Source organism: Burkholderia sp. Ac-20353 (genome assembly GCF_017104785.1).
Taxonomy (GTDB): Bacteria; Pseudomonadota; Gammaproteobacteria; order Burkholderiales; family Burkholderiaceae; genus Burkholderia.
In genome coordinates, this window is record NZ_JAAGPL010000042.1 from 1 (window position 1) to 55,374 (window position 55,374).

Annotated in this window: 51 protein-coding genes, 6 tRNA genes and 1 riboswitch; of the genes, 32 read left to right on the forward strand and 25 right to left on the reverse strand. The window is 66.6% G+C overall.

Annotation, left to right across the window (positions count from 1 at the left end; all coding sequences use genetic code 11):
* From G3N94_RS14890 to G3N94_RS14915, 6 genes are all read left to right on the forward strand, one after another.
* On the forward strand, positions 1-885 hold an 885-nt coding region (locus G3N94_RS14890; protein ID WP_241021861.1), incomplete at its 5' end, for an amidase.
* Positions 886-1,020: 135 nt separating this feature from the next.
* Positions 1,021-1,533, forward strand: coding sequence for a disulfide bond formation protein B (locus G3N94_RS14895; RefSeq protein ID WP_205793234.1), 513 nt, complete (start codon positions 1,021-1,023; stop codon positions 1,531-1,533).
* 785 nt (positions 1,534-2,318) lie between these two features.
* On the forward strand, positions 2,319-3,323 hold the full coding sequence (gene xdhC / locus G3N94_RS14900; RefSeq protein ID WP_205793235.1) for a xanthine dehydrogenase accessory protein XdhC: 1,005 nt from the start codon (positions 2,319-2,321) through the stop codon (positions 3,321-3,323).
* An 18-nt stretch (positions 3,324-3,341) separates the two neighbouring features.
* A complete protein-coding gene (locus G3N94_RS14905; protein ID WP_205793236.1) occupies positions 3,342-4,376 on the forward strand; it encodes an adenosine deaminase in 1,035 nt (344 codons plus the stop codon).
* A gap of 144 nt (positions 4,377-4,520) precedes the next feature.
* A complete protein-coding gene (guaD, locus tag G3N94_RS14910; protein ID WP_205793237.1) occupies positions 4,521-5,834 on the forward strand; it encodes a guanine deaminase in 1,314 nt (437 codons plus the stop codon).
* Between the two features lie 111 nt (positions 5,835-5,945).
* Positions 5,946-6,121: riboswitch (yybP-ykoY riboswitch) on the forward strand.
* 42 nt (positions 6,122-6,163) lie between these two features.
* Entirely contained in the window at positions 6,164-6,736 is a 573-nt protein-coding gene (locus G3N94_RS14915; RefSeq protein WP_205793238.1) for a TMEM165/GDT1 family protein, read from the forward strand.
* A 107-nt stretch (positions 6,737-6,843) separates the two neighbouring features.
* On the opposite strand, the gene G3N94_RS14920 is transcribed toward G3N94_RS14915, so the two are convergent.
* Positions 6,844-7,539: a DUF4136 domain-containing protein gene (locus tag G3N94_RS14920; protein WP_205793239.1), complete on the reverse strand. Its 696-nt coding sequence runs from the start codon at positions 7,537-7,539 to the stop codon at positions 6,844-6,846.
* Positions 7,540-7,725: 186 nt separating this feature from the next.
* Between G3N94_RS14920 and pepN the strand changes: the two genes are divergently transcribed.
* The 4 genes from pepN (at position 7,726) to G3N94_RS14940 (ending at position 12,827) form a co-directional block, all read left to right on the forward strand.
* A complete protein-coding gene (gene pepN / locus G3N94_RS14925; RefSeq protein ID WP_205793240.1) occupies positions 7,726-10,416 on the forward strand; it encodes an aminopeptidase N in 2,691 nt (896 codons plus the stop codon).
* A gap of 181 nt (positions 10,417-10,597) precedes the next feature.
* Positions 10,598-11,617 (forward strand): class 1 fructose-bisphosphatase, encoded by a 1,020-nt coding sequence (locus tag G3N94_RS14930; protein ID WP_205793242.1) that lies wholly within the window; start codon positions 10,598-10,600, stop codon positions 11,615-11,617.
* A gap of 206 nt (positions 11,618-11,823) precedes the next feature.
* Positions 11,824-11,899: transfer RNA gene (locus G3N94_RS14935), tRNA-Thr, on the forward strand.
* A 673-nt stretch (positions 11,900-12,572) separates the two neighbouring features.
* A complete protein-coding gene (locus G3N94_RS14940) occupies positions 12,573-12,827 on the forward strand; it encodes a GlsB/YeaQ/YmgE family stress response membrane protein (RefSeq protein WP_205793244.1) in 255 nt (84 codons plus the stop codon).
* Between the two features lie 42 nt (positions 12,828-12,869).
* Here G3N94_RS14940 and G3N94_RS14945 read toward each other — a convergent pair whose 3' ends face one another.
* The 4 genes from G3N94_RS14945 to G3N94_RS14960 form a co-directional block, all read right to left on the reverse strand.
* Positions 12,870-13,352 carry a TlpA family protein disulfide reductase gene (locus G3N94_RS14945; RefSeq protein ID WP_205793245.1) on the reverse strand — a complete coding sequence of 161 codons (483 nt, stop codon included), beginning with the start codon at positions 13,350-13,352 and terminating at the stop codon, positions 12,870-12,872.
* Entirely contained in the window at positions 13,349-14,608 is a 1,260-nt protein-coding gene (locus G3N94_RS14950; protein ID WP_205793246.1) for a sialidase family protein, read from the reverse strand. Before G3N94_RS14950 ends, G3N94_RS14945 begins: the two co-directional genes overlap by 4 nt.
* Positions 14,596-16,959: a TonB-dependent receptor gene (locus G3N94_RS14955; RefSeq protein ID WP_205793247.1), complete on the reverse strand. Its 2,364-nt coding sequence runs from the start codon at positions 16,957-16,959 to the stop codon at positions 14,596-14,598. The genes G3N94_RS14950 and G3N94_RS14955 overlap by 13 nt, the downstream gene beginning before the upstream one ends.
* Before the next feature lie 122 nt (positions 16,960-17,081).
* A complete protein-coding gene (locus tag G3N94_RS14960; protein ID WP_205793248.1) occupies positions 17,082-17,471 on the reverse strand; it encodes a DUF2946 domain-containing protein in 390 nt (129 codons plus the stop codon).
* 198 nt (positions 17,472-17,669) lie between these two features.
* Here G3N94_RS14960 and G3N94_RS14965 point away from each other — a divergent pair, with 198 nt between their 5' ends.
* Positions 17,670-17,816 (forward strand): hypothetical protein, encoded by a 147-nt coding sequence (locus tag G3N94_RS14965; protein ID WP_185732276.1) that lies wholly within the window; start codon positions 17,670-17,672, stop codon positions 17,814-17,816.
* A gap of 224 nt (positions 17,817-18,040) precedes the next feature.
* Entirely contained in the window at positions 18,041-18,634 is a 594-nt protein-coding gene (locus tag G3N94_RS14970) for a chorismate mutase (protein ID WP_205793249.1), read from the forward strand.
* A gap of 39 nt (positions 18,635-18,673) precedes the next feature.
* Here the strand turns inward: G3N94_RS14970 and G3N94_RS14975 are convergent, their stop codons facing one another.
* Both G3N94_RS14975 and G3N94_RS14980 read right to left on the reverse strand, forming a co-directional pair.
* Entirely contained in the window at positions 18,674-19,840 is a 1,167-nt protein-coding gene (locus G3N94_RS14975) for an exonuclease domain-containing protein (protein WP_205793250.1), read from the reverse strand.
* Positions 19,841-19,987: 147 nt separating this feature from the next.
* The gene (locus G3N94_RS14980) at positions 19,988-20,191 is read right to left on the reverse strand and encodes a cold-shock protein (RefSeq protein ID WP_205793251.1); all 204 of its coding nucleotides are present in this window, start codon (positions 20,189-20,191) and stop codon (positions 19,988-19,990) included.
* 396 nt (positions 20,192-20,587) lie between these two features.
* On the opposite strand from G3N94_RS14980, the gene G3N94_RS14985 reads away from it, so the two are divergent.
* Together G3N94_RS14985 and G3N94_RS14990 are read left to right on the forward strand one after the other, a co-directional pair.
* Positions 20,588-20,854, forward strand: coding sequence for a hypothetical protein (locus G3N94_RS14985; protein ID WP_205793253.1), 267 nt, complete (start codon positions 20,588-20,590; stop codon positions 20,852-20,854).
* 505 nt (positions 20,855-21,359) lie between these two features.
* A complete protein-coding gene (locus tag G3N94_RS14990; protein WP_205793255.1) occupies positions 21,360-22,505 on the forward strand; it encodes a porin in 1,146 nt (381 codons plus the stop codon).
* 65 nt (positions 22,506-22,570) lie between these two features.
* On the opposite strand, the gene greB is transcribed toward G3N94_RS14990, so the two are convergent.
* Positions 22,571-23,134: a transcription elongation factor GreB gene (gene greB, locus G3N94_RS14995; protein ID WP_205793257.1), complete on the reverse strand. Its 564-nt coding sequence runs from the start codon at positions 23,132-23,134 to the stop codon at positions 22,571-22,573.
* Between the two features lie 131 nt (positions 23,135-23,265).
* Between greB and G3N94_RS15000 the strand changes: the two genes are divergently transcribed.
* The 3 genes from G3N94_RS15000 (at position 23,266) to G3N94_RS15010 (ending at position 23,618) form a co-directional block, all read left to right on the forward strand.
* A tRNA-Arg gene (locus tag G3N94_RS15000) sits at positions 23,266-23,342 on the forward strand.
* 61 nt (positions 23,343-23,403) lie between these two features.
* A tRNA-Arg gene (locus tag G3N94_RS15005) sits at positions 23,404-23,480 on the forward strand.
* Positions 23,481-23,541: 61 nt separating this feature from the next.
* Positions 23,542-23,618 (forward strand) — tRNA-Arg (locus tag G3N94_RS15010).
* A 197-nt stretch (positions 23,619-23,815) separates the two neighbouring features.
* Here the strand turns inward: G3N94_RS15010 and G3N94_RS15015 are convergent.
* The 4 genes from G3N94_RS15015 to G3N94_RS15030 form a co-directional block, all read right to left on the reverse strand.
* A complete protein-coding gene (locus G3N94_RS15015; RefSeq protein WP_124600361.1) occupies positions 23,816-26,182 on the reverse strand; it encodes a bifunctional (p)ppGpp synthetase/guanosine-3',5'-bis(diphosphate) 3'-pyrophosphohydrolase in 2,367 nt (788 codons plus the stop codon).
* A 64-nt stretch (positions 26,183-26,246) separates the two neighbouring features.
* A complete protein-coding gene (gene rpoZ / locus G3N94_RS15020) occupies positions 26,247-26,450 on the reverse strand; it encodes a DNA-directed RNA polymerase subunit omega (RefSeq protein WP_006025620.1) in 204 nt (67 codons plus the stop codon).
* A 59-nt stretch (positions 26,451-26,509) separates the two neighbouring features.
* Positions 26,510-27,193: a guanylate kinase gene (gene gmk / locus G3N94_RS15025; RefSeq protein WP_205793259.1), complete on the reverse strand. Its 684-nt coding sequence runs from the start codon at positions 27,191-27,193 to the stop codon at positions 26,510-26,512.
* A 6-nt stretch (positions 27,194-27,199) separates the two neighbouring features.
* On the reverse strand, positions 27,200-28,123 hold the full coding sequence (locus tag G3N94_RS15030) for a YicC/YloC family endoribonuclease (protein ID WP_205793261.1): 924 nt from the start codon (positions 28,121-28,123) through the stop codon (positions 27,200-27,202).
* 175 nt (positions 28,124-28,298) lie between these two features.
* On the opposite strand from G3N94_RS15030, the gene rph reads away from it, so the two are divergent.
* The 9 genes from rph to G3N94_RS15075 all read left to right on the forward strand — a co-directional run bounded on the left by rph (position 28,299) and on the right by G3N94_RS15075 (position 34,490).
* Positions 28,299-29,039, forward strand: a complete 741-nt coding sequence (rph, locus tag G3N94_RS15035; protein ID WP_124600358.1) for a ribonuclease PH — start codon at positions 28,299-28,301, stop codon at positions 29,037-29,039.
* The gene (gene rdgB, locus G3N94_RS15040) at positions 29,032-29,658 is read left to right on the forward strand and encodes an RdgB/HAM1 family non-canonical purine NTP pyrophosphatase (protein WP_205793263.1); all 627 of its coding nucleotides are present in this window, start codon (positions 29,032-29,034) and stop codon (positions 29,656-29,658) included. The genes rph and rdgB overlap by 8 nt, the downstream gene beginning before the upstream one ends.
* Before the next feature lie 43 nt (positions 29,659-29,701).
* Positions 29,702-30,916: a radical SAM family heme chaperone HemW gene (hemW, locus tag G3N94_RS15045; protein WP_205793265.1), complete on the forward strand. Its 1,215-nt coding sequence runs from the start codon at positions 29,702-29,704 to the stop codon at positions 30,914-30,916.
* A gap of 89 nt (positions 30,917-31,005) precedes the next feature.
* Positions 31,006-31,093, forward strand: a tRNA-Ser gene (locus G3N94_RS15050).
* 177 nt (positions 31,094-31,270) lie between these two features.
* Entirely contained in the window at positions 31,271-31,666 is a 396-nt protein-coding gene (locus G3N94_RS15055) for a hypothetical protein (protein WP_205793267.1), read from the forward strand.
* Positions 31,667-31,828: 162 nt separating this feature from the next.
* Positions 31,829-32,122: a hypothetical protein gene (locus tag G3N94_RS15060; RefSeq protein WP_205793269.1), complete on the forward strand. Its 294-nt coding sequence runs from the start codon at positions 31,829-31,831 to the stop codon at positions 32,120-32,122.
* 129 nt (positions 32,123-32,251) lie between these two features.
* Positions 32,252-32,740 carry an energy transducer TonB gene (locus tag G3N94_RS15065; protein ID WP_205793270.1) on the forward strand — a complete coding sequence of 163 codons (489 nt, stop codon included), beginning with the start codon at positions 32,252-32,254 and terminating at the stop codon, positions 32,738-32,740.
* A 130-nt stretch (positions 32,741-32,870) separates the two neighbouring features.
* Positions 32,871-34,181 (forward strand): MFS transporter, encoded by a 1,311-nt coding sequence (locus G3N94_RS15070; RefSeq protein ID WP_205793272.1) that lies wholly within the window; start codon positions 32,871-32,873, stop codon positions 34,179-34,181.
* Positions 34,182-34,310: 129 nt separating this feature from the next.
* A complete protein-coding gene (locus G3N94_RS15075; RefSeq protein ID WP_205793274.1) occupies positions 34,311-34,490 on the forward strand; it encodes a hypothetical protein in 180 nt (59 codons plus the stop codon).
* A 33-nt stretch (positions 34,491-34,523) separates the two neighbouring features.
* Here G3N94_RS15075 and waaC read toward each other — a convergent pair whose 3' ends face one another.
* On the reverse strand, positions 34,524-35,519 hold the full coding sequence (waaC, locus tag G3N94_RS15080) for a lipopolysaccharide heptosyltransferase I (RefSeq protein WP_205793276.1): 996 nt from the start codon (positions 35,517-35,519) through the stop codon (positions 34,524-34,526).
* A gap of 177 nt (positions 35,520-35,696) precedes the next feature.
* On the opposite strand from waaC, the gene G3N94_RS15085 reads away from it, so the two are divergent.
* On the forward strand, positions 35,697-37,217 hold the full coding sequence (locus tag G3N94_RS15085) for a chloride channel protein (RefSeq protein WP_205793278.1): 1,521 nt from the start codon (positions 35,697-35,699) through the stop codon (positions 37,215-37,217).
* Positions 37,218-37,333: 116 nt separating this feature from the next.
* Here the strand turns inward: G3N94_RS15085 and G3N94_RS15090 are convergent, their stop codons facing one another.
* The 5 genes from G3N94_RS15090 to G3N94_RS15110 form a co-directional block, all read right to left on the reverse strand.
* On the reverse strand, positions 37,334-37,735 hold the full coding sequence (locus tag G3N94_RS15090) for a YXWGXW repeat-containing protein (RefSeq protein WP_205793280.1): 402 nt from the start codon (positions 37,733-37,735) through the stop codon (positions 37,334-37,336).
* A 160-nt stretch (positions 37,736-37,895) separates the two neighbouring features.
* A complete protein-coding gene (gene minE / locus G3N94_RS15095) occupies positions 37,896-38,150 on the reverse strand; it encodes a cell division topological specificity factor MinE (RefSeq protein WP_010091676.1) in 255 nt (84 codons plus the stop codon).
* 12 nt (positions 38,151-38,162) lie between these two features.
* Positions 38,163-38,978 carry a septum site-determining protein MinD gene (minD, locus tag G3N94_RS15100; protein ID WP_205793281.1) on the reverse strand — a complete coding sequence of 272 codons (816 nt, stop codon included), beginning with the start codon at positions 38,976-38,978 and terminating at the stop codon, positions 38,163-38,165.
* Between the two features lie 59 nt (positions 38,979-39,037).
* Positions 39,038-39,811, reverse strand: a complete 774-nt coding sequence (gene minC / locus G3N94_RS15105; protein ID WP_205793283.1) for a septum site-determining protein MinC — start codon at positions 39,809-39,811, stop codon at positions 39,038-39,040.
* Between the two features lie 140 nt (positions 39,812-39,951).
* Positions 39,952-40,527: a GNAT family N-acetyltransferase gene (locus G3N94_RS15110; RefSeq protein WP_205793285.1), complete on the reverse strand. Its 576-nt coding sequence runs from the start codon at positions 40,525-40,527 to the stop codon at positions 39,952-39,954.
* A 650-nt stretch (positions 40,528-41,177) separates the two neighbouring features.
* Between G3N94_RS15110 and G3N94_RS15115 the strand changes: the two genes are divergently transcribed.
* The gene (locus tag G3N94_RS15115) at positions 41,178-42,338 is read left to right on the forward strand and encodes an alkane 1-monooxygenase (protein ID WP_205793287.1); all 1,161 of its coding nucleotides are present in this window, start codon (positions 41,178-41,180) and stop codon (positions 42,336-42,338) included.
* A 39-nt stretch (positions 42,339-42,377) separates the two neighbouring features.
* Here the strand turns inward: G3N94_RS15115 and G3N94_RS15120 are convergent, their stop codons facing one another.
* Together G3N94_RS15120 and G3N94_RS15125 are read right to left on the reverse strand one after the other, a co-directional pair.
* Positions 42,378-43,919, reverse strand: a complete 1,542-nt coding sequence (locus G3N94_RS15120) for a methyl-accepting chemotaxis protein (protein ID WP_205793289.1) — start codon at positions 43,917-43,919, stop codon at positions 42,378-42,380.
* A gap of 119 nt (positions 43,920-44,038) precedes the next feature.
* A complete protein-coding gene (locus G3N94_RS15125) occupies positions 44,039-44,956 on the reverse strand; it encodes a LysR family transcriptional regulator (RefSeq protein ID WP_205793291.1) in 918 nt (305 codons plus the stop codon).
* A gap of 87 nt (positions 44,957-45,043) precedes the next feature.
* On the opposite strand from G3N94_RS15125, the gene G3N94_RS15130 reads away from it, so the two are divergent.
* Together G3N94_RS15130 and G3N94_RS15135 are read left to right on the forward strand one after the other, a co-directional pair.
* A complete protein-coding gene (locus G3N94_RS15130) occupies positions 45,044-45,934 on the forward strand; it encodes an NmrA family NAD(P)-binding protein (RefSeq protein ID WP_205793293.1) in 891 nt (296 codons plus the stop codon).
* A gap of 72 nt (positions 45,935-46,006) precedes the next feature.
* A complete protein-coding gene (locus G3N94_RS15135; RefSeq protein WP_205793295.1) occupies positions 46,007-47,011 on the forward strand; it encodes an MBL fold metallo-hydrolase in 1,005 nt (334 codons plus the stop codon).
* A 358-nt stretch (positions 47,012-47,369) separates the two neighbouring features.
* Here the strand turns inward: G3N94_RS15135 and G3N94_RS15140 are convergent.
* Both G3N94_RS15140 and serS read right to left on the reverse strand, forming a co-directional pair.
* Positions 47,370-47,460: transfer RNA gene (locus tag G3N94_RS15140), tRNA-Ser, on the reverse strand.
* 128 nt (positions 47,461-47,588) lie between these two features.
* Positions 47,589-48,890: a serine--tRNA ligase gene (gene serS, locus G3N94_RS15145; protein ID WP_205793297.1), complete on the reverse strand. Its 1,302-nt coding sequence runs from the start codon at positions 48,888-48,890 to the stop codon at positions 47,589-47,591.
* A 137-nt stretch (positions 48,891-49,027) separates the two neighbouring features.
* On the opposite strand from serS, the gene G3N94_RS15150 reads away from it, so the two are divergent.
* Positions 49,028-49,294, forward strand: a complete 267-nt coding sequence (locus G3N94_RS15150) for a DUF2164 domain-containing protein (RefSeq protein WP_205793298.1) — start codon at positions 49,028-49,030, stop codon at positions 49,292-49,294.
* Between the two features lie 58 nt (positions 49,295-49,352).
* Here G3N94_RS15150 and G3N94_RS15155 read toward each other — a convergent pair whose 3' ends face one another.
* From G3N94_RS15155 to G3N94_RS15165, 3 genes are all read right to left on the reverse strand, one after another.
* Positions 49,353-50,663 (reverse strand): replication-associated recombination protein A, encoded by a 1,311-nt coding sequence (locus tag G3N94_RS15155; protein ID WP_205793299.1) that lies wholly within the window; start codon positions 50,661-50,663, stop codon positions 49,353-49,355.
* 177 nt (positions 50,664-50,840) lie between these two features.
* A complete protein-coding gene (gene lolA / locus G3N94_RS15160) occupies positions 50,841-51,530 on the reverse strand; it encodes an outer membrane lipoprotein chaperone LolA (protein WP_205793300.1) in 690 nt (229 codons plus the stop codon).
* A 46-nt stretch (positions 51,531-51,576) separates the two neighbouring features.
* Entirely contained in the window at positions 51,577-53,886 is a 2,310-nt protein-coding gene (locus tag G3N94_RS15165) for a DNA translocase FtsK (protein WP_205793301.1), read from the reverse strand.
* 280 nt (positions 53,887-54,166) lie between these two features.
* Between G3N94_RS15165 and trxB the strand changes: the two genes are divergently transcribed.
* The gene (gene trxB / locus G3N94_RS15170; protein ID WP_205793302.1) at positions 54,167-55,129 is read left to right on the forward strand and encodes a thioredoxin-disulfide reductase; all 963 of its coding nucleotides are present in this window, start codon (positions 54,167-54,169) and stop codon (positions 55,127-55,129) included.
* Positions 55,130-55,374: the final 245 nt, after the last annotated feature.

The window sequence follows — 55,374 nt, forward strand, 5'->3', positions numbered from 1 at the left end:
TCGGGTGCTGCCGCGTCCGTCGCCGACGGGATGGCGGCCGTCGCGCTCGGCACCGACACCGGCGGCTCGATCCGGATCCCGGCCGCGCTGTGCGGGCTGACGGGCTTCAAGCCGACCGCGAGCCGGATTCCGAAGCAAGGCGGCGTGCCGCTGTCGACGACACTCGATTCGTTCGGCCCGATCGGGCTGACGGTCGCATGCTGCGCACTCGTCGACCGGATGCTCGCGGGCCTCGAGCCGCACGTGCCCGCCGCGCGGCCGCTCGAGGGCGTTCGGCTCGGCGTGCTGACGAACTACGTGACGGACGGCGTCGATGCCGACGTCGCCGCTGCACTCGACACCGCGCTCAAGCACCTCGAAGCCGCGGGCGCGATCGTCAGCGAGGTGCGCTTCGCCGCGCTCGATCGGCTGCCGGAAGTCAACCGCTTCGGCTTCTCGCCGATCGAGGCCTATGCGTGGCACCGGCCGCTGCTCGCACGGCATCGCGAGCGCTACGACCCGCGCGTGCTGTCGCGCATCCTGAAGGGCGAGCCGGCCAGCGCAGCCGACTATCTCGACCTGCTCGCCGCGCGCGACGCGATGCTCGACGAAGCCGCGCACACGGTCTGGTCGCGCTTCGACGCGCTCGTCGCGCCGACCGTGCCGGTCGTGCCGCCGCGTATCGCGGAACTGGAAGCGGACGACGACGCGTTCGCGCGCACCAACGCGCTGATCCTGCGCAACCCGAGTGCGTTCAATTTCCTCGACGCGTGCGCGCTGTCGCTGCCGTGCCATGCGCGCGACGCGGCGCCGGTCGGCCTGATGCTCGCCGCCGCGCCGCATCGCGACGATGCACTGCTCGCGGTCGGCCAGGCGGTGGAGGCGGTACTGAAGACGATCCGCTGACCCGCGGCGGGTTGCGGCGGGTATCGAGGGTACGGCGGGGTGCCGCAAGTGCGGCTGTCAGTTTCGTGCCAGTTCGTTCGCGCTAAAATCGCGCGATTGTTGAACGGACCGACCAACGAGGAACCTCGCCCGACCATGAACGATTACCTGCTTGCGCTACGCCGTGAACGCCGCCTGCTGATGCTGCTCGGCTGGGTTTGCATTGCCCTCCTTGCCGGTGCGCTTTACCTGCAGTACGTGAAGAACGAGGATCCGTGCCCGCTGTGCATTATCCAGCGCTACTTCTTCGCGACGATCGGCATCTTCGCGTTCCTCGCCGCCGGGATGCGGCACTGGCGCGGCATCTGGCTGCTTGAGCTGCTGATCGCGATCTCCGCGGCGGGCGGCGTCGGCACGGCCGCGCGGCATCTGTCGATCCAGATGAACCCCGGCTTCAGCTGCGGCTTCGATACGCTGCAGCCGATCGTCGACAGCCTGCCGCCCGCACACTGGTTCCCCGGCATGTTCAAGGTCGCGGGGCTGTGCGAGACGGTCTACCCGCCGATCTTTGGCATCCTGCTGCCCGGCTGGGCGCTGATCGGCTTCGCCGCGATCCTGGTCCTGGTCGCTGTGAGCCTCTGGCGCAACCGCCGCAAACTTGTGGCCTGAACGGCGACGCGCGAAGCAAAGCCGGCCGCGCCCGATCGGCAACCGCCCGTCCGGGTGCGCCGGGCCCGGCCGCAAGGACCGCACGGGCCTGCCGGGTCAAACCGGCGGCATGCAACCGGGGGCGTTCGGCCAGCACCGCTTTCCCGCCCGTTTTCGCGCCCGTTTTCGCGCCCGTTTTCGCGCCCGTTTTCGCGCCTGGTTTCGTGCCCGTTCCGCGCTCGGTTCCCCGCCCGTTCGCCGGCCCCGCGCGGCCTTCCGCACGATGCCGGCCGCGTAGTTCGAGCGTAAACCCCAGCGCCGCGCGATTCCGCCGTTCCACGCGCACCGTGCCGCACGCCGCGTCGTCTCGCTGCCCGCCGAGTCAGGCCCCGCAGAGCACTGCCGTGACCGCATTTTGGCCCGATGCACGGCCATCCGGCCCTCGACGTCCCGCGACGGGCCTATGATCGACATGATCGCCATCTGATAGCGCGAATCAACGCCGGCCCATATTCCGGCCGCGCGACAGTGCTATCGTGACGTCTGGATGGCGATCTACGTGCGCGAGGCCGGGCGGTCTCGACTCCCTGCGTAACGCGCGCCTGATCCGCAATGTCGACTGGATTCATCATGACAACGCACACCATCCGCATCCGTCACCCTCATGGCGTTCCCGCGTCCCGCTCCGGGACTGCCGCGCTCAAGCCGCGCGCCAGCGCCCGGCCCGCCTCGCTCCCGACTGGCGTCTGCGCCGCGCCCGCCAGCCCGCGCCGCGCGTCGTGCACCGATCTTCCGGGAGCATGCTGATGGAACCCTGGCTCGGCGATCTCCAGCAACTGCTCGCGCATGGCGAAGCGGCCGTGCTCGTGACGGTCGCGCACACCGACGGCTCCGCGCCGCGCGAAGCGGGCACCAAGATGCTCGTGACACGCGACACCGCGCGCTACACGATCGGCGGCGGTCATCTGGAATGGCGCGCGATCGAAATCGCACGGCACCTGCTGAAGGACGGCGCGCATGTGTCCCATGCACGCAAGCTCGAGCGGCTCGCGCTCGGCCCGAGCCTCGGCCAGTGCTGCGGCGGGGCCGTCGTGCTCGCGTTCGAGCGGCTCGACGTCGGCGATCTCGGCTGGATCATGTCGCTCGCGAAACGCGTCGCGGCAGGCGCCGCGACCGTGCGTAGCGTATCATTCGGCCCCTCGCCGGGCGCGCCGCTGCTGAGCGAACCGGAACCGGCCGCCGCACACGCCGATTGCCTGCTGTGGGAAACCGGCGGCGTGGCGCTGATGACCGAGACGATCGCGCCATACGCGTTCCCGGTCGTGCTGTTCGGCGCCGGGCACGTCAGCACCGCGCTCGTCAAGGTGCTCGCGACGCTGCCTTGCCACGTGCGCTGGGTCGACCGGCGCGACGCGCCGTTCCCGCCATCGGACACGCTCGTGGGCATCGGCAACCTGACGATCGACGCCAGCGACACGCCGGACGACGCCGTCGACAACGCGCCGCCGCAGGCCTACTTCATCGTGATGACGCACGACCACGCACGCGACCTCGTGCTCGCCGAGCGCATCCTGCGGCGCGGCGACTATGCGTATTTCGGGATGATCGGCTCGCATGCGAAGCGCGTGCAGTTCGACCATCGCCTCGCGGCGATCGGCATCGATCCGGCCCAGCTCGCGCGGATGCGCTGCCCGATCGGCGTCGAAGGCATCGTCGACAAGGCGCCCGAAGTGATCGCGATCTCGGTGGCCGCGCAGTTGCTGCAGGCTGTCGAGGCAAACGCGCCGGCGCACGCTTCCCCTACTCTCTGACCGACCAAGAAGAACGCCATGACCCCGACCTTCAAAGACAAGATCGCCCGCGCACCGAAAGCGGAGCTGCACATCCATATCGAAGGCTCGCTCGAACCCGAGCTGATCTTCGCGCTTGCGAAGCGCAACAACGTGAAGCTCGCGTACGACACGATCGACGCGCTGCGCGCCGCTTATGCGTTCACCGACTTGCAGTCGTTCCTCGACATCTACTACGCGGGCGCGAGCGTGCTGCTCACCGAGCAGGATTTCTACGACATGACGGCTGCGTACTGCGAGCGTGCGCTCGCGGACAACGTCGTCCACACCGAGCTGTTCTTCGACCCGCAGACGCATACCGAGCGCGGTGTGCCGATCGCGACCGTCGTCGCCGGCATCGACCGCGCGCTCGCCGACTATGAGCAGCGCGGCCTGTCGAGCAGGCTGATCCTGTGCTTCCTGCGCCACCTTTCGGAAGAAGACGCACTCGCGACGTTCGACGCCGCGCTGCCGCTTTTCGAGCAGTACGCACATCGCCTAATCGGCGTCGGCCTCGACTCGTCCGAGCGCGGCAATCCGCCGTCCAAGTTCGCGCGCGTGTTCGAGAAAGCGCGCGCGCTCGGCCTGAAGCTCGTCGCGCATGCAGGCGAGGAAGGCCCGCCCGCGTATGTGTTCGAAGCGCTCGACCTGCTGAAGGTCGAGCGCATCGATCATGGCGTGCGCAGCATCGAGGATGAAGCGCTCGTCGAGCGTCTCGCCGCGACGCGCATGCCGCTGACGGTCTGTCCGCTGTCGAACCTGAAGCTGTGCGTGTTCGACGACATGGCGAAGCACACGCTGAAGTCGCTGCTCGAACGCGGCGTCGCGGTGACGATCAACTCCGACGATCCGGCCTACTTCGGCGGCTACGTCAACGACAACTATTTCGCCACGGTCGAGGGGCTGCGCCTGACGGACGCGGAAGTCCACACCGTGATCCGCAACGGCTTCGAGGCATCGTTCGTCGACGCCGCGCAACGCGACGCGCTGACCGCGCGTCTCGATGCTTACTGGCACGCCGGGCACGCCGCCTGAGAATGCGACGATGACGTTCGCTCCGTTGCCGAGATCGATGACAGGCCCCTGCTGCATGTTCCTCACGTGCGGCAGGTCGCCGCAGCACCGCCGGCGCCGCTCGGGCGGCGCTGGCCGATTCCTTTCCAACGCAGGACGAACGTTATGACGCAAACCGCTTTCCGTGCCCAGTTGCTGACCTTCACCGGCGACCCCGGACAATCCGGCCAGGCCGCGCACTACGAGGCCGACGGCCTGCTGATCGTCGACGACGGCAAGGTCGTCGCGGCCGGCGCGCATGCGCAGCTCGCGCCGACGCTCGCGCGCGACGCGCTCGTGCACGATCTGCGCGACAAGCTGATCGTGCCCGGCTTCATCGATACGCACATCCACTATCCGCAGACGGACATGATCGCGTCGCCGGCCCCCGGCCTGCTGCCGTGGCTCGACAAGTACACGTTCCCGACCGAGCGGCAGTTCGGCGACGCCGGGCATGCGCGCGAAGTCGCGGAATTCTTCGTCGACGAACTGCTCGCGTGCGGGACGACAAGCGCACTCGTCTACTGCACGGTGCACAAGCAGTCGGCGGACGCCCTCTTCGCCGCGAGCGACGCGCGCGACCTGCGGATGATCGCGGGCAAGGTGCTGATGGACCGCAACTGCCCCGAATTCCTGCGCGACACCGCGCAATCGGGCTACGACGACAGCGCCGAGCTGATCAACCGCTGGCACGGCCACGGCCGCCAGATGTACGCGCTCACGCCGCGCTTCGCGCCGACGTCGACCGAGGCGCAGCTCGAGGCCTGCGGCGAACTCGCGCGCCGCCATCCGGACGTGTTCGTGCAGAGCCACGTCGCCGAGAACGTCGACGAGGTGAAATGGGCGGCCGAGCTGTTCCCCGGCCACCGCAGCTATCTCGACATCTACGATCACTACGGGCTGCTGCGCCGCCGCGCGGTGTACGGCCACTGCATCCATCTCGACGACGAGGACCGCCGCCGGATGGCCGAAACGGGCACTGTGGTCGCGCACTGCCCGACATCGAACTTCTTCCTCGGCAGCGGCCTGTTCGACTTCGACAAGGCCGGCGAATACGGCGTGCCGGTCGCGCTCGCGACCGACGTCGGCGGCGGCACGTCGTTCTCGATGCTGCAGACGATGAACGAGGCGCACAAGGTCGCGCGGCTGTCGGGGCACCACCTGAGCGCGACGCGGATGTTCTGGCTCGCGACCGCGGGCGCCGCGCACGCGCTCGACCTCGCGGACACCGTCGGCACGCTCGCGCCGCGCACCGAGGCGGACTTCGTCGTGCTCGATCCGCAGGCGACGCCGCTGCTCGCGCGCCGCACGAAGCGCGCGGAATCGCTCGAGGAGCTGCTGTTCGCGTTCGCGCTGCTCGGCGACGACCGGGCCGTGTACCGGACCTACGCGGCCGGCCGCTGCGTGCACGAGCGCGGCGCACCGCGCCGCGCGGCCTGACCGCACGCTGGCCCGCGCACGTCACGCGTTGCGTACCGGGCTGGCCGGGCGGCCCGCGCCGCACGCCGGCGCCCGAATCGCTTTCCGGCGCCGTACGCGCCGTGCTAGAATCCGCTCCTCATTGGGGAGTAGCCGCTCCGCTCGATGTCCCGCGCCTTCGGCGCGCATCGTGACGGGGGCGTCCGTCAACAGACTTGGCCATTTGGCCATGGCGGACGCAGCCACCGAAGGCCTGGCGAGACCGATGGTTCACTGCGTGCCGCATCTGGGCCCGGCGCGCGGTGGATCGTCGCTCGCACGCACAACAACAGGCCCGCGGAACTCCGTACGTGTCCCAAGCCTTCCTGATCTCCACTGGTGCCGTCGCCCTCGCAGAAATCGGCGACAAGACCCAACTGCTTTCCCTCGTGCTCGCTGCGCGTTACCGCAAGCCCGTGCCGATCATTCTCGGCGTGCTCGTCGCGACGCTCGTCAACCACGGCTGCGCAGGCGCGCTCGGCGAATGGCTCGGCGCGCTCGTCACGCCGTCGATCATGCGCTGGGCGCTCGCGTTCTCGTTCATCGGGATGGGGCTGTGGATCCTCGTGCCGGACAAGCTCGATGCCGACGAGGCCAACGCGAACCGCTCGCGGCTCGGCGTGTTCGGCGCGACCTTCGTCGCGTTCTTCCTCGCCGAAATGGGCGACAAGACCCAGATCGCGACCGTCGCGCTCGCCGCGCGCTTCCAGGATTACGTCGGTGTCGTGGCCGGCACGACGCTCGGCATGATGCTCGCGAACGTGCCGGCAATCCTGCTCGGCGACCGCTTCGCGCACCGCCTGCCGACGAAGGTCGTGCACGGCATCGCGGCCGTGTTGTTCGTCGTGCTTGGCGCGCTGGCGCTGTTCGGCGTCGGCGTGTAAGCCGCGCCGCGCGCATCCCGGGCAGAGGTGCCGCGGCGCCTGACACGCAATAAAGAAGGGCCGGTCTGCCGGCCGGACCGCTCGCCGCCTGGTCCCGCGTTACTGCGTTACTTCGAAGCCGCGGCGCCGGACGCAGGCGCGGCCGGCACCGCGCGCTCGTTGGCGGCCGGCATCGCAGGCCCGCCATGCTTGTCGACCGGCAGCCGCACCGTACGCACCGCGCCATTGCCGAGCGGGAAATCGGCGAGCGCGCTACGCGCGAGGAACGGCATCGCGTACAGCAGCGCGCCATTGTCGCCGGTCGTGCGCGCGGTCACGTTGTACACCTCCTTGCCCGTCGCCCTCTCGGTGATCCGGATGCCGAGCGTGTAGTCGAACACCTGGTACGTCTGGTTCACGTAGCCGGCCGGCATCGGACCCCAGGGCCCCCACGGACCCCACGGCCCGCGCCGCCAGTACGGCCCCGGAAACCACGGGTCGTAATAGGCGGGCTGCGGCACCGTCACGAGATCGCTGCCGACGCCGTACGTCAGCCCGACCAGATAGCGGGCGCTCGCCTGCGGCACCTGGCGGAACGCATACGCAGTCAGTTCATTCGCAACGACAGGCTCGTAGGTCGACTGCTCGATGCTGTTCTTCTGCGCGTCGGTGCGCGTGAAGGCATAGGTGCGTGTCGCGTCGCTGCCGCTCCAGTCGGAGAAGGCCGTAACCTGCGTCGTCACATAGCTCGTGCAGCCCGCGAGCAGCGCCACGCACAGCGCCGCCGCCCATACTGCACCGCGATAAATCCGTTCGCGTTTCATGATCATCCTCGTCAATCCGTCACCCCGCCGCCGCGTCGCGCGAAACGCACGGGATGCCGATAATACGCGGACTGTCCGACCCGGTAAAAAGTTCGCGCGGCACGCGGCGTCAAGCCTTTGTACAATGGGCCGGTTCGCCGGGCCCGCGCCGCGCGCCCTACCCCGATTCCACCGACCTCGACGACCATGTCCGACAACGCCTCCTCCGCCGTGATCCGCCGCGCCGACTACACGCCGCCGGCCTTCCTCATCGATACCGTCGCGCTCGAATTCGACCTCGCGCCGGCCCGCACGATCGTCAGGAATACGATGCGCGTGCGCCGCAACCCCGACGCCGCCCCGGCCCCGCACCTGGAGCTGATGGGCGAAGTGCTCGAATTCGTCGGCGCGCAGCTGAACGGCGCACCGTGCACCGCACGTGCGCACGAACACGGGCTGACCGTCGAGAACGTGCCCGACGCGTTCGAGTTGACGCTCGAAAGCGCGTGCGCGCCCGACCAGAATACGACGCTGTCCGGCCTGTATGTGTCGAGCGGCAACTTCTTCACGCAGTGCGAGGCCGAAGGTTTCCGCCGCATCACCTACTTCCTCGACCGCCCCGACGTGATGGCGTCGTACACGGTGACGCTGCGCGCGGACAAGGCCGACTACCCGGTGCTGCTATCGAACGGCAACCTCGTCGAGGCCGGCGACCTGCCCGACGGCCGCCACTTCGCGAAGTGGGAAGACCCGTTCAGGAAGCCGAGCTACCTGTTCGCGCTCGTCGCGGGCAAGCTCGTCGCGCTCGAGGACAAGGTCACGACCGGCTCCGGCAAAGAAAAACTGCTGCAGGTGTGGGTCGAGGCGCACGACCTCGACAAGACCCGCCACGCGATGGATTCGCTGATCCACTCGATCCGCTGGGATGAAAAGCGCTTTGGCCTCGAGCTCGATCTCGACCGCTTCATGATCGTCGCGGTCGGCGACTTCAACATGGGCGCGATGGAGAACAAAGGGCTCAACATCTTCAACACGAAGTACGTGCTGGCGAACCCGGAAACGGCGACCGACACCGATTTCGCGAACATCGAATCGGTGGTTGGCCACGAGTACTTCCACAACTGGACCGGCAACCGCGTGACCTGCCGCGACTGGTTCCAGCTGAGCCTGAAGGAAGGCCTGACGGTGTTCCGCGACCAGGAGTTCTCGGCCGACATGGCGGCCGGCGACGACACGAACGCGGCGGCCCGCGCGGTCAAGCGCATCGAGGACGTGCGCGTGCTGCGCCAGCTGCAGTTCGCCGAGGATGCAGGCCCGATGGCGCATCCGGTGCGCCCGGAGAGCTACGTCGAGATCAACAACTTCTACACGATGACCGTCTACGAGAAGGGCTCGGAAGTCGTGCGGATGTACCAGACGCTGTTCGGCCGCGACGGCTTCCGCGACGGGATGGACCTGTACTTCCAACGCCACGACGGCCATGCGGTCACCTGCGACGATTTCCGCCATGCGATGGCGGACGCGAACGGCCGTGACCTCGCACAGTTCGAGCGCTGGTACAGCCAGGCCGGCACGCCGCGCGTAACGGTGAAGACCGCGTACGACGCGGCCGCACGCCGTTACACGGTCACGCTCGCACAAGGCTATGGCGACGCGTCGCCCGCCGCGCGCGAAACGCAGACGGGCCCGCTGCTGATTCCGTTCGCGATCGGCCTGATCGGCCGCGACGGCTGCGACCTCCCGCTGCGTCTCGACGGCGAGGCTGTCGCCGCCGGCACGACGCGCGTGCTCGACTTCACCGACGCCGAGCAGACCTTCACGTTCGTCGATGTGCCGGAACAGCCGCTGCCGTCGCTGTTGCGCAACTTCTCCGCGCCGGTGATCGTCGAGTACGACTACAGCGACGACGATCTCGCATTCCTGCTCGCGCACGACAGCGATCCGTTCAACCGCTGGGAAGCGGGCCAGCGCCTCGCGACGCGTGCGCTGCTGACGCTTGCCGCGCGCGCCGCCAAGAACGAGCCGCTGACGCTCGGCGAGAATTTCATCGCCGCGTTCCGCCGCGTGCTGACCGACGGCGCGCTGTCGCCGGCGTTCCGCGAGCTTGCGCTGACGCTGCCGTCCGAAACCTATCTCGCCGACCAGATGGCCGAATCCGATCCGGCCGCCGTGCATCGCGCGCGCCAGTTCGTGCGCCGCGAGCTCGCGACCGCGCTGCGCGCCGACTGGCTCGCCGCGTACGACGGCCACCAGACGCCGGGCGTCTATGAGCCGACGCCGGAAGCGTCCGGCCGCCGTGCGCTGAAGAACCTCGCGCTCGCGTACCTCGCGGAACTCGAGGATCCGGCCGACGCGGTGCGGCTCGCGGGCGCGCAGTACGACGCGGCAAACAACATGACCGATCGCGCGGCTGCGCTCGGCGCACTGCTGTCGGCCGCCGCCGCGGGCGCGAACGAACCGGCTGACCAGGCGCTCGCCGATTTCTACCGGCGCTTCGAGAAGGAAGCGCTCGTGATCGACAAGTGGTTCGCGATGCAGGCCGCGCAACGCGGCACGCCCGCGCATCCGACGCTCGACAAGGTCCGCAAGCTGCTCGCGCATCCGGCGTTCAACCTGAAGAACCCGAACCGCGCGCGCTCGCTGATCTTCAGCTTCTGCGCGGCGAACCCCGCGCAGTTCCATGCGGCGGACGGCTCGGGCTATGCGTTCTGGGCCGAGCAGGTGCTCGCGCTCGACGCGATCAATCCGCAAGTCGCCGCGCGCCTCGCACGCTCGCTCGAACTGTGGCGCCGCTTCACGCCCGCGCTGCGCGACCGGATGAAGGCCGCGCTCGAACAGGTCGCGGCCGGCGCGAAGTCGCGCGACGTGCGCGAAATCGTCGAGAAGGCGCTCGCGTAACGCAGTCGTCCGCGCTTCATCCTTCGCCGCAAGCGACAAAGCCGGCGCCGCTCGATGCGGCGCCGTTTTTTTATCCCGCTCTTTTTATCCATGTAACCGGACGAAAAAAGGCCGTAGGACGGCAGGCACGGCGGGTAAAATTGCGGCAGTTCAAGGATCCTTTGGCCTTTCGGAGTCTGTCATGTCCATTGCCCGCCGCACCACGCTGTCCAAGTTCCTGATCGAACAGCAGCGTGAGACCAACAACCTCCCCGCCGACCTCCGCCTGCTGATCGAAGTCGTCGCCCGTGCATGCAAGGCGATCAGCTACAACGTGCAGAAAGGCGCGCTCGGCGAAGCGCTCGGCACCGCCGGCAGCGAAAACGTCCAGGGTGAAGTGCAGAAGAAGCTCGACATCCTGTCGAACGAGATCCTGCTCGACGCGAACGAATGGGGCGGCAACCTCGCCGCGATGGCGTCGGAAGAAATGGAAACGTTCTTCCCGATCCCGGCGAACTATCCGCGCGGCGAATACCTGCTGGTGTTCGATCCGCTCGACGGCTCGTCGAACATCGACGTGAACGTGTCGATCGGCACGATCTTCTCGGTGCTGCGCTGCCCGGACGGCAAGCAGGCCACCGAGGAATCGTTCCTGCAGCCCGGCACGGAGCAGGTCGCGGCCGGCTACGCGGTGTACGGCCCGCAGACGGTGTTCGTACTGACGACCGGCAACGGCGTGAACTGCTTCACGCTCGACCGCGAAGTCGGCTCGTGGGTGCTCACGCAAAGCAACATGCAGATCCCGGCCGACACGCGCGAATACGCGATCAACGCATCGAACGCGCGCCACTGGTACGACCCGGTCAAGCGCTACGTCGACGAACTGAACGCCGGCAAGGACGGCCCGCGCGGCGACAACTTCAACATGCGCTGGATCGCATCGATGGTCGCCGACGTGCACCGCATCCTGAACCGCGGCGGCATCTTCATGTACCCGGCCGACAAGCGCACGCCCGATCGTCCGGGCAAGCTGCGCCTGATGTACGAGGCGAACCCGATGTCGTTCATCGTCGAGCAGGCTGGCGGCGCCGCGACGACGGGCACGCAGCGCATCATGGAAGTGCAGCCGACCGGCCTGCACCAGCGCGTGCCGGTGTTCCTCGGTTCGAAGAACGAAGTCGAACGCGTGACGGGCTACCACGCAGAAAGCGAAAGCAACTGATTGCACTGCAACACTAGACGGCATCGCGAGACGCAAGTACAATCGCGCCTCGCGATGCAGCTCCACGGGGTCGCATCGCGGTGAAGTGAAAGCGGGGAATCCGCCGGATCGAGAAGTTTCGCGAAACAGCAGCAGCAAGCTGAAAAAATTTCGCAAAACCTCTTGCCAAGGTCTCAGATTTCACCATATAATTTCATTTCTCTGCTGCCGGTGTAGCTCAGTTGGTAGAGCAGCGCATTCGTAATGCGAAGGTCGTAGGTTCGACTCCTATCTCCGGCACCAAGATTCAAAGGGCTGACAAGCAATCGCTTGTCGGCCCTTTATCTTTTCCGGGTCCGAATATTCACCGCGCACGCTGCGGACCACAATCTCCACACCACCCCGCCCTTCACCGGGCATCATGCGCACCTGGCGTCTCGAGCGACCGAACCTCAGCGGACAGCCGGACGTATCCGACCGAACGCGTCGCGAACTTCGATCCGTCGTCGAATCCCGGTTCGACGGTGCTCATCCACAAACAGCCCGGCAACGTATCGCGCATCGATTACCCGTTGCGCGACGATGAGGATACCGAAGCGGCTGTGAAGCCGGAGAACGTGATGCCGCTTCGCATTGCGTGCTTTGCGTGCGTTGCGCGAGACGAAGTCGCACTCGGACGCACGTGACGTGCGACCGGCTTGCCACCTGACACTGGTCTCGCCAAATAGATAGTAGTACGACGCATTATGCGCGACGACAGTCGGCTCACAGCATGCATCGGCTCGCCGCCCATCCTTACATACTCATTTCGGCGCGCAGCGCACACACGCACGCACGCGTCGGCGTGGGCAGACAATTTCCTTGGATATTCCCGTTCCGGGTGCATAACATTACTTAACGATTCCGACCCGTCTATCGCGCTACATTGCGGGGGCGACGACCGGTCGACTCAATTCATCAACAGGAGAGAACCAACATGACTCATGGCTTGATAATGTGGCTGATCATCGGCGCGATCGCCGGCTGGCTTGCTGGCGTGCTCGTCAAGGGCGGCGGCTTCGGGCTCATCGTCGACATCATCGTCGGGATCGTCGGTGCAATCATCGGCGGCTGGCTCGCGGGGCTGCTCGGCATCCACATCGGCAGCGGCTTCATTGGTTCGGTGATCACTGCCGTGATCGGCGCGGTGATCCTGCTGTTCGTGATCCGTCTGTTCAAACGAGCGACCTGACGTTCGTCCAGGCGCGCGGCACGGCCGCCGCGCGCCGGCACTTCAACGACGCCGGCTGCCGCGCAGCCACCCGTCGAGCACATCCGTCGTCAGCAGCCCGCTGCGTGCGTCGCGCCCGCCATCGCGTCCGACCCACAGCGTGCGCGGCATTTCCCCTCGCCATCCCGCATCGAGCGCCGCGCGCAAACGCTCCGGCATCGCATCGGCATTCGCATACTGCGCGACCTGCGGCGGCAGGTTCATCTGCGCGAGCGCCTGCTCGATCGCCGCACTGTTCTCGTCATACGCATCCATCGCGATCATCGCGACCTGCACGTCCGGATGACGGCGCTGCCATGCGACGAGATGCGCGGCGTTCTCGCGACAGTAGCCGCAGTCGAGCGACCAGATCTCGATTGCGAGCGGCCGCTCACGCGCGGTGTCGAACAGCCGCGCGACGTCAGCCGCGCGCAGTGGCTGCAACGCGCCAGCCGATACAGACACGCACCAGAGCGCGATGCTCGCCAGCAGAATCAGCCGCTTCATTGCCCGCCCTCCACCGCGATCAGCCGATAACCATCGTTGCCGGTGCGCCACGACAGGTAGATGCGTCCCGCGTCGTCGAGCAGTTGCGGGTTGTCGCTCGCGCCCGACGTCGACGCGATCTCGCGCGGCGCCGACCAGTTCGCGCCGCGATCGTCCGAGCGGCGCAGCTTGATCCGCATCGTGTCGCCGTCGAAGGCCTTCCACGCGAGCCACACGACATCGCCGCGCGCGACGAGCGCGGCATGCGACGCCTGCTCGCCGGGCGCCGCCGGATTCGCGCCGAAGGCCCACGCGGCGGCGAGCGGCTCGCCGTTTGCGCCGATCCGCGAATAGAACACGTCCGCGCGGCCGTCGACGACGCCGAACCACGCGAGGTGGCGCGTGCCGTCGGACGTGATCGCGAGCGCCGGGCCGTGATCGGGGCACGCCTCGACGTGCCAGTTCGAAAACGTCGCGCGCAGCGGCGTGACCGGCGTGTCGGCCGACGCGGGCAGCACCGCGAGCGCGTGATCGCGGATCTGTCCGGGGAACACGTTGCGCCACGCAGCCTCGACGCGCCCGGCCGGGTCGACCGTCATCGCGATCCGGCAGCACTCGCACGTGTGATCGGTCACCTTGCGTTCCGGCTCGAACGACGCGCCGCCGTCGCGCGACACTGCGTAGTAGACCGCCGCGCCGTCGTAGGCCTGCCCCGCCGCCTTCGCCGCGCTCAGGTCGCGCTTGTCGATCCACGCGAGATAGATCCGGCCCGCCGGATCCACCGCCATCATGTCGAAGCGGTGCGTAATCATCTGCCGGTCGCGATGCACGGTGATCGGCACGCTCCACGTCGCACCGCCATCCAGCGAGCGGGAAAAGCGCACCATCCCCGTATAGGGCGCATCGAGCGGCATCGACCACGACACATAGATCGCGCGGCCGTCCGGACTCGTCGCCACTTTCGGGCGGTTCTCCGCGCTGGTGTAGATCGGCTCGGGCATCGCGTTGACGGTGACCGGCGCCGACAGCGTGCGGCCCGCGTCGTCCGAGTGCGCGACGACGACGTGCTCCCCTTCGACCCACGCGACCCACAGCCGATGCCGCGCGTCGAACGCGGCCCCTGTCGCGCGCGGCTGCTTTTGCGGCGCGCTCGCGGCCGGCATTCCCGTATGCGCGGCATGCGGATCGGCGGGTTGCGCCATATCATGCGCACCGGCGGCCGACACGGCCGCGAGCCACAGAGCGCATCCAGCCGCGAAAGATTTCACAGCGACCATTTCAATTCTCCAAAGAACGTGCGGCCCGGATACGGGTGGAACACGTAGTAGCGGCGGTCCGTCAGGTTGTCGATGCCGACCGACGCGACCCAGTGCCGGTCGAAGCGGTAGCGCGCCTTCAGGTCGACGACCGTATACGAGCTGGTGCCGCCGTAGACGTCCGGATTCACGTCGCTGTTGTCGAGCGCGTTGAACTGGCGTCCCGAATAGCGGACGCCGACGCTCGCGAGCCAGTGCTCGTCGAACCGGTACGACGCGAGCAGGTTCGCGCGCATCCGCGGGATGCGCGGAAAGCGCGAGCCGACGTACGCGGGGTTCGCCGCGTCAGCGAGGATCTGCGCGTTGCTCGCCGTCACGTTCGCATCGACGTCGAGCCCCTTCAGCCCGACGTTCTGCCCGCTGAACGCGAGCTCGACGCCACGCACGCGAACGCGGTCGACGTTCGAGATGTTCGTGATCGTCGACGCACCGGACACCGTCGTCTGGCTGTAGATCGAATCGCGCAGGTCGCTCTGGAACACGCTCGCACGCACGACGCCGACCCCGACGTCGCGCTCGGCCGTGAAGTCCCAGTCGATCGCCTTTTCGGGTTTCAGGCCCGGGTTGTTGTTGACGATCGCGTTGTTCGAGATCGTGCCCTGGAACAGTTCGCCGACCGTCGGGAAGCGCGTGCCGGTCGCGAACGACAGGCGGAAGCGCCAGACGTCCGTCGCATCCCACTGCAGCGCGACCTTCGGCGACAGCGCGTTCGCGCCGCGATCCGCATAGCCGAGCGTGCCGTTCGCGTTGCCGAGCGTGCCGCCGTACGCATCCCAGCGCTCGTAGCGCAGGCCGAGCGTCGCGAGCCAGCCCGGCGCGAAGCGCCACGCGTCCTGCGCGAACAGCGCCTGCGTGCGCGTGTCGCCGCGGTAGACGCTCGCGAGCGACGTCGTCGGCCCGGCCAGCCAGTCGGCCGTGTTGTACGTGACGTTGCGCAGGAAGTAGTTGTCGTAGTGGTAGCCGAACGTGAACGTGTGCCCCTTCACGTCGGGCGCCTCCGCCTTCAGGTCGAGCGTGCGCCAGCCGGTGCCGTCGCCCTGGAACAGCGTGCCCGCGCCGCCCTGCGCGGTCGACGCCGCGCGCTGCACGTCGCGCGACACGTCGTACGCGGACACGACGCCCGACAGCCGCCAGCCGGAATCGAGCCGCGCGTTCAGTCCGAGCGCGTACAGCCAGTTCTCCTGGTCGCCGCGCTGCGGCGCGAACGCATTCGGCGCGACCGTCATGTTCTGCCCGCCGATCGACACGTTGCCGCCGTACACGGGATTACCCGCCGCGTCGCGCAGGAACGTCTCGCCGTGCTGCCGGTAATGGTTCTCCCAGTGGCCGAGCGTGAGTGTTGCGTCGACGTGGTCCGTGAACGCGTACCCCATCCGCACGGTCTCGTTGATCTGCTCGGTGCGTTCGAGCGACTGCGCGCCAACGATCGTGCGCGGCTTGCCGTTCGGCCCGATGTCGGTCGCCGCGCCCGTCACCGGCACCGCGGCGCCGAGCTTCGGGTTGTATGCCGCAGTCGGGCTCGCGTACTGCATCGGCTGCCCGTTGTTCTCGAGCCGGTCGAGCGACAGCGCGAACCAGAAGCGGCCGACACGGTTCGCGATCCGCGCGGTCTGGTGGTTGCCGCCGAAGCTGTCGGCGAACCCGTAGCCGTCGTGATAACGCTGCGTGAAGAACTGCGTCGACAGCGACGCTTCGAGCTTGTCGGGCCGGCGCGTCGTGAGCAGCACGGTCGAGCCGATCGCGTTGCCGGGATACAGCGCGGAAAACGGGCCGTACAGCACGTCGACCCGCGCGATGTCGTCCGGCGGAATCAGCGACCAGCGCGGCGGATACGCGTAGCTCGAGCCGAGCAGGTTCGACAGCAGCAGGCCGTCGGCGTAGACGAGCCCGCGCGCGCTCTGCAGCTCGTTGAAGTCGCGGCCCGCGAACACCGCGTTGCGGTCGCCGATGTAGCGCTTGCGCACCATCAGGTTCGGCGCGTACTTCAGCGCGTCCTCGGTGTTGACGTTGGTGTGCGCGTCGATGCGCTCGCGCGTGATCGACTCGACGACGGCCGGCGTGTCGGGATCGACCGGCTGCCGTTGCGCGGTCACGCTGACGGCGCTCAGCATATCGCCGGCCGCGGCCGGCCCGGCCGTCGTGACGGCAGGCGCCGCGGCGGATGGGCGACGCGCGTCCGTGGCGGGTTCACGTGCGGGATCGACGCGCGTGGCGTCCGGTTGCGCCGCGTACGCGGCAGGCCAAGCGAATGCGGTCGCGCAGGCAAGCGCGAGCGGGCCGCGCGACGATCGCGCGGCAACGGTGAACGACATGGATGATTTCCTGAAAACGTGATCGAACACCGCCCGCTGCCGGTCGGCGCGACGCGCCGACACGGGCGCGCCGCGCGCAGCCTGCCACGCGGGCGGATGCGCGCCGTCAGGCGCGCGCGAAATCAGATCGAGACGGTTTCAGGTGGGGCGCGCGGCTGGGCAAGGCGAATGCCGTTGCGCACAAAGACAGGAACGGACGGTGCCGGCGTGCGGATTGCGAAGGTCCGCACGAAGCCCGGCATCGCAGGCAGGCTCGCGCCGAGCGCGACGTTCGCCGCGAAGCCGGGACAGTACACGCAGTGCGGCACGCCCGAGTGATCGAACGACGAATTGTCGTGATCGTCGGCGGCCTGCGTGAGCACGACGTGACGTGCGCCCGCGGCACTGCACAACTCGAGCGTGAGCTCTCCGGAGCCGCTCGACGCAACACGCGCATAGCCGATGACGGGCGACAGTACGTTCAGTACCAGCGCCAGCCAGACGAGGCCGATCCATCGCGTCGTTCGTTTCATCGGGGTCCAGGAAAAAGTGCGCGCAAGTATAACAAGGGCCGGGATTGTTGCCGATTCTGCAGACAGTAATGATCGGGATCACATTGCGCGCCGGAACGCATGTGCCGTTAATACAACAGAGACAAAATCTAACGATTCGTTTCTGGCATAAATTCGAGCGCGAGGCTGATAATTATTGGACCTGCTGGAGAAACGATCATGGACGAAAAGCCGCTTCGCATGCCGCCCCCGGACCAAGTGATGAGCCCGGATCCGGAACCCGTTGGCGTGGAATTCCTCGCCGAGTTGCCCGACCACGTGCGGGCGTTCTTCGACGAACAGCACAAGCTGTATTCGCCGAAGTGAACGGGCATTCCGCTCAGTAACCGCCGCGTGTCGACGCTCGAAACCGTGCGGTACATCATCGCTGCGCATTTGCCGCAGTTCGCCTCGCACCCGGGTCGCAATGGCCTGACGGTGCCGGATCGGCTCGTCCGCTGATTCTCCTGTCGCGTCGCCACGCCGCGCGACTGTCTTCGTCTATTCTTCTGTTTTTCCACTTTCGGCCCGTCCGGCTCCCGATCGTCCCGATGAAGCATTCCATTCGCGCCGGCCTTGCGGCGGTAGCGCTCGGCATCGCCCTCTTCTCCGCACCGCTGGTCGTCCATGCCGATGGCGACGATACGGCCCTGACCAACCTCGTCGCGCTCGCTTCGCAGCGGCTCGCGCTCGCCGAACCGGTGGCGCGCTGGAAATGGGCGAATCACAAGCCGATCGAGGATCCTGCGCGCGAAGCGGAACTGCTCGCTTCGGTCGAGCAGCGTGCGGCGCGGGCCGGCGTCGATCCGGCATTCGCGCGGACCTTCTTCGAGGACCAGATCGCGGCAAGCAAGGACGTGCAGAACGCGCTGTTTGCTGCGTGGCGCGCGACCCGACCACCGGAAGGCGCGCCGCCCGATCTCGCGACGAGCACTCGCCCGAAGCTCGACCGGCTGACGCAGGCGATGCTCACGGGGCTTGCACAGGTCGAACCGCTGCGCGCGGCTCCCGACTGCCAGGCGCGGCTCGCGCGCAGCATCGCGAACTGGAAATCGTTGACGCGCTATGACGCAGGCCAGGCGCAGGCGCTCGGCACCGCGTTGTCGCATGTGTGCGCGGCAGGCGGCGCGAGCGCGATCGGCTGACGCTGACTCGCACCGGTCAGCCGGTAGCCGGTGAGCCAGTCAGCCCGCAGGCGCGAGCACCGCGAGCGGGATCAGTTGCAGCCCGCGCGACAGGTGCGTCTGCAGCAGACGATAGGTGAACGGCTCGAACTCGCCCGCCGATTCACCTGCCGATTCACCTGCCGATTCACCTGCCGCTTCGCCGGCGGCGAGCCGCGCGGCCGCCTCGAGCGACTCCGCCACGCCGAGATAGCGCCAGCCGTCGATCACATGGAACAGCGCCCGCTCGCCGTGCGCTTCGAACGCCACCGCGCCGTCGAACGGCCACGGTGCCTGCGCGCCGGCGCGCGCCGCGTCCGCCGCCGGACGACGATTGAATGCAGGCCGCAAGCGCGCAATCCACTGCGCTTCGGTGAGCATCGAGCCAAGTTCGTTGCCGGTCTCCCGCCATTCGATGCGCCGCACCTGCTGTGCGAGGCGCATTTCCTTCGACGAACGCCGCTCGCCGGTCAGCAGCGAGCGCAACCGTTGCCGCACGCGTACGCTGCGCCCGACATACAGCGGCGCATCGTCCTCACCGAACAGCGCATAGGCACCGCATCCCGCCGGCGCGGTGTCGAGCCACGCTTCAGTGATCCCGCCGGCGAGGCGGAAATACCGCGTCGTGCGCGCGATCTGGTCGCGCAAGCGCTCGAGCGGCACGATGTCATGCAACAAGCGCCAGAACTGCCAGAGCAGGTCGGCGTCCGCGAGCGCGCGATGCCGTGCGGACGGCACGAGGCCATGCCGCTCGACCAGCGCGTCGAGCCCGTGACGCGACTCGCGCGGGAACAGCGCGCGCGACAGCCGCACGGTGCACAACACATCGGGATTGAATGCGAAACCCGCGCGCTCGAATTCGGCGCGCAGGAAGCCACGGTCGAAGCTCGCGTTGTGCGCGACGAACAGCTTGCCGTCGAGCCGCTCGAACAATGCGGGCGCAAGCGATGCAAACGACGGGGCATCGCGCACCATCGCATCGGAGATGCCCGTCAGCTGCTGAATGAATGGCGGAATCGGCTGACCGGGATTGACGAGCGACGTCCACGTCGACACGCCATGCGGGCCGATCTCGACGACACCGATTTCAGTGATGCGATGCTCGGCGGACGAACCGCCAGTGGTCTCGAGGTCGACGAAAACGAGCGGAAGGTCGCGGGCGGGATCAGGCAGGCGGGAATCGGACATGAAAGGACTGGGAAACGGCGCTTCCGTGAGTATGCACCGGCATGCGCGTCGACGGCCAGCACGAACCGATCGCAGAATGATCTGCCGCTCAAAGCAAAAAACCCCCGCATCGCGGGGGCTCGGACGTGATCGGCAACGGAGCGCGCGTCAGACCGCCTGGATATTTGCCGCCTGCTTCCCTTTCGGCCCGATTTTCACATCGAACGAAACCCGCTGATTTTCCTTCAGCGTCTTGAAGCCGTCCATCTTGATTTCGGAAAAGTGCGCAAACAGATCTTCGCCGCCATTGTCCGACGTAATGAAACCGAAACCTTTAGCATCGTTAAACCATTTCACGATACCGGTATCCATACCTTCGCTCCCCACTCGATTTGATCAAAAAAGCTACTTGTTATAGCCGTTTCCCGAAATCCCGAAGCATCGCGCCAAAGCATGCCAGTGGCGCACCGCCCGAGGACGGAGTGCTGACTTTATAAATTGGACAATCCGAGTGCGTCAAGAAGATTTTTGGTGAATGTTTTATCAAAAAATCGCCAATGTCACTGGAATCGGTCCCCGATCCTTTTCAATTAATCGATTTCCGCCAAAAACCTGTCATTGTTACCGGGGTCGCCTCCGAAATAATCCGGCCCGCGAAAAACCTACCGGAAACGCATCACACCGAAAAAATCCTCAGTATTTTTCCGAGTTGCGGAATTCGCATGCCATTGCGATCCTGAGTCGACACGCACGGTGAGGGAGAGAGCCATGTGGCTGGACGGTATCAAGCGCTTCGCGAGCCGGCTCGGGCGCGTGCACCGCAAGTCCCGCGCGCTTGCCGACGCTGCCCGCGAAACACCCTGCGACGCCGAATTCGACACGACCTGGCATGGCGACCACTGGCAGAACCTGCTGTCGTCGCCACTCGACGCGCGCCATTACGTGATGGAAGACTGGTCGAGCGCGCCGCCGCCCGCCGAGACCAAGGAAGCGCTGCCGCCGGCCAAGCGCCGGCGCCGCTGGTACGAGCAATAGGAAGCGAAAACGCGGCGCAAAAAAAAAAGCGCGACTGGAAGGTCGCGCCGACAAAGGTTTGGAGATCTTTTCCGTCAACGAAAAAGTCTGCTTCGGAAAGCAGAGACTGCAGTATAGCGACATAACATCCTTTCATTATCCATGCTCCACACAAACCTCTATTGCCGCCGTGGCAATAATCGCGTTAGTGCCTCCGGAGTCAGCCGATAACCGCCTGTCGCGATCGCGCAACGTCCGTCGCGCGTGCCACATCGCCCAAGTGCTCGGTGCATCGCCGGAAGTCCTTGACCGACAGGGCTTCCCGGCCGCCCGACTATCATTGCGGCAGCCAAAATGGACTATTGTTGAAATTGGCTTTCTTGCCGCTCCGAGCCGCTCCCTACACTGCAGATGAATCCCGAGGAAACGCGGGCGTCCGCCCGCCCGGCGTCAGCGCAATCACCGCACGCACTCGCCGGTGCCAGCAGCAGGTTCGATAGCCATCATCCTGTTTGGAGACAGATCAATGAAACGGACACTGATCGTCGCGGCATTGTCGGGCGTGTTCGCAACCGCCGCGCATGCACAGAGCAGCGTCACGCTGTACGGGCTGATCGACGCCGGCATCACCTACACGAACAACCAGGGTGGCCACAGCGCGTGGCAGGAAACGAGCGGCTCGGTCAACGGTAGCCGTTGGGGCCTGCGCGGCGCCGAGGATCTCGGCGGCGGCCTGAAAGCAATCTTCGTCCTCGAAAACGGCTTCGGCATCAACAACGGCACGCTGAAGCAGAACGGCCGGGAATTCGGCCGCCAGGCCTTCGTCGGCCTCGCCCACGATACCTACGGTTCGCTCACGCTCGGCCGCCAGTACGACAGCGTCGTCGACTATCTCGGCCCGCTGTCGCTGACCGGCACGCAGTTCGGCGGCACCCAGTTCGCGCACCCGTTCGACAACGACAACCTGAACAACTCGTTCCGGATCAACAACTCGGTCAAGTACCAGAGCGCGGATTACAGCGGCCTGAAATTCGGTGCGCTGTACGGCTTCTCGAACTCGACGGCCTTCTCGAACAACCGCGCGTACAGCGTCGGCGCGTCGTACAGCTACATGGGCTTCAACTTTGCGGCCGCGTACCTGCAGCTGAACAACAACGTGAACGCGCTGTCGCAGGCGGTTGCCGATCCCGGCGCGGTCACGGGCGACTGGACCTTCGCGGCCAGCCGTCAGCGCACATGGGGCGCCGCCCTGAACTACACGTTCGGGCCCGCGACGGCCGGCTTCGTGTTCACGCAGACGCGCCTGACCGACAGCCGCGCGATCAGTGCCGCGGCGTCAGGCGTGACGGGCGGCATTACGGGCCTGTCGGGCAGCACCCGCTTCAACAACTACGAACTCAACGGCCGCTACGCGCTGACGCCGGCGCTGTCGCTCGCCGGGTCGTATACGTACACCGACGGCCGCATCGTCGGCCAGACGCCGAGCTGGCACCAGTTCAACCTGCAGGCCGACTATTCGCTGTCGAAGCGCACCGACGTGTACTTGCAGGGCGAATTCCAGAAGGTCAACGCGGACGGTCTGAACGTGAACGCGAACATCAACGGCCTCGGCACCGCGTCGTCGACCAACAAGCAGCTCGCGGTGACGGCAGGCCTGCGCCATCGCTTCTGAACCTTGCGCGCTCGCGCCTGCAATACGACGAAGCGCCCCGCATGGGGCGCTTTTTGATTGCGCGCTCAGGCCTTGCCGGGCTCCGGATAGTGGACGTCGAGCACGTCGATCGGCTGCGGGCCGACGGGCGTCATCAGCGTGACGGTATCGCCGATCTTCGCCTTCAGCAGCGCGCGCGCCACCGGCGAGATCCAGCTCACATGGCCGATGTCGAGATCGACCTCGTCGATGCCGACGATCGTGATCGTATGCTCGTCGCCGTCCGGCGTCGCATAGTCGACCGTCGCGCCAAAGAACACCTGATCGGTGTTCTCCTGCCGGCTCGCGTCGACCACCTCGGCAATATCGAGCCGTTTGGTCAGGAAGCGGATGCGGCGGTCGATCTCGCGCAGCCGCCGCTTGCCGTAGATGTAGTCGCCGTTTTCGGAACGGTCGCCGTTCGACGCGGCCCACGACACGAGTCGCACGACCTCGGGACGCTCGACGTCGATCAGGCTCAGCAGCTCGTCCCTGAGCCGCTTGTGCCCCGCCGGCGTGATGTAGTTCTTCGAACCGGCCGGAATCGCGGCCTGGGCCTGCTCGAGATCGTCGTCGTCGCCGTCCGACTCTTTGACAAACGCCTTGTTCATGATGCACATTCAAACATGGATTACGGATGCTTCAAGGGTACACGATGGACCGCCCCGACAACGGCGGACCGTGTTTTTTGCGAATAAGTCTTCCCTTTTTTCACAACCTTGCTATAATCCCTCTTCTGCGTGCGGCTGTAGCTCAGTTGGATAGAGTACTTGGCTACGAACCAAGGGGTCGTGGGTTCGAATCCTGCCAGCCGCGCCACTTTTTTTGAGGGCCTTCCGAACCGAAGGCCCTTTCAGTTCGATGTAGTACCGTTTTGCGTGCGGCTGTAGCTCAGTTGGATAGAGTACTTGGCTACGAACCAAGGGGTCGTGGGTTCGAATCCTGCCAGCCGCGCCAATTTTTGAGGGCCTTCCCACCGAAGAAGGTCCTGTCAGTTTGAAGCAGTACCGTTTTGCGTGCGGCTGTAGCTCAGTTGGATAGAGTACTTGGCTACGAACCAAGGGGTCGTGGGTTCGAATCCTGCCAGCCGCACCACTTCTAAAGGGCCTTCCTCCGGGAAGGCCCTTTTTCTTTGCGTCCGTCCCGTTTGCGCGCTTCCTTTTGCACCCTCCCCGTTTGCACCCTCGCCGCTCGATCTCGGCACGCTTGCGCGCGCGGCACAAGCACCAACGAAAGCACCAACGAAAACGGCGGCCCTTGGCCGCCGTCACATCGATCGAAGGACACGAGCGTCAGTAATCCTGCCGCTCGCGCTCGATGCGCATCCCGCCGTCGTGACGTGCATGCGTGCCGTCGTCGGTCGAACGTTCGCGCATGATCCGCATCACATCCGGATTGGTCCGCACGCGCCGCATCACGTTCGCCAGATGGACGCGGTCGCTGACCTGGATCACGAAGCGCAGCACCGTCGATTCGTGTGTGAGATCTTCGTCCATCGCGATGTGGACGATGTTCGCGTCGGCCGACGTGATGTCCGCCGCCACCCGCGCGAAGATCCCCTTCGTATTCTTCACGAGCGCCTTCACCGCGACATCGAACAGCCGGCCCGGCTGAGGCGCCCACTCGACGTCGATCCAGCGGCCCGGATCGCGACGGTGGATGCGCTGCGCGACGCGACAATCGGTCGTATGAATCGCCATCCCGAGCCCGATACCGATGTAGCCCATGATCGCGTCGCCCGGAATCGGCCGGCAGCATGCGGACAACTGCACCGACATCCCTTCGGTGCCCGTGATCACGACCGGCGGCGCATGATGCGCGGCATGGCGCTCGGCCTTCGGCAGGTCGTCGTCCGCGTCGCGGCCGCTCATCAGCACCTCGATGCGCTTCGCCATCACCGCCGCAACGCGGCGGCCGAGGCCGATGTCCGCGAAGATTTCCTGGCGGCTCTTGTTGCCCGTCCACTGCACGAGCTTTTCCCATACTTCCGGCGTGACGTCGGCGAGTGCGAGCCCGTAACCCTTCAGGCTCTGATCGACGAGCCGCTCGCCGAGCTGCACCGATTCGTTCAGGCGCATCGTCTTCAGGTAGTGACGGATCGCCGAGCGCGCCTTGCCGGTGCGTACAAAACCGAGCCACGCAGGGTTCGGCTTCGAATACGGCGCCGTGATCACTTCGACGATGTCGCCGCTCTTCAGCTCGGTGCGCAACGGCAGCAGCTCGTTGTTGATCTTCACGGCGACGCACTGGTTGCCGAGATCGCTGTGGATCGAATACGCGAAGTCGAGCGCGGTCGCGCCGCGCGGCAGCGCCATGATCTTCGACTTCGGCGTAAATACGTAGACCGCATCCGGGAACAGGTCGATCTTCACGTGCTCGAGGAATTCGCTCGAGTCACCGGCTTCGCTCTGGATATCGAGCAGCGACTTCAGCCACTGGTGCGCGCGCTTCTGCACGTCGCTGAGATCCGCGCTGCCGTTCTTGTACAGCCAGTGCGCGGCGACGCCCGCCTCGGCGATCTCGTGCATCTTGCGCGTACGCACCTGGAACTCGATCGGCGCGCCGAACGGGCCGACGAGCGTCGTGTGCAGCGACTGATAGCCGTTGATCTTCGGGATCGCGATGTAGTCCTTGAACTTGCCGGGCACCGGCTTGTACAGCGCATGCAGCGCGCCGATGCACGTGTAGCAGTCGAGCGGATTCTCGACGACGACGCGAAAGCCGTACACGTCGAGCACCTGCGAGAACGACAGCTGCTTGTCGCGCATCTTCCGGTAGACGCTGTAGATGGTCTTTTCGCGGCCGGTGATCTCGGCTTCGATCTTCGCGTCGACCATCGCGCGCTGCGCGGCTTCGAGGATCTTGCTGATCACCTCGCGGCGATTGCCGCGCGCGGCCTTCACGGCCTTCTCGAGCGTCGCGTAGCGATGCGGGTTGAAGTTCGCGAAGCTCATGTCCTGCAGCTCGCGATACGTATTGTTCAGACCCAGGCGGTGCGCGATCGGCGCATAGATGTCGAGCGTCTCGCGTGCGACGCGGCGGCGCTTTTCCATCGGCACCGCGCCGAGCGTGCGCATGTTGTGCAGGCGATCGGCGAGCTTCACGAGGATGACCCGCACGTCGCGTGCCATCGCGAGCAGCATCTTGCGGAAATTTTCCGCCTGCGCTTCCTCGCGACTGCGGAATTCCATCTTGTCGAGCTTGGACAGGCCGTCGACCAGTTCCGCGACCTTCGGCCCGAACCGCTCGGCCAGCTCGCTCTTGGTCACGCCCTGGTCCTCCATCACGTCGTGCAGCAGCGCGGCCATCACGGCCTGTGCGTCGAGCTTCCAGCCGGCGCAGATTTCCGCGACGGCGACGGGATGGGTGATATAGGGTTCGCCGCTCTGGCGATATTGACCGAGGTGGGCTTCGTCGCTGAAGTGGAACGCCGCCTTGACCTCTTTGATCTCCTCCGGAGCGAGATACTCGGCGAGCGTGCCGGTCAGTTTCGCGATCGAAACGACGCCGTGCTTGCGCGGTTGCTCCGGAGTGGCGGTCGGCCCGAACAGATGCCGGAACGACTGTTCGAGGACCGCGTTGATGTACTGGCGCGCAGGCGATTGTGCCGTGGCTTCGGTGGTCGGATCCGCGGAGGCGGACGATGGGGTGGTGCTCATATTCGCCTCCTCGGTCAGCAATCGTTGCGCGCGTGGACTACATGGCTGGAGTGATGCGGTGCGGTTAGACCGGCACCTTCTTCAGCATCTCGACACCGACCTGGCCGGCCGCGATCTCGCGCAGCGCAACGACGGTCGGCTTGTCGCGGCTTTCGATCTTCGGCGTATGGCCTTGCGCGAGCTGCCGCGCGCGATAGGTGGCGGCGAGCGCCAGTTCGAAGCGGTTCGGGATCTGCTTCAGGCAGTCTTCGACGGTAATGCGAGCCATGGTGGGTAATTCCTTCTGAATATAGTGCTTATTCTACCTTATGTCCCTCGTGCCTCGCGTCATTCCGCGTGCGGCAGGTGGATGCCGAGCTCGATGAACAGCTCCGCATGTCGCGCGTACTGCGAAGCAAAGCGCAGGCGCGTCGCGGCGACGATGCATTCCAGCTCGGCGAGCGCGCGATCGAAGTTCTCGTTGATCACGACGTACTCCGCTTCCGATGCGTGCGCGATCTCGCTGCCGGCTGCGAGCAAACGACGCGTGATCACGTTCGGCTCGTCCTGGCCGCGCTTCTTCAGGCGCTCCTCGAGCGCGTCGAGCGACGGCGGCAGGATGAAGATGCCGACCGCGTTGTGGAACTGCTTCTTGACCTGCAGCGCGCCCTGCCAGTCGATCTCGAGCAGCACGTCGTGACCGTTCTTCATCTGCTCTTCGATCCAGACGCGCGACGTGCCGTAATAGTTGCCGTGCACTTCCGCGCTCTCGAGGAATTCGTGCGCCGCGTGGCGCGTGCGGAAATCGTCGACCGTCGTGAAGTGGTAGTGCTGGCCGTCCTGCTCGCCCGGCCGCGGCTTGCGCGTCGTGTACGAGATCGACAGGCAGATCTCGCTGTCCTTCGACAGCAGCGCGTTCACGAGCGTGGACTTGCCGGCGCCCGACGGCGCGACGACCATGAACAGATTGCCCGGATAGACGCCGCCGTGCAGCGAATGCGCGGCGTGGCCGTCGTGGATGGGTTGGGTCATGTTGCGTTACTCCAGGTTTTGCACTTGCTCGCGCATCTGCTCGATCAGCAGCTTGAGCGCCATCGACGCGTCGGCCAGTTCCTTGGCCGCTGCTTTCGAGCCGAGCGTGTTCGCTTCGCGATTCAGTTCCTGCATCATGAAGTCGAGACGCTTGCCGACGCGGCCGCCCTTCTCGATCACATGACGCGTTTCGTTCAGGTGCGCGGTGAGCCGCGACAGCTCCTCCGCGATATCGATCCGGATCCCGTACATCGTCACTTCCTGACGGATGCGCTCCGCGGCTTCCTCGCGCGACACGATCGGCGCGCTGCCTTCCGGCGCCGCGATGCCGAGCGCTTCCTGCAGCCGCTCGACGATCTTCTGCTGGTGCTTCGCGATCAGCTCCGGCACGAGCGGCGTGATGCGCGCGACGATCGCCTCCATCTCGGCGACGTTCGACAGCAGCATCGTCGCAAGCTGCGCGCCTTCGCGCGAACGCACGACGACCAGCTCGTTGATCGCTTCCTTGCCGCACGCGAGCACCGCGTCGCGGATCGCGTCGGCCGACACGCCGCTTTCGGCGATCACGCCGGGCCAGCGCAGGATTTCGCCCGCACGCAGGCGGCCAACGCCCGGGAACGACTCGAGCACCGTGCGCTCGAGGTCCGCAAGCTGGCCGAGCGCCGCCTGGTTCAGCGCGCCCGCGCCGATGCTCTGCTCGCCACGCTGCAGGTTGATGCGCACATCCACCTTGCCGCGCGACAGCTTGTTCATCAGCATTTCGCGCAGCGCGGGTTCACATGCGCGCACATCGTCGGGCATGCGGAAATTCAGGTCGAGGAAACGCGAGTTCACGGTACGCAGTTCGACCGACACGCTGGTGCCGCCGTTGCCCGTCGCCGCTGCGAGTTCGCGCGTCGCGCTCGCGTAGCCCGTCATGCTGTAGATCATGGTTCGTCTCGCCGTCTGGATGCCCTTGCGGGCCGGGAATCAATCGAGGCGCCCGGCGCATCCGAAGCGCGGGGCGGGAAACGCGCATTATCCCATTTTTGGCGCCGACCCCGCCGGGCACGCGGGCCGTTCGGCGCTAAAATCGGGGTTTCCTCTCCCACATTCTTTCTCGCCCATGACGCAATCCTTTTCCCGTCCGAGCGGCCGCAGCGCCGACGCACTGCGCAAGGTCGCCATCACGCGCCACTACACGAAGCATGCGGAAGGCTCCGTGCTGGTCGAGTTCGGCGACACCAAGGTGATCTGCACGGCGAGCGTCGCCGAGCGCGTGCCGGAGTTCCTGCGCGATCGCGGGCAAGGCTGGCTGACGGCCGAATACGGGATGCTGCCGCGCGCAACGCACACGCGCAGCGATCGCGAAGCCGCGCGCGGCAAGCAGACGGGCCGCACGCAGGAAATTCAGCGCCTGATCGGCCGCGCGCTGCGCGCGGTGTTCGACCTCGAGGCGCTCGGCCCACGCACGATCCATATCGACTGCGACGTGATCCAGGCCGACGGCGGCACGCGCACCGCGAGCATCACGGGCGCATTCGTCGCCGCGCATGACGCGGTGTCGAAGCTGATCGCCGCCGGCAAGCTCGCGCGTTCGCCGATCACCGACTACGTGGCCGCGATCTCGGTCGGCGTGTTCGAAGGCACCCCCGTGCTCGACCTCGATTACGCGGAGGATTCGCGCTGCGATACCGACATGAACGTCGTGATGACGGGCGCAGGTGGCTTCGTCGAAGTCCAGGGTACCGCCGAGGGCGTGCCGTTCTCGCGCGACGAGATGAACGCGCTGCTCGACCTCGCGCAGAGCGGGATCGGTGCGCTCGTGCAGATGCAGAAGGACGCGCTGGGTACAAGCCATGCCTGACGATCGCTCCACGCCGCCGCTGTCGCGCATCGTGCTCGCGTCGAACAACGCGGGCAAGCTGCGCGAATTCACGGCGATGTTCTCGACCGTCGGCATCGACGTGATTCCGCAAGGCGACCTCGCGGTGCCGGAAGCGGACGAACCGTTCCGCACGTTCATCGAGAATGCGCTGACGAAAGCGCGCCACGCAGCGCAGCTCACCGGGCTGCCGGCAATCGCCGACGATTCCGGCCTGTGCGTGCGCGCGCTGCGCGGCGCGCCCGGCGTCTACTCGGCACGCTACGCGCAGCGCGCGGGGCGCGAGAAAGGCGACGCGGCGAACAACGCGTATCTCGTGGACCAGTTGCGCGACGTTGCGGACCGTCGCGCGTATTACTGCTGTGTGCTCGCGCTCGTGCGCCACGCCGACGATCCGGAACCGCTGTTTGCCGAAGGCCGCTGGCACGGCGAGATCGTCGACACGCCGCGCGGCGCGCACGGATTCGGCTACGACCCGTATTTTTACCTGCCGGCGCTCGGCGCGACGGCGGCCGAGCTCGAACCGCCCGTGAAGAACGCGCTCAGCCATCGCGCGCTGGCGCTCAACGCGCTGCTCGCGCGGCTTGCGGAGGGGGAATGACCAGAAGCCCCCACGCTCACCTTCGTTCGTTGCAGGAGGCAGCATGAGTCAGGCTGCAGAAACCGGTGCGCGCGTCGTCGCGACGTTCACGTCGCCCGGCCAGGTGCGGCTGGCGTCGCTGCCACCGCTCGCGCTGTACGTGCATTTCCCGTGGTGCGTGCGCAAGTGCCCGTATTGCGATTTCAACTCGCACGAGTGGAAGGGCGAGCGGTTTCCGGAAACCGAGTATCTCGATGCGCTGCGCGCCGATCTCGAGCATGCGCTGCCGCTCGTCTGGGGGCGCCAGGTGCACACGGTGTTCATCGGCGGCGGCACCCCGAGCCTGCTGTCGGCAGCGGGCCTCGATCGCCTGCTGTCCGACGTGCGTGCGCTGCTGCCGCTCGACGCGGATGCGGAGATCACGCTCGAAGCGAATCCGGGCACGTTCGAGGCGGCGAAATTCGCGCAATTCCGCGCGAGCGGCGTGAACCGCCTGTCGGTCGGCATCCAGAGCTTCAACGAGACGCACCTGAAGGCGCTCGGCCGCATCCACGACGCGGCACAGGCGCGCGCGGCCGTCGAGGTCGCCGCGAAGACGTTCGACAACTTCAATCTCGACCTGATGTTCGCGCTGCCAAACCAGACGCTCGACGAATGCCGCACGGACATCGAAACCGCGCTGTCGTTCGCACCGCCGCATCTGTCGCTGTATCACCTGACGCTCGAGCCGAACACGCTGTTCGCGAAGTATCCGCCTGTCGTGCCCGACGACGATGCGTCGGCCGACATGCAGGAGTGGATCCACGCGCGCACGGCCGAAGCCGGCTACGAGCGCTACGAGGTGTCCGCGTATGCGAAGCCGCACCACCAGTGCAAGCACAACCTGAACTACTGGCGCTTCGGCGACTATCTCGGCATCGGCGCGGGCGCGCACACGAAGCTGTCGTTCCCGAACCGCATCCTGCGGCAGGCGCGCTACAAGCATCCGGGCACCTTCATCGAGGAGGCGCTGGCCGGCACGCCGGTGCAGGAAGAACGCGAAGTCGGCGCACGCGACCTGCCGTTCGAGTTCATGCTGAACACGCTGCGGCTCGTCGAGGGCTTCCCGGTACACAGCTTCGCCGAGCGCACGGGCCTGCCGATGAGCACGATCGAACCGGCGCTCAGGGAAGCGGAACGGCGCGGACTGATCACACGCGATTTCACGCAGATCGCGCCGACGCCGCTCGGCCAGCGCTTTCTCAACGACCTGCAGGAACTGTTCCTGCGTGACGACTGACAACGACCGGCTGGCATGCGACCGGAGTAAGCGATGAAGTACTCACTCCGGTCGACAGGGGCGACATTTCGGTTACAATGCCGCCTCGTGGAAGCGTGGCCGAGCGGTTTAAGGCACCGGTCTTGAAAACCGGCGACGGGCAACTGTCCGTGAGTTCGAATCTCACCGCTTCCGCCAGCATCACCCGACAAACCCCGTCAATTCGCTGAATGACGGGGTTTTTGTTTGACCGCTCGCCGCCTTCGCATCGGCGGTCACCGCACCGCAACGGCTTGCGCGTTCCACCATTCGCATGCGTTTTGCGGGATCCCGTTACAATCCCGCGCTCGGATTCGCAATACGGGAGCACATGCCATGAAGCACCTGATCGCTTCGTCGCTCGTCGCAGCGCTGGCCGCCATCAGCGCGCATGCGGCGGCCGACACCTCGACCGGCAACGACACGCCGGCACAATCGTGCGCGATCGCTTACGTCACGGGCGTCGGCGGATCGGAGCAGAGCCTGCGCGAATATCTCGCGAGCCCGAATCAGTATCGCTATCTGGCCGACAACGAGATTCACTGCCAGATTTCCGGTGAAGGCCGCGCGACCGGCTGCGTCGGCGTCACGAACCTGCGGCACGAGCGGGTCAGCGTGTACGACGACTCCGACCCGACGACGCTGTCCGTCGTCGCGCGCGTGGAACTCGACCGGGGGACTTACCCGGTGATTATCGTCGTGCCGAGAAAGAACGTGCAGTGCGTACAGTAACGCTCGCCGCGGCGGCCGCCTGATTGCCGTCGTCCGGCTCGCGCCGAACGTGTCCGGTTGCGCCGCCATCGCCTAGAATTCGGATCAGAACGGCGACACGAACGCCGCCGCGAACCCGAAGCCGCGCGAACCCACCCGTTCATGCGGCGCATGGAGGTTGTCATGTCCGAACAGTCGACCCCTACCCGCCACGTCGATTACGAAGGCTTCGAGATCCACGTCGTGCCGGGCCCGATGCCGGGCGACGACACGCGCTTCACCTATACAGGCTACGTCTGCCATCCGGGCGCGAACGCCGCGCTGCCCGGTCATGCGGTGCCGTTCCATGCGGACGGCGAAGAAAGCTTTGCAACACTCGACGAGGCGGTCCACGAAGCCGTGCACATCGGCAAGAGCATCGTCGACGGCACGCATCCGGACCTGTCGGTGCTGTCGCTCGTCACGCACGGATATTGAAGCGACGCGCCGATTCACCGGCATCATCAGCAGACGCAGCGTCGCGCGACGCGCGATATGCGTTTGTCCCGATGTCGGGTCACCCGCGCGCGACTATCATTTTTCTATTGTGTTCTTCGGCGCCGCTCCATGTCCGCCCTCCTCGTTCCGAGCGTCGTACGGCTGCGCGTCGCCGCGCTGGCCGCCGTCGCCATGCTTGCCGCCTGCACGATCACGCTGCCGTCGCCGCATGCGATCCTGACGCTGCCGTCGATCACGCGCAGCGCGAATCTCGACCAATATCGCACCGAAGTCGCCGAGCGCGTCGCCGAACGCAATCCTTCAGGGATGCTACACGGCACGCCGCAGGCAATGCTGCGCTCGCTCGTCGTGGTCGCGTTCACGGTCGATCGCGACGGTCAGCTCGTGCACGCATCGGTGTACCGCAGCAACGGCGACAGCGAAGCCGAAGCGCTCGCGCTCGCGTCGCTGCGCCGCGCCGCGCCGCTGCCGCCGCCGCCCGCGAAGCTGCTCGACGGCAAGGGCCAGGTCGAGCTGATGGAAAGCTGGCTCTTCAACGACAACGGCAAGTTCCAGCTGCAGAGTACGGCGTCCGCGCAGGCGCAGTCGATCGACTGAGCGCCTCACGCCGCGTCATTGCCGGTGCGCGGCACCGCTGGCTATAATTTTCCGCATTCGCACGGCCACCACGCCGTGCACGCGTTCGCGCGCGTCACCGAATATCCCCAAAAACAACCCGGAGACACTCATGTCCGCATCCCCACCGGCCGTTGCGCACGCAACCGATTCGGCCGGCGCGCTCAGCCACACGCGCATCGTGTTCGCAAGCTTCATCGGCACCGCGATCGAGTTCTATGATTTCTACGTGTACGCGACCGCCGCCGCGCTCGTGATCGGCCCGGTTTTCTTCCCGCACGGCTCCGCGACCGCGCAGGCGCTGTCCGCGTTCGTCACGTTCGGCATCGCGTTCATCGCGCGACCGATCGGCTCGTTCCTGTTCGGCCACTTCGGCGACCGCATCGGCCGCAAGTCGACGCTCGTCGCGTCGCTGCTCGTGATGGGCCTGTCCACCACCGCGATCGGCCTCGTGCCCGGCTACGACGCGATCGGTACGCTCGCGCCGGTGCTGCTGTGCGTGCTGCGCTTCGGCCAGGGGATCGGCCTCGGCGGCGAATGGGGCGGCGCCGCGCTGCTCGCGACCGAGAACGCGCCGCAAGGCAAGCGCGGCTGGTTCGGGATGTTTCCGCAGCTTGGGCCCTCGGTGGGCTTCCTGATGTCGAACGGGCTGTTCTTCGCGCTCGCGCTGTCGCTGTCCGATACGCAGTTCCGCAGCTGGGGCTGGCGCATCCCGTTCCTCGTGAGCGCGGTGCTCGTCGCGCTCGGGCTGTACGTACGGCTCAAGATCGCCGAAACGCCCGCGTTCCAGGCCGCGCTCGACCGCAACGAACGCGTGCGCGTGCCGGTCGCGACGCTCGTCACGCAACACTGGCAGCCGACGCTGCTCGGCGCGCTCGCGATGGTCGTCTGCTACACGCTGTTCTATATCTCGACGGTGTTCTCGCTGTCGTACGGCGTCGCCACACTGCATATCCCGCGCCAGAGCTTCCTCGGCCTGCTGTGCGTCGCGGTGGTGTTCATGGGGCTCGCGACGCCGCTGTCGGCGTGGGCATCGGACCGCTTCGGCCGCAAGCCGGTGCTCGTAGCAGGCTCGATCGCCGCGCTGCTGTCCGGCTTCGCGATGGCGCCGCTGCTCGGCAGCGGCTCGATGCCGCTCGTCGCGCTGTTCCTGACGCTCGAGCTGTTCCTGATGGGGGTGACGTTCGCGCCGATGGGCGCGCTGCTGCCGGAGCTGTTCCCGACCAACGTCCGCTATACGGGGGCCGGCGTCGCATACAACCTCGGCGGGATCCTCGGCGCGTCGATCGCACCTTACATCGCGCAGCTGCTGGCCGCCCGGGGCGGCCTGTCGTGGGTCGGCGGCTATGTATCGATCGCGGCGGCGATCAGCCTGCTCGGCGTGCTGATGATGCGCGAAACGCGCGACACATCGCTCGTCTGACCCCGGGACAGCCCCGGTTGTGTGCCGGCCGGCGGTGCTTATACTCCAACTGAGCTCGAACTGAGCTCGAACCGGGTTCGAAACGAGGCGCGCCGGCGGGCGCGCCGCGATCGTCAGGGAGCCGCCGCGATGAACATCCGCCTCGACAACGCCGATCTCGTCCTGACCGTCGCGCTCGCGCTGGGTGGCGCGTTACTGCTCGCGATCCGCTTCCGGCCAAAGACGTGGCGTGGACTCGTGTTCGAGGCGCTGCTCGCGAACGCGGCCGCCATTGCCGCCGTCCTGGCCGTCGAGGCGCTGCTCGCGTGACCGCGCGGCGGCGCCGCGCCGTTCAGTCCACCTTCATGCCGCTACCGGCGTGCGCTGCACGTAATCGGGACCGACCAGGTCGATCGCTGCCAGTGCCTCGTCGACGCTCGGCGCGGCGCCCGGTTCGCCGATCGACAGTGCGTGGGGCGCGCCGCCGATCCCGCAGTGGTGACGCGACGTCGCCACGAAGATCATCACGGTCGGCCGCCGCAGCGCGTGCGACATGTGTACGAACCCCGTATCCACGCCGACCACCAGCGCAGCCCGGCCGATCGCCGCACCGAGCTCGCGCACCGACATCGCCGGCAGCACGATCGCACCGGGGGCACGCGCGGCGATGTCCTTCGCATCATCGTGCTCGGCCGGCGAACCCCATGGCAGCAACACGCGCACGCCGCGCGCCATCATCCGCGTCGCGAGCGCCGCCCAATGCTTGGCCGGCCATTTTTTGTCGACGTTCGACGTCGCATGGAACAGCAGCATGAATGGCGCGCCATCGGTGACCGCGGCAGGCAGGCTGACATCGCTCGGCGCGACGACGCCGTGGTCCGCAATCCCCTGCGGTTCGTAGCCGAGCGCCTCGCCCGCGCTCACGCGCATCCCGTGCCAGGCATCGCAGTCCGGCCGCGGGCCGAAGCGGTGCGAGTACGCAAAGCGCGCGCCCGCCTCGCCGAGATCCCGGGTCTGGTAGCCGACCCGACGCCGGGCGCGTGCAAGGGCCGAAATGATCGCGCTCTTGTACACGCCGTGCAGGTCGATCACCGCGTCGTAGCGGCGCGCGCGCAGCGCGCCGATCGACGATGAAATCGCTTTCAGGTCGCCTGCATTGCGCATTTTCTTGAAGCGGCGCAGCGGCGCGCACAGCACGCTGCTCACGCCCGGGTGCCAGCGCACCACCTCCGCACACGACTCGTCGACGGCCCAGTCCACCGTTACGCCGGGAAATGCGCGATGCAGGTCGGCGACGACAGGCAACGTCTGGACGACATCGCCGAGCGACGTCACTTTCACAATGAGGATCCGTTTCACGGTAGTCAGTATTTCACGAGAGAGAACGGCCATTTCGGCATACTAATAACGATCGCGCAGTATTTGAATTACATCTCGATTACATTTGCAACGAAATGCGTCGTAGCCGTGAAGGATAGTTGAACGCAGCCGGCCACGGTTCCTTTTTATAATCGATTCTTTGCCGACGGCGCGCCGATGCAACGCTCTGACCTGTTTTCCACCGTCACCCGCCGCACGCAGCGCATCTGGCGCCAATACGGGATCTTCTGGCTCGGCGCGATCGCCGTCGGCCTCACCGCCGTGCTCTATGCGCGGCTGATCGACTGGGGTTACGAGTCGTTCCGCTCGCTGCAGCAGCATGCGCCCTGGCTGCCGCTGCTGCTGACCCCGGCGATCGCCGCCGGCTCCGTGTGGCTGACCCGCCGCTACTTCCGCGGTGCGGAAGGCAGCGGCATCCCGCAGGTGATCGCGACGCTGCATGCGCGCCCGAGCCAGTTCGGCGCGCGGCTGCTGACGCTGCGCATCCTGTTCGGCAAGATCCTGATCTCGTTCCTCGGCATCCTCGGCGGCTTCACGATCGGCCGCGAAGGGCCGACCGTGCAGGTCGGCGCGTCGCTGATGTTCAACCTGCGGCGTTTCTATCCGCGCTCGAACGCGCAGATCGAGCGCCAGCTCGTGCTCGCGGGTGCGGCGGCCGGCCTGTCGGCCGCGTTCAACACGCCGCTCGCGGGCATCGTGTTCGCAATCGAGGAACTGACCCGCAGCTTCTCGTCGCGCGCAAGCGGCGTGCTGATCACCGCGATCATCATCGCCGGCGTCGTCGCGCTCGGGCTGAACGGCAACTACACGTACTTCGGCACGATCGACGTCGGTCCGCATTTTCCGAAGCTGCTCGCGCTCGCCGTGCTCGTCACCGCAATCGTCACGGGCATCGCGGGCGGGCTGTTCTGCTGGGTATTGCTGAACGTCGGCCGCTGGCTGCCCGCGCAGCTGCTCGGGCTGTACCGCGAACGGCCGATCAGGTTCGCCGCACTGTGCGGCTTCGCGATCGCGGTCATCGGCCTCGTGTCGGGCGGCACGACGTTCGGCAGCGGCTATGCGGAAGCGCGCGGCCTGCTCGACGGCCGCGAGCACCTGTCGGCGCTCTATCCGTTCCTGAAGATGGCGTCGATGGTCGCGTCGTACCTGCCGGGCATCCCGGGCGGGATCTTCGCGCCGTCGCTGTCGATCGGCGCCGGGTTCGGCAACCTGCTGCACCTGGTGTTCGGCGACATGCCGCTGCCGATGCTCATCGCGCTCGCGATGGTCGGCTACCTCGCCGCCGTCACGCAATCGCCGATCACGTCGTTCGTGATCGTGATGGAGATGATCAACGGCCACGCGCTCGTGATCTCGCTGATGGCGGCCGCGCTGATCTCGAGCCGCGTGTCGCGCTTCTTCGCGCCACCGCTGTACGAAACGCTGGCGCAGCGCTATCTCGCGCCACCCGCTCCCGTGGCAGCCGCGGCCGCGGCGGCCGGTACGGGCCGCCCGGCATCCGGCGTCACGGAACCGCAGGACGCGGACGCGGCGCCCGCCGATCCGCTCGAAACGCTGCACGACGAGAACGGCGGAGAACCGGCCGCGCATGGGTCGGGCGAACGTGCGCAGGACGGCGACGCGGCGGCCACGGCGAACGCCGTTGCAACACACGCCGCCCCGCGCGACGTTCAATAGATCACCACCGGTGCCGGCCGGTAGTACACGGGCCGCGCCGGCACGACGACGCAGCCGGCGAGCGTGATGGCGACGAGCGCGATCACGAAGACGGTCTTTTTCATCGCACGCCTCCGTTATGCCCAGTGGCCGCGGGTCCAGAACCAGTTCGGACCGCGCTGATCCCAGTGGCTCGGCACCCAGTGCATGCCGATCCGCTCGGCTTCCCAGTGGCCACCGATCCACACGTACTGGCCATGATCCCAGTGCCAATGGCCGCGCTCCCAAACGTAACCGACTCGCGCGTCCGGCACGACTTCGTAGCGCACGGGCGGCGGCGCGTTCGGCGCGACGACGACGATCTCCTCGGTGCGCGCGGCGACCGGCTCGGCGATCACGACTTCGCCCGGCCGGGTGACGACCGGCGCCGCAACGAGAATTTCGTCCGCACGCGCGGCAAGCGGTGCGGCAAAAGCGGATACGCCGGCAGCTGCGGCGGCGAACACGAGAACAACGCGACGAATCGATGAGACAGCCATCACAACCTCCTGATTGAACAAGCAACGCGAGCGTATTCGTTCAATGCGGGAGCGGGGGTTACGGCCGACAGGCGCCGTGTTACGGCGTGCCCGAAAGTGCAACAGGGCGTAAGACGCGCACGGCGGCGAGCGCCGCCGTGCGGGACGGGAACGATGCGGGTCAGGCTTGCGGGATCTCGATCTTCACTTCGAGCACTTCGAGATCGTCCTGGCGCTCGAGGCTCACGCGGATGTCATCGTTCGAAATCTGCACGTACTTCGAGATCACGGCGACGAGCTCCTTCTGCAGCGCCGGCAGGTAGTCGGCTGGCGGCTTGCCGCCTACCCGCTCGTGCGCGATGATCAGTTGCAGGCGCTCCTTCGCGATCGATGCGGATTTTTTCTTCTCACCGAGGAGAAACGACAGAATGGACATGGTCGGCCTCCGTTACTTGCTGCCGAAGAGGCGCTGCAGCAGGCCCGGCTTCTGGTATTCGGTGAAGCGCAGCGGCTTGTCTTCGCCGAGGAAGCGCCCGACGATGTCCTTGTACGCTTCAGCGACGTCGGTGCCGTCGAGATGCACGGCCGGCAGGCCCTGGTTCGACGCATGCAGCACCGCTTCCGATTCCGGCACCACGCCGATCAGCTTGATGCGCAGGATCTCGCTGATGTCCTCGAGCGACAGCATCTCGCCTTCGTTGACGCGCTTCGGGCTGTAACGCGTGATCAGCAGGTGCTCCTTGATCGGGTCCTTGCCTTCGGTCGCGCGCTTGGTCTTCGACGACAGGATACCGAGAATGCGGTCCGAATCGCGCACCGACGACACTTCCGGGTTCGTCACGATCAGCGCCTCATCCGCGAAGTACATCGCGTGCAGCGCACCGGCCTCGATGCCCGCCGGCGAATCGCAGACGATGTATTCGAAATCCATCGCGGCCAGGTCGTTCAGCACCTTCTCGACGCCTTCACGCGTCAGCGCATCCTTGTCGCGGGTCTGCGACGCCGGCAGGATGTACAGGTTCTCGCACTTCTTGTCCTTGATCAGCGCCTGGTTCAGGTTCGCTTCACCCTGGATCACGTTCACGAGGTCGTACACGACGCGACGCTCGCAGCCCATGATGAGATCGAGGTTGCGCAGGCCGACGTCGAAGTCGATCACTGCCGTCTTGTGGCCACGCAGCGCGATACCGGACGCGAAGCTTGCGCTCGTCGTCGTCTTGCCAACGCCGCCCTTGCCCGAAGTCACCACGATGATTTTTGCCATTTACCCTATACCCTGTGTTCGTCAATGAGAGCCGATCGATCCGGTGTGCGCCGCGTGCTTCACGTCAGGCGCAGCGGTTCGATCATCAGTTTTTCCTCTTCGAGCCGGATCTGCACCGATTTGCCGAGCACGTCGGCAGGCAGCGGGTTCTCGGTGGTTCGATAGATGCCCGCGATCGAAATGAGTTCCGGCTCGAGACACGTGCAGAAAATGCGCGCGTCGTGATTGCCGTGCACGCCCGCGAGTGCGCGGCCGCGCAACGGCGCGTAGATGTGGATACTGCCTTCCGCAATGATCTCGGCGCCGTTACTGACCGGCGCGAGCACCACGAGGTCTCCTTTCGCGTAAATCTGCTGCCCCGAACGCAACGGCTTGTCGATCACGAGTGTCTGGCCGCCGACCTGCTGCGGCGCCGGAGCAGGCCCCGGTGCAGGGGCCGCTGAAGAGGCCGCGACGGCAGCCGCCTCGGCAACAGGCGCTTGGTCTGCATCGCCGGAAGCCTTCGCCGACGGCGCGCGGCGATCGCGCGCTTCGAGCAGCGGCAGCCCCGCTTCGCCCGCCCAGCCCTGCGACGCCAGCGCGACGACGCCAACCGGGCGCATCCGCACATCGCTCAGCATCTGGCGGATGTCGGCCAGTGCCACGCGTTCGCCGTCCGCAAGACGGCGGACGTCGATCGCGACGACATCGTCGGCAAAAAACTCGGGAGTCGCTTCGAAGCGCTTGACCAGCTCGGAACGCAACGCATCGAGATCGGTCGTCTTCACGGTGAACAGCAACGTATCGACCGTACCGCTGCGCAGTTCGAAGAATGGCGATTTTTTAAGCGACATGGACACTCTGCAAAAAATTTTTGCGTATTTTACAGGCGTCCACGCGACGGGCCATTAATTTTGGGACGTCGCGTAACGGGTGTCGTGTAACAGGCGTCGCGCTTCGGGCCCGGGTGGCCCGGCGGACGCCGCCCCGCACGTCAGTGCTTCACTCGCGACACGAACAGCGTCTTCATCGCGTCGGGCATCCGCGCGATCGGTGCATGCTCGCCGGTATTGCCGAAGCCGGCACGCTCGTAGAAACGGATCGCGTTGCGGTTCGCGTCGGCGATCCATGCGTAGATGTCCTGCGCGCCGCGCTCGGCGAGCCATGCGCTCGCCGTCTCGACAAGCAGCAGGCCGCCGCGCAGGTGGCGCACCGCGTGCGCAACCCACAGCTCGCTGACGAATGCGCGATGCTCGGGCGTATTGTCGAAATACGCGCCGATCATGCCGGCCGGATGGCCTTCGGTATACAGCAGGAACGTCGTCGATTGATCGGACGTCGCGCGCTGCGCGGCAATGGCCGCCGCCGCGTCGGAATCGACGTTCAGCAATTCGGCCTCCGGCGCTTCGCCGGGCGCGTAGGGCTCGCGCAGCGATGCGGCGCGGAGTTCGCGATACACGCCACCCTGATCGGCAACGATACGACGAACGGTCAAGATCGAACTCATGCAGGCACAGCCCCCTTCGGACAGCAAGCTATTAGCTTCAACCGAAAGCGGGGTATGAGTCAAATCGTTATTTTCAAATGCCGGCGCGAATCGAAAGGCAACAGGCGTTGCAACCGCCCGGTAGCACCGTCGCACGCGCGCTGCTGTGCACATGCAACATCGCCGCCAGACAGAATGCCGTGCGCGTCACAGCCCGCATCGCGCGCAGGCCCGCCGGCCGGGCACCTTGACTGACGGGCGCGTCAGCGCGACGACCCACGCGCGTTCGGCCGGCCACGCTGAAATTCCGGGCAAGAAAGTCGGTCGGATATCGAACGAAATGCGATTGAAACGCGATTCGCGTCAGTGGTTTTATTGCATTGCAACATTTGTTGTTCTGTACACACACCGGACGCACGGGTCGAAGCGGCCCCGTTTTCGTCTGATGAAGGCTCCGTCCGCGCCGGGCGAAATCGCGTCTCCTGTCTGTTTCAATCACCGCGTGCGCGCCCTTCCCCGCCCGCGCCGCCGGCACCCCGCCGTTTGGAGTTTCCCGCCTAGCGCGCGGGTTGAAATTGGACGGACGCGAGTCGTATAACTGGCAGAAGCGGGCCACATTCCGGGCCACAGCGCGGGCTACGACCCGGTGCCGCGCGCAGGCGGCGCGGACCAACGATGGATTCGAACCGCTTCGTATCGGGCCGGCGCGAAGTCCGGCCGACTGGAGGGAGACAATGGCAATGACCGACGGATCGGCGTCGAGCTGGACGGATGGCAAGCGTTACCTGTGGCTGCTCGGCGCGCTGACGATCACGCTGCCGATCCTGGCGGCCCAGCTCGCGCTGTCGACGGGCCTGCATGTGTTCTGGTGGTTCGGGCCGCTGTTCGCGTTCGGCGTGATCCCGATCCTCGATACGCTGATCGGCGACGATCGCGACAATCCCCCGGACGAAATCGTGTCGCGGCTCGAGAAGGAGCGCTACTACCGGCTGATCGTCTACCTCGCGACGCTCGTCGAATACGTCGCGTTCTTCGCCTGCGCGTGGATCGTCGGCACGCATGCGCTCGCGTGGTACGACTACGTCGGCTTTGCGCTGTCGCTCGGCGCGGCGACCGGCATCTCGATCAATACCGCGCACGAACTCGGGCACAAGACCAGCCGCTTCGAGCGCTGGCTCGCGAAGATCACGCTCGCGCCGGTCGCGTACGGGCACTTCTTCGTCGAGCACAACCGCGGCCATCACGTCCGCGTCGCGACCGTCGACGATCCGGCGAGCGCCCGCTTCGGCGAATCGTTCTGGGTATTCCTGCCGCGCACCGTCTTCGGCAGCATCCGCTCCGCGTGGCATCTGGAACAGGCCCGCCTCGTGCGGCTCGGGAAGTCGCCATGGACCTGGCGCAACGAGGTCCTGCATGCGTGGGCGATGACGGTCGTCGTGTGGGGCGTCACGATCGCGCTGTTCGGCAAGGTCGTGATTCCGTTCCTGCTGATCCAGGCCGCATACGGCGCGTCGCTGCTCGAGGTCGTGAACTATGTCGAGCATTACGGGCTCGGACGCCGGAAGCTGCCGAGCGGCCGCTACGAGCGCTGCACGCCGCAGCATTCGTGGAACAGCAACCACGTCGTGACGAACCTGTTCCTGTACCAGTTGCAGCGGCATGCCGACCATCACGCGAATCCGACCCGCTCGTACCAGGCGCTGCGCCATTTCGACGATTCGCCGCAGTTGCCGGCCGGTTACGCGACGATGATCCTGCTCGCCTACATCCCGCCGCTCTGGTATCGCGTGATGAACCCGCGCGTCGTCGCGCACTACGGCGGCAACATGGCGCAGTCGAACATCAAGCCGTCGATCCGTCAGAAGGTGCTCGCGCAGTACGCGGCGGCGGGCTGAGGGGGCGGCGCGTCAGGTGTTCGGGTGGCGGCACCCGGTTCAGGCCGCTGCCCCTTCAGGCAGCCTGAACACCGCTACCGCGTGCCGCAGCGCCCGCGCCTGCTCCGCGAGCGCCTGCGTCGCCGCCGACGCCTGCTCGACGAGCGCCGCGTTGTGCTGCGTCGCGGCGTCCATCTGCGTGACCGCGACGTTCACCTGCTGGATCCCGCCGCTCTGCTCCTGCGCGGCCGACGAAATCTCCGCGACGATTGCCGTAACCCGCCGCGCGGCCGCGACGATCTCGTGAATCGACTCGCCCGCGCGGCCGATCAGTGCCGCCCCGGCGCCGACGCGCTGCGTCGACTGCTCGATCAGCCCCTTGATCTCCTTCGCGGCGGCCGCGCTGCGCTGCGCGAGCGTGCGCACCTCGGATGCGACGACGGCGAAGCCGCGGCCCTGCTCGCCCGCCCGAGCGGCCTCGACCGCCGCGTTCAGCGCGAGGATGTTGGTCTGGAACGCGATCCCGTCGATCACCGCGATGATCTCGCCGACCTTCGCCGCGCTGTCGGCGATCCCGTTCATCGTGTCGACCGCCTGCGTCATCACGCCGCCGCCGGCCGACGCGATGCCGGACGCGTCGTCGGCAAGCCGCGCCGCGTGCTGCGCGTTTTCGGCCGACTGCCGCACGACGCCCGTCAGTTGCTCCATGCTCGCCGCGGTTTCTTCCAGCGACGCGGCCTGCGCTTCGGTGCGCGCGGACAGGTCGTGATTGCCCGACGCAATCTGCGCACTCGCGGCCGCGACCGCTTCCGCGTGCGTGCGGACCTCGAGCACGACGCCGGACAGGCTCGCGCGCATCGTCTGCAATGCGCGCAGCAATTCGGCGATCTCGTCGCGGCCGCTCGCATCGACTTCGCGCGTCAGGTCGCCAGCGGCCACCGCCTTCGCACACGCGACTGCCGCATCGAGCGGCCGCAGGATCGCGCGGCTGAACAGGAACGCGCCGAGCATCGCGATACCCAGCACGACGAGCATCAGCACGATGCTCGCGGCGGTCGCGTGCGCTGCTTCGCGGCTCGCCTGCGCGGACACCGCGGCGCTTTCGTCGGCGATCGTCTTCGCGGCGCGCTCGAGCAGCGCGGCCGGCTCGCGGTCGACGCCCGCGACCGCCGCGTCACCGGCCGTCGGCTCGAAACCGGCTGCCTTGAACGCGTCGAAACCGCGCCGGTAGCCGTCGCCCATCGCCGCATGCGCGCGCATGAACTGTTCGACGAGCGTGCGGCTTTCGCCGGGCGGCAATTGCTTGTCGAGCTGCGCGGCAAGCGTGTCGACCGTGCGCTCGCGCGTCTGGAACGCGCTCCAGTACTTGTCCAGCTTGTCGGGCTGCTTGCCGCGCAGCAGCGTGTCCTTCCACTCCTGGACCTGCAGCTTGAACTGCACGAGGGTGGCCGACACGAGCCGTTCGTTGGCGACGTTCGTCTGCACGTCGTTCGCGAACGTATCGATCGAGCGATTGAGGATGTGAATGCCGTACAGCGCGCCGGACAGCATCAGCAGCAGCGCAACGGCAAATGCGAAGGGGATCTTGTAGCTCAGCTTCATGGGACCTTGAGTCGACAGGGGGCGGCGTCGCGACGTGGACGCATGACGCCAAACCCTGTTAACGGCGCGCAAACTGCCGGCTTAAAGCAGAGGAAAACGATTGGCGCGAATGGTCGGCATCAGCCGCGTTCCTGCGCGATATCCATGATCTGGCGACGCAGCCATGCATGGGCAGGTGCGTCGTGCGTTCGCTCGTGCCAGATCATGGACGGGGAGATCGCGTCCAGGTCCAGCGGCAACTCGATGATTTCGAGCGGCGCGCCGGCCGCCATGCGCTCCGCCAGACGCCTCGGCAGCGTGAGCACCAGGTGGCTCGCGGCCACGATCATCGGCGCGACGAGGAAATGGGGCAGGCGCACCGCTATCGTTCGACTCAGGCCCAGCCGGGCCAGCGCAGTGTCCACCAGCGTGCTCCCCTGGCCCGTGATGGTCACCAGCACGTGCGACAGCGCAGCGAAGCGCTCCGGCGTCAGCTCGACGGACAGGATCGGGTGGCCGCGGCGGACGACGCAGACCATGTCCTCGTCATACAGCTTGCGGCGATAGAAGCCCGCGGACAGGATGTCGTCGGCGTACACGCCCAGCGCAAGGTCCGCCTCACCCCGCGCGATGGTCTCCACGTTGTTGCGGCGCGGGGTCGGGATCTCCAGCGTCACGCCGGGAGCGGCCTGCTCCAGCCGCGCGACCAGGCCGGGCATCATCATCAGCGCCATGTGATCGATGCTGGCGATCTTGAAGTGGTGTCGCGCGGTGGCCGGATCGAACACCGCGGGCGCGACGATATTGCGCACGTCTTCCAGCAGCCGCTCGACGATCGGCGCCAGCGCGAGCGCCCTCGGCGTGGACTCCAGCCCTTTCGGCGTGCGCACGACCACGCGATCCTTGAGCAACTCGCGCAGCCGGCCCAGCGCGCGGCTGGCAGCCGGCTGGCTCAAGCCGAGCCGGGCGCCGGCGCGCGTGACGCTGCGCTCGTCGAGCAGCGCGCCGAGGAATTTCAGCAGGTTCAGGTCGACCGAACGAAGATCCACTTCATGCATGGAGAAGATGCTACCCATGCATTTGAGAAATGACAACGCGAAACTTATGATGATTCTCACCAAAACCTTGGAACGGTGGTGAGAAACATGACTTACGTTGTCACTGGAGTCACGGGACGGACCGGCGCGGTTGCCGCTCGCACGCTGCTGGCCGCTGGCGAGCGCGTGCGGGTGGTGGTGCGGAATCCGGCTCACAGCGAGGGCTGGGAGCGCCTGGGCGCGGAGGTAGCCGTGGCCGACCTGACCGACGCACAGGTCTTGACCCGAGCTTTCGAGGGCGCCCGCGGTGTCTACCTGGTCAGCCCTCCGAGCTATGCGCTGGAGGATATCTACCGCTACGTGGAGCGGGTCGCCGACGCGGCCGCGCAGGCCTCAGATGCGGCGCGCCTGCCGAAGCTCGTGCTGCTGTCCTCGGTTGGCGCGGACCAGGCGAGCGGCATCGGGGTGATCGCGAACAACCGGACGATGGAACAGCGCCTCGGCCGACTGGACATTCCGATGGCCTTTCTGCGGGCCGCCTATTTCATGGAAAACTGGACCGGGATGGTCGACGCCGTACTGAATGAAGGGATCTTGCCCAGCTTCCTCGCGCCGCTCGACCGCGCGATCCCGATGGTGGCCACGCGGGATATCGGCCGGGTGGCGGCCGAGACCTTGCGCGAAGACTGGAGCGGCACCAGGACCGTGGCGCTGGAAGGGCCTGCACAATACAGTCCGAACGAGATTGCCGCCGCCTTCGAACAGGCGCTCGGGCGCCCGGTCCGGGCCGTCATCGTCGAAGAATCTTCGTGGCGCGACGCGCTCGCGCAGGGCGGCCGGTTCTCCGAAACGGCGCTCGCCGGATTCATCGAGATGACCCGCTCCCTCAACAGCGGGCACATCAGCTTTGCCAGCGACACGGGCACCGCCCATGTGGCGGGAAACGTGCCGTTTTCAGAGGTTGCGCGAGTGCTGCTCGGCCTGCGCCCGGCCGCGTGACCTCCCGCCCGGCCCGGCGCCGGCCTCCGTGGCCCGCCGGTCCGGCGCTCCCCGTTCTTCCGGAGTCTTGAAGTGAAACCCTATCTCGCAATCGGCGTCCTCGCCGGGTTGGCCATGGCGGCCCCGGCATTCGCCACGCCAGCCACGCCCGCCACGCCTTTCGCAGCACCCGAACCCCAATCCACCGTCCTGCAGCAGCTCCCGGGCGTCTACCGCTTCGCTCTCGGCGATGCCAGGATCACCGCGCTGTCCGATGGATCGGTGGACCTGGATCTGCACAAGCTGCTGCGCGGCGCCAACCGGGCCCGCATCGATGCGCTGCTCCGGCATGCGTATCTGCAGAACCCTGTCCGCACGTCAATCAACGTCTTTCTGATCGAAAGCGGCGGGCGCCGCATCCTGGTCGATACGGGCAGCGGCACGCTGTTCGGCGGCCCTTCCGGCCGGCTGATCGAGAGCCTTGCCGCAGCAGGCATCGGCCCTGATCAGATCGACGACATCCTGCTCACCCACGTCCACATCGATCATATCGGCGGCCTGGCCAGCGACGGGAAACCCGTTTTTCCGAATGCGACCGTCCATGTCGGCCAGCCGGACGTGGAGTTCTATTTGTCTGCCCCGGCGCCGTCGCATGCCCACGCCGATGCGAAGGCGTCGGCGATCGCGGCAAGGATGCTGCAGCCTTACGCGGATCAGGGCAAGCTCAAGCCATTTTCGGGATCGGAGGAGATTCTGCCGGAGATCGTCGGCGCGGTGCATCCGGGCCATACGCCGGGCAGCGCCATCTACACGCTTGAGAGCCGGGGGCAGAAGATCCGCTTCATTGGCGACGCGATTCATTCGCTCGTGCAGTTTGCCGATCCTTCGATCACCGTTGCATTCGATACGGATTCCGGGCTGGCCGAGGGGGTGCGTGAAGACGCTTTCGCGCAAGCCGCGTCCACGCGCGAATGGATTGCCGCGCCTCACCTGCCCTTCCCCGGCATCGGACATATCCGTCGGGCCGACGCCGGCTACGATTGGGTGCCCGTCAGCTACGAGGATCGTCCGCTGGCGTTGCTGCCTGCGCAGAAGTAGCCGACCCGCGCCGGAACCGGATCCTGGTTCCGCTCTCGCAGCTGCTGCCGCGCCAGCCCGAGCGCAGCGCGCGCAGCCAGCTGTATCGGCCGGCCGATCATGAATCGCCGCGCAAGAACGCAACCACCACGACACCGCACCCGACTTCATTTCGTTCACCGAAGAGATTCGCACCCGTGACCGTCCTGAGCCACACTTCAACGATCGTGGTTCGCCCCGCCGTGCCGCTAGAGGCAACGTCTCCCGCCGACGCGATCGATCCGACAGGCCGACCGCTATCGTTCAATGGCTTGCAACTCGATCGGACAGGGCAAACGAAAAACCCCTTGATCCTTCCGGATCAAGGGGCTTCGTATTTTGGCGGAGAGGGTGGGATTCGAACCCACGGTACGGGGAAACCGTACGCCTGATTTCGAGTCAGGTACATTCGACCACTCTGCCACCTCTCCTTCCTTACTGCATTTCGCGGTTGGTCGTTTCCGCGAAAGAGAATATTATAGAACGATCTCTTCGAAACTGCCAAGCCCTTTTTGCAAATTTTTTTACGAGGGCTTCGGACGCTTGCCGACGCGCGATCTTACGACGCCTGTGCCGGCGCGTCGATGCGCTCCAGACCGCCCATGTACGGACGCAGCGCGTCGGGCACCGTGACCGAGCCGTCGGCGTTCTGGTAGTTCTCCAGCACGGCAACCAGCGTGCGACCGACCGCGAGGCCCGAGCCGTTCAGCGTGTGCACGAGTTCCGGCTTGCCCTGCGCGTTACGGAAGCGCGCCTGCATCCGGCGCGCCTGGAACGCCTCGGTATTCGAGCAGCTCGAGATCTCGCGATACGTGTTCTGCGCGGGCAGCCACACTTCGAGGTCGAACGTCTTCGCGGCCGAGAAACCCATGTCGCCCGTGCACAGCGTGATCACGCGGTACGGCAGGCCGAGCTTCTGCAGGATCGCTTCCGCATGGCCGACCATCTCGTCGAGCGCCGCATACGACGTGTCCGGCGCGACGACCTGCACCATCTCGACCTTGTCGAACTGGTGCTGGCGAATCATCCCGCGCGTGTCGCGGCCGTACGAACCGGCTTCCGAACGGAAACACGGCGAATGCGCGGTCAGCTTGATCGGCAGCGCGGACCCTTCGACGATCGACTCGCGCACGGTGTTCGTCAGCGAGATCTCGGACGTGGAGATCAGGTATTGCGTGACCTTGTTCTCCTCACCGCCCTTCTCGACGCGGAACATGTCGTCCGCGAACTTCGGCAGCTGGCCCGTGCCGTACAGGATCTCGGGGTTCACGATGTACGGCGTGTACGTCTCCGTATAGCCGTGCTGCTGCGTGTGCGTGTCGATCATGAACTGCGCGAGCGCACGGTGCAGGCGCGCGATCGAGCCGCGCAGCATCGTGAAACGCGCGCCGGCGAGCTTCGCACCGGTTTCGAAATCGAGGCCGAGCGGCGTGCCGACGTCGACGTGATCCTTCACCTCGAAGTCGAACTGGCGCGGCGTGCCCCAGCGGCGCACTTCGACGTTGCCGCTTTCGTCGTTGCCGACCGGCACGCTTTCATGCGCGACGTTCGGCATGCCCAGCATCAGGTCGGACAGGCGCGACTGGATCTCGCCGAGCTTCACTTCCGACGCCTTCATTTCATCGCCGATGCCGCCGACTTCGGCCATCACCGCCGACGTGTCCTCGCCCTTCCCCTTCATCGCGCCGATCTGCTTCGACAGGCTGTTGCGGCGGGCCTGGAGCTCTTCGGTACGGGTCTGGATCGCACGGCGTTCCGCTTCGAGCGCGGAGAACGCAGCGACGTCGAGGGTGTAGCCGCGATCGGCGAGGCGCTTCGCGACGCCGTCGAGGTCTTTGCGCAGCAACTGGATGTCGAGCATGGGAGGACTGGAAATTCGTTGTGTAAGACGGGAATTCTAACGCACCGCGCGCCCGCCACGGCGTCGGCCTGATGGACGATGCCGCAAACGGGCGCCGCGTGGCAGTATCGCATTGCCGGGACGACACTGGAGATCAGATGGCCATTGAACTGGACAAGGATGTGCGCGACCGCGCGATCGCGTCGCTGCAACGCTATTTCACCGAAAACATGGACGAGCCGATCGGCAACATCCAGGCTGGTGCGCTGCTTCACTTCTTCGTCGAGGAAATCGCGCCGGCCATCTACAACCTCGCGATCGCCGACGCCCAGGAGCGCCTGCATGCGCGCATCGCCGAACTCGACATCGAGTGTCACGAGGAGCCATTCGGCTACTGGAAGAAGCAGCCGGTACGCAAGCGCTGACTCTGGCAGCCGGCACCGGGGCGGGGCCGGGCCCTGCCCTGCCCTGCCGTAACAGTCGCTAAGCCTTCTTGCCCGCCTCGCGGTCGAGCTCGCGCAGCCACGCAAGCTTGTCGGCGATCTTCGATTCGAGCCCGCGCGGCACCGGCTGGTACCAGCGCGGCTCGCGCATGCCGTCCGGCAGATAGGTCTCGCCGGCCGCGTATGCATTCGGCTCGTCGTGCGCGTAACGGTACGCGTGGCCGTAGCCGAGTTCCTTCATCAGCTTGGTCGGCGCGTTGCGCAGGTGCACGGGCACCTCGCGCGACTTGTCCTGCTTCACGAACGCCATCGCCTGGTTGAACGCGTTGTAGCCCGCGTTGCTCTTCGCCGCGCACGCGAGATAGATCACCGCCTGGCCAAGCGCCAGCTCGCCTTCGGGCGAGCCTAGCCGCTCGTAGGTCTCGGCTGCGTCGTTCGCGATCTGCAGCGCGCGCGGGTCGGCCAGGCCGATGTCTTCCCACGCCATTCGCACGATCCGCCGCGCGAGATACTTCGGGTCCGCGCCGCCATCGATCATCCGGCAGAACCAGTACAGCGCGCCGTCCGGGCTCGAGCCGCGCACCGACTTGTGCAGCGCCGAGATCTGGTCGTAGAAGTTGTCGCCGCCCTTGTCGAAGCGGCGCGCGTTCAGCGTCATCGCGCTGCTGACGAAATCGGCGTCGATCGTCGCGACGCCGGCCGACGTGGCCGCCGTCTGCGCCTGCTCGAGCAGGTTCAGGAAGCGCCGCGCGTCGCCGTCCGCATAGCCGACCAGCGTGTCGATCGCCTTGTCGTCGAACGCGAGGCCGTCGAGCGCGATCTCCTGCGCGCGCGTCAGCAGCTGGCGCATCTCGTCGTCGTTCAGCGACTGCAGCACGTACACCTGCGCACGCGACAACAGCGCCGAATTGACCTCGAAGCTCGGGTTCTCGGTCGTCGCGCCGATGAAGGTCACGAGCCCCGACTCGACGAACGGCAGCAGTGCGTCCTGCTGCCCCTTGTTGAAACGGTGGATTTCGTCGACGAACAGGATCGTGTGGCGGCCGGTGCGGTTCAGAGTGTCCTTCGCCTGCTCCATCGACTCGCGGATATCCTTCACGCCGCCGAGCACGGCCGACAGCGCGATGAACTCGCAGTCGAACGCGAGCGCGGTGAGCCGCGCGAGCGTCGTCTTGCCGACGCCGGGCGGCCCCCAGAGGATCATCGAATGCGGCTTGCCCGATTCAAACGCGAGCCGCAGTGGCTTGCCTTCGCCCAACAAATGCGTCTGGCCGATCACCTCGGCGAGCGTCTTCGGCCGCAGCGCCTCGGCGAGCGGCCGGCGCGGCTCGACTTGAAACAGGTCGGACATGAACCCTCGCTCCACATCAAACGGTGGCGGCCGAATACGGCCGCCGGACCCGACATTATGACAGCCGCGCGACGGCCCCGCCGCGCCTGGTGCCCGCGCCTGGTGCCCGCGCCTGGAAACGACACGGGCCTGCCGTTGTCGGCAGGCCCGTCGGGAAACAGCGGCGCGCGGCGCCGGTCAGCCGGTGATCACGTCGGCGCCCTTCGGCACGACGAACTTGAACGTGTCCGACTTCAGCGGCGGGTTGGTCTGGATGTTCGTGAACGTCAGCAGCGTGACGTTGCCGAACACGTCATGCAGCTCCATCGCGGCGAGCGTGCCGTTCCGGAAGCCAATGCCGATCCGCTGGAACTGCGTGTCCTGCGCCTTCGGCAGCATCTCGAGCCACTCGATGCCGCCCTTCTCGCCCGCATCGCGCAGCGTGTAGTTCTTGTCGAGGTCGTTGCTGCCGAACAGGATCGCGGCCGGGCTCGCGCCCAGCGCGCCGGTGAGCTTGCGCTCGGTGACCTGGTTCAGGTCGCGGTCGTACACGTACAGCTTCTCGCCGTCGGCCTGCAGCACCTGCTGGTATGGCTTCTGGTAGGTCCAGATGAACTTGCCTGGTCGCGCGAACACGAACGTGCCGCTCGAATTGTCGGTGGGCTTCGGCGCCGCCTGCACGGCGCTCGCGCCCTTGCTCGGCGCCTTGACAATCTGCTGCGTGAATTCGCCCTTCGCCGAACGCACCTGCGACACGAAGGCCTTCAGTTGCTCGGTGCCGCCCGCGAACACCTGCGTCGCCGCGAGCATCAGCGATGCACCGGCGAGCGCCGCGCCGAGCCAGCGCCGCGTCGAACGAAGGGAATGGGCGAACGGATGTTGCTGCATGGTGCGGTTTTCTCCCTGGGTGGCCGGCGTGACGCGCGCCGCGGACTCATTCCGCGTCGCGGGCCGGCACAAGAATTTCGCGGTTGCCGCTCGACGACATCGCCGACACGAGCCCCGACTGCTCCATCTGCTCGAGCAGCCGCGCCGCGCGGTTGTAGCCGATCCGCAGGTGGCGCTGCACGAGCGAGATCGACGCGCGGCGGTTCTTGATGACGATCTCGACCGCCTGGTCGTATAGCGGATCAGACTCGCCGCCGCCTTCGCCGGTTCCCGCGCCGGCCGAGCCCTCGTCGCCGTCGGCGGTGCCGCCTTCGAGCAGGCCTTCGATATAGTTCGGCTCGCCCTGCTCCTTGAGCTTGTCGACGACGCGATGCACTTCGTCGTCGGCGACGAACGCGCCGTGCACGCGCACCGGCAGCCCGCTGCCGGGCGGCAGGTACAGCATGTCGCCCATCCCGAGCAGCGATTCGGCGCCCATCTGGTCGAGAATCGTGCGCGAGTCGATCTTCGACGACACCTGGAACGCGATCCGCGTCGGCACGTTCGCCTTGATGAGGCCCGTGATCACGTCGACCGACGGACGCTGCGTCGCGAGAATCAGGTGGATACCCGCCGCGCGCGCCTTCTGCGCGATCCGCGCAATCAGCTCCTCGACCTTCTTGCCGACGACCATCATCAGGTCGGCGAGCTCGTCGATCACGACGACGATGTTCGGCAGCCGGCCGAGCGGCTCCGGATCCTCGGGCGTCAGGCTGAACGGGTTCGGAATCTTCTCCTCGCGCTTCGCCGCTTCGTCGATCTTGTTGTTGTAGCCCGCGAGGTTGCGCACGCCGAGCTTGCTCATCAGCTTGTAGCGGCGCTCCATCTCGGCGACCGTCCAGTTGAGCGCGTTGCCTGCCTGGCGCATGTCGGTGACGACCGGACACAGCAGATGCGGAATGCCTTCGTAGACGCTCATTTCGAGCATCTTCGGATCGATCAGGATCAGGCGCACCTGCTCGGCGCTCGCTTTATACAGCAGCGACAGGATCATCGCGTTGATCCCGACCGACTTGCCCGAACCGGTCGTGCCGGCGACGAGCAGGTGCGGCATCTTCGCGAGGTCCGCACATACCGGCTTGCCGCCGATGTCCTTGCCGAGGCTGAGCGTGAGCGCCGACGGCGCGGCCGCGTACACCTCGGAGCCGATGATCTCGGACAGGTGCACGGTCTGGCGGCGCTGGTTCGGCAGCTCGAGCGCCATGTAATTCTTGCCGGGAATCGTCTCGACGACGCGGATCGACACGAGCGACAGCGAGCGGGCGAGATCCTTCGCGAGGTTCACGATCTGGCTGCCCTTCACGCCGGTCGCCGGCTCGATCTCGTAGCGCGTGACGACGGGGCCCGGATACGCGGCAACGACGCTCGCCTCGACGCCGAAATCCTTCAGCTTCTTCTCGATCAGGCGCGACGTGAATTCGAGCGTGTCGGCGGAGATCGCTTCCTGCGCCTTCGGCGCCGGGTCGAGCAGCGAGACCGGCGGCAGCGTCGAATCGCCGGGCAGGTCGGTGAAGAGCGGCACCTGGCGCTCCTTCTCGACGCGCTCGGACTTTGCCGGCGTGACGACCGGCGGCACGATCGTCACCGGCTCGTGATCCTCGATCCGCACGCGCTCTTCCTCGACCTTGCCTTCGCGGCGCACGGCCGCGGCCTCGCCGAGCTTGCGGTCGCGCTCGGCCTCGCGGCGCAGCTTCGCGACGTTGACGGCCGACAGGATCGCGCCGCCGACGCGCTCGGACACCGATAGCCACGAGAAGCGGAAATACAGCGACAGCCCGATCGCGAGCGCGATCAGCAGCGCGAGCGTGCCGCCCGTGAAGCCGAACGCGTGCGACATCGCGCCTGCGACCGCCTCGCCGACGACGCCGCCCGGCGCGCGCGGCAGTTGCACCTTCAGCGACCACATGCGCAGTGCCTCGATGCCGTCGGACGCGAGCAGCACGAGCACGAACGACAGCACCTCGGTCAGCCAGCCGATCGGCCGCTCGGGCTCGTCGGCCAGCGTTTCGTGGCGGGTGATGCGGCGGTAGTTGGCGGCGATGCGCCGCCCGAGCGGCACGATCAGCCAGTAGGCCGACAGGCCGAACAGCAGCAGCACGATGTCGGCCGTCCACGCGCCGACGCGGCCCGCCCAGTTCGAGATGTGATCGACCTGCGCCGCGTGCGTCCAGCTCGGGTCGCGGCGACTGTAGCTCAACAGGGCCATCACCAGATATGCGCAGAGCGCGACCTGGAGAATCCAGCGGATCTCCGTGAGGAGCTTCGACATCCGGTGCGGCAACGCCTGTGCCTGAGCGGAATAAGGAGCTTTTGCCATGAATGCGTATAAAGAAGACGGGCCGCGCATGCTGCGCGCCCGTCAATCGTTCGATCCCGCTTATTGTAAACGCAGCGCTGCCCGCCCAAGTGTAAATGACGGTTACATGGGGCCGCCCGCACGAAACGCTATCGCCGCGATTGAAACTCTCGTTCGGCAGCGCAGCAACAGGGCCTTTATAATGCGCGTCTGATACCCATCTACGCTGGCATCCCGGTCAACCCCGACCGTCCGGCGCGCTCACCCCGCCCGCCGCGGCCGCCTTTTACGGATTTCGCACATGTCCACGCCCAAACACGCCAAAGTCCTGATTCTCGGTTCCGGCCCCGCCGGCTATACGGCTGCCGTCTACGCGGCGCGCGCCAACCTGTCCCCGGTGCTGATCACCGGCATCGCGCAGGGTGGCCAGCTGATGACCACGACCGACGTCGAAAACTGGCCGGCGGACGCGAAGGGCGTGCAGGGTCCCGAGCTGATGCAGCGCTTCCTCGAGCACGCGGAACGCTTCAACACCGAGATCCTGTTCGACCACATCCACACGACGAAGCTGCACGAGAAGCCGATCCGCCTGATCGGCGACGCCGGCGAATACACGTGCGACGCGCTGATCATCGCGACCGGCGCATCGGCGCAATACCTCGGCCTGCCGTCCGAGGAAGCGTTCATGGGCAAGGGCGTGTCGGCCTGCGCGACCTGCGACGGCTTCTTCTATCGCGGCCAGAACGTCGCGGTGATCGGCGGCGGCAACACCGCGGTCGAGGAAGCGCTGTACCTGACCGGCATCGCGAACAAGGTCACCGTGATCCACCGCCGCGACAAGTTCCGCGCGGAGCCGATCCTCGTCGACCGCCTGCTCGAGAAGGAAAAGGAAGGCAAGGTCGAGATCAAGTGGAACCACACGCTCGACGAAGTGACGGGCGAGGATTCGGGCGTAACGGGCCTGCGCATCAAGCACGTGCAGACCGGCGCGACGGAAGATCTCGCGGTGCAGGGCCTGTTCGTCGCGATCGGCCACAAGCCGAACACGGACATCTTCCAGGGCCAGCTCGAGATGAAGGACGGCTACATCCTGACGAAGAGCGGCCTGCAAGGCAATGCGACGTCGACGAGCGTGCCGGGCGTGTTCGCCGCGGGCGACGTGCAGGACAACATCTACCGCCAGGCGATCACCAGCGCGGGCACCGGCTGCATGGCCGCGCTCGACGCGCAGCGCTACCTCGAGACCCTGCACGACCACAAGTAAGCCTCTAAGCAAACGGCACGGCGGGCGCTACAATGGCGTCCGCTGCCGCGACGCAGGCCTGCCGAAAAGCCGCTGCCGACGCAGCGGCTTTTTTGTACCCGCGCGCCCCGCGCGTCATTTGCCTTGCGTGTGTGAATCATGGCGAAGAATCAGCCCCATCCGAGCGATCCCGCGAAGCGGCAGGTCGCCACCCGTCCCCAGCAACCCGCCCCGGCCGCGCCGCCGGCGCCCGAGCCCGCCGCGCT

Bases quoted from the DNA above. Each gene is read 5' to 3' on its own strand.
- G3N94_RS14930 (WP_205793242.1), top strand. From the start codon at position 10,598: ATGTCCATTGCCCGCCGCACCACGCTGTCCAAGTTCCTGATCGAACAG.
- G3N94_RS15055 (WP_205793267.1), top strand. From the start codon at position 31,271: ATGAAGCACCTGATCGCTTCGTCGCTCGTCGCAGCGCTGGCCGCCATC.
- G3N94_RS15030 (WP_205793261.1), bottom strand. From the start codon at position 28,123: ATGATCTACAGCATGACGGGCTACGCGAGCGCGACGCGCGAACTCGCA.
- G3N94_RS15070 (WP_205793272.1), top strand. From the start codon at position 32,871: ATGTCCGCATCCCCACCGGCCGTTGCGCACGCAACCGATTCGGCCGGC.
- G3N94_RS14990 (WP_205793255.1), top strand. From the start codon at position 21,360: ATGAAACGGACACTGATCGTCGCGGCATTGTCGGGCGTGTTCGCAACC.
- G3N94_RS15065 (WP_205793270.1), top strand. From the start codon at position 32,252: ATGTCCGCCCTCCTCGTTCCGAGCGTCGTACGGCTGCGCGTCGCCGCG.
- G3N94_RS14895 (WP_205793234.1), top strand. From the start codon at position 1,021: ATGAACGATTACCTGCTTGCGCTACGCCGTGAACGCCGCCTGCTGATG.
- G3N94_RS14965 (WP_185732276.1), top strand. From the start codon at position 17,670: ATGGACGAAAAGCCGCTTCGCATGCCGCCCCCGGACCAAGTGATGAGC.
- G3N94_RS14975 (WP_205793250.1), bottom strand. From the start codon at position 19,840: ATGTCCGATTCCCGCCTGCCTGATCCCGCCCGCGACCTTCCGCTCGTT.
- serS (WP_205793297.1), bottom strand. From the start codon at position 48,890: ATGCTCGACATCCAGTTGCTGCGCAAAGACCTCGACGGCGTCGCGAAG.
- pepN (WP_205793240.1), top strand. From the start codon at position 7,726: ATGTCCGACAACGCCTCCTCCGCCGTGATCCGCCGCGCCGACTACACG.
- G3N94_RS15085 (WP_205793278.1), top strand. From the start codon at position 35,697: ATGCAACGCTCTGACCTGTTTTCCACCGTCACCCGCCGCACGCAGCGC.
- rdgB (WP_205793263.1), top strand. From the start codon at position 29,032: ATGCCTGACGATCGCTCCACGCCGCCGCTGTCGCGCATCGTGCTCGCG.
- trxB (WP_205793302.1), top strand. From the start codon at position 54,167: ATGTCCACGCCCAAACACGCCAAAGTCCTGATTCTCGGTTCCGGCCCC.
- xdhC (WP_205793235.1), top strand. From the start codon at position 2,319: ATGGAACCCTGGCTCGGCGATCTCCAGCAACTGCTCGCGCATGGCGAA.
- G3N94_RS15150 (WP_205793298.1), top strand. From the start codon at position 49,028: ATGGCCATTGAACTGGACAAGGATGTGCGCGACCGCGCGATCGCGTCG.
- G3N94_RS14940 (WP_205793244.1), top strand. From the start codon at position 12,573: ATGACTCATGGCTTGATAATGTGGCTGATCATCGGCGCGATCGCCGGC.
- hemW (WP_205793265.1), top strand. From the start codon at position 29,702: ATGAGTCAGGCTGCAGAAACCGGTGCGCGCGTCGTCGCGACGTTCACG.
- greB (WP_205793257.1), bottom strand. From the start codon at position 23,134: ATGAACAAGGCGTTTGTCAAAGAGTCGGACGGCGACGACGACGATCTC.
- G3N94_RS15155 (WP_205793299.1), bottom strand. From the start codon at position 50,663: ATGTCCGACCTGTTTCAAGTCGAGCCGCGCCGGCCGCTCGCCGAGGCG.
- minC (WP_205793283.1), bottom strand. From the start codon at position 39,811: ATGTCGCTTAAAAAATCGCCATTCTTCGAACTGCGCAGCGGTACGGTC.
- rpoZ (WP_006025620.1), bottom strand. From the start codon at position 26,450: ATGGCTCGCATTACCGTCGAAGACTGCCTGAAGCAGATCCCGAACCGC.
- G3N94_RS14905 (WP_205793236.1), top strand. From the start codon at position 3,342: ATGACCCCGACCTTCAAAGACAAGATCGCCCGCGCACCGAAAGCGGAG.
- G3N94_RS15090 (WP_205793280.1), bottom strand. From the start codon at position 37,735: ATGGCTGTCTCATCGATTCGTCGCGTTGTTCTCGTGTTCGCCGCCGCA.
- G3N94_RS14960 (WP_205793248.1), bottom strand. From the start codon at position 17,471: ATGAAACGAACGACGCGATGGATCGGCCTCGTCTGGCTGGCGCTGGTA.
- minE (WP_010091676.1), bottom strand. From the start codon at position 38,150: ATGTCCATTCTGTCGTTTCTCCTCGGTGAGAAGAAAAAATCCGCATCG.
- G3N94_RS14950 (WP_205793246.1), bottom strand. From the start codon at position 14,608: ATGGTCGCTGTGAAATCTTTCGCGGCTGGATGCGCTCTGTGGCTCGCG.
- guaD (WP_205793237.1), top strand. From the start codon at position 4,521: ATGACGCAAACCGCTTTCCGTGCCCAGTTGCTGACCTTCACCGGCGAC.
- gmk (WP_205793259.1), bottom strand. From the start codon at position 27,193: ATGACCCAACCCATCCACGACGGCCACGCCGCGCATTCGCTGCACGGC.
- G3N94_RS15165 (WP_205793301.1), bottom strand. From the start codon at position 53,886: ATGGCAAAAGCTCCTTATTCCGCTCAGGCACAGGCGTTGCCGCACCGG.
- G3N94_RS15075 (WP_205793274.1), top strand. From the start codon at position 34,311: ATGAACATCCGCCTCGACAACGCCGATCTCGTCCTGACCGTCGCGCTC.
- G3N94_RS14985 (WP_205793253.1), top strand. From the start codon at position 20,588: ATGTGGCTGGACGGTATCAAGCGCTTCGCGAGCCGGCTCGGGCGCGTG.
- G3N94_RS15120 (WP_205793289.1), bottom strand. From the start codon at position 43,919: ATGAAGCTGAGCTACAAGATCCCCTTCGCATTTGCCGTTGCGCTGCTG.
- minD (WP_205793281.1), bottom strand. From the start codon at position 38,978: ATGGCAAAAATCATCGTGGTGACTTCGGGCAAGGGCGGCGTTGGCAAG.
- lolA (WP_205793300.1), bottom strand. From the start codon at position 51,530: ATGCAGCAACATCCGTTCGCCCATTCCCTTCGTTCGACGCGGCGCTGG.
- G3N94_RS15115 (WP_205793287.1), top strand. From the start codon at position 41,178: ATGGCAATGACCGACGGATCGGCGTCGAGCTGGACGGATGGCAAGCGT.
- rph (WP_124600358.1), top strand. From the start codon at position 28,299: ATGACGCAATCCTTTTCCCGTCCGAGCGGCCGCAGCGCCGACGCACTG.
- G3N94_RS14970 (WP_205793249.1), top strand. From the start codon at position 18,041: ATGAAGCATTCCATTCGCGCCGGCCTTGCGGCGGTAGCGCTCGGCATC.
- G3N94_RS14955 (WP_205793247.1), bottom strand. From the start codon at position 16,959: ATGTCGTTCACCGTTGCCGCGCGATCGTCGCGCGGCCCGCTCGCGCTT.
- G3N94_RS14945 (WP_205793245.1), bottom strand. From the start codon at position 13,352: ATGAAGCGGCTGATTCTGCTGGCGAGCATCGCGCTCTGGTGCGTGTCT.
- G3N94_RS15125 (WP_205793291.1), bottom strand. From the start codon at position 44,956: ATGCATGAAGTGGATCTTCGTTCGGTCGACCTGAACCTGCTGAAATTC.
- G3N94_RS15015 (WP_124600361.1), bottom strand. From the start codon at position 26,182: ATGAGCACCACCCCATCGTCCGCCTCCGCGGATCCGACCACCGAAGCC.
- G3N94_RS15060 (WP_205793269.1), top strand. From the start codon at position 31,829: ATGTCCGAACAGTCGACCCCTACCCGCCACGTCGATTACGAAGGCTTC.
- G3N94_RS14920 (WP_205793239.1), bottom strand. From the start codon at position 7,539: ATGAAACGCGAACGGATTTATCGCGGTGCAGTATGGGCGGCGGCGCTG.
- G3N94_RS14980 (WP_205793251.1), bottom strand. From the start codon at position 20,191: ATGGATACCGGTATCGTGAAATGGTTTAACGATGCTAAAGGTTTCGGT.
- G3N94_RS15130 (WP_205793293.1), top strand. From the start codon at position 45,044: ATGACTTACGTTGTCACTGGAGTCACGGGACGGACCGGCGCGGTTGCC.